The sequence below is a fragment of the Terribacillus halophilus genome (assembly GCF_900162685.1).
Classification (GTDB): Bacteria; Bacillota; Bacilli; order Bacillales; family Amphibacillaceae; genus Terribacillus; species Terribacillus halophilus_A.
The window spans coordinates 1-56,447 of record NZ_LT727827.1; the positions used below are offsets into that span (position 1 = coordinate 1).

The 56,447-nt window shown below is 42.6% G+C and carries 64 protein-coding genes, 1 tRNA gene and 1 rRNA gene (1 of these 66 running past the window's edge); 24 read left to right on the plus strand and 42 right to left on the minus strand.

Features of this window, described 5'->3' with window-relative positions; genetic code table 11:
* Positions 1-138: 138 nt before the first annotated feature.
* The 8 genes from B1K52_RS00890 to B1K52_RS00925 form a co-directional block, all read right to left on the minus strand.
* Positions 139-1,700, minus strand: a 16S ribosomal RNA gene (locus B1K52_RS00890).
* A 400-nt stretch (positions 1,701-2,100) separates the two neighbouring features.
* Complete coding sequence (locus B1K52_RS00895; protein ID WP_077304244.1) at positions 2,101-2,967, minus strand: nucleotidyltransferase-like protein; 867 nt, start codon at positions 2,965-2,967, stop codon at positions 2,101-2,103.
* A 148-nt stretch (positions 2,968-3,115) separates the two neighbouring features.
* Positions 3,116-3,559, minus strand: coding sequence for a peroxide-responsive transcriptional repressor PerR (gene perR / locus B1K52_RS00900; protein WP_038558837.1), 444 nt, complete (start codon positions 3,557-3,559; stop codon positions 3,116-3,118).
* Positions 3,560-3,679: 120 nt separating this feature from the next.
* Entirely contained in the window at positions 3,680-4,225 is a 546-nt protein-coding gene (locus B1K52_RS00905) for a cob(I)yrinic acid a,c-diamide adenosyltransferase (RefSeq protein ID WP_077304247.1), read from the minus strand.
* Positions 4,225-5,181 (minus strand): D-2-hydroxyacid dehydrogenase, encoded by a 957-nt coding sequence (locus B1K52_RS00910; protein ID WP_077304250.1) that lies wholly within the window; start codon positions 5,179-5,181, stop codon positions 4,225-4,227. The genes B1K52_RS00905 and B1K52_RS00910 overlap by 1 nt, the downstream gene beginning before the upstream one ends.
* A gap of 180 nt (positions 5,182-5,361) precedes the next feature.
* The gene (locus B1K52_RS00915) at positions 5,362-6,459 is read right to left on the minus strand and encodes an aminopeptidase (RefSeq protein WP_077304253.1); all 1,098 of its coding nucleotides are present in this window, start codon (positions 6,457-6,459) and stop codon (positions 5,362-5,364) included.
* A gap of 70 nt (positions 6,460-6,529) precedes the next feature.
* A complete protein-coding gene (gene bcp / locus B1K52_RS00920; protein ID WP_077304256.1) occupies positions 6,530-7,000 on the minus strand; it encodes a thioredoxin-dependent thiol peroxidase in 471 nt (156 codons plus the stop codon).
* A gap of 60 nt (positions 7,001-7,060) precedes the next feature.
* Positions 7,061-7,486, minus strand: a complete 426-nt coding sequence (locus B1K52_RS00925) for a potassium channel family protein (protein ID WP_077304259.1) — start codon at positions 7,484-7,486, stop codon at positions 7,061-7,063.
* Between the two features lie 126 nt (positions 7,487-7,612).
* On the opposite strand from B1K52_RS00925, the gene B1K52_RS00930 reads away from it, so the two are divergent.
* Together B1K52_RS00930 and B1K52_RS00935 are read left to right on the plus strand one after the other, a co-directional pair.
* Complete coding sequence (locus B1K52_RS00930; protein WP_077304262.1) at positions 7,613-8,902, plus strand: glutamate-1-semialdehyde 2,1-aminomutase; 1,290 nt, start codon at positions 7,613-7,615, stop codon at positions 8,900-8,902.
* A 141-nt stretch (positions 8,903-9,043) separates the two neighbouring features.
* On the plus strand, positions 9,044-10,111 hold the full coding sequence (locus B1K52_RS00935; RefSeq protein WP_077304265.1) for an FUSC family protein: 1,068 nt from the start codon (positions 9,044-9,046) through the stop codon (positions 10,109-10,111).
* Positions 10,112-10,161: 50 nt separating this feature from the next.
* Here the strand turns inward: B1K52_RS00935 and B1K52_RS00940 are convergent, their stop codons facing one another.
* The 5 genes from B1K52_RS00940 to mutY all read right to left on the minus strand — a co-directional run bounded on the left by B1K52_RS00940 (position 10,162) and on the right by mutY (position 14,813).
* Positions 10,162-10,692: a GrpB family protein gene (locus B1K52_RS00940; RefSeq protein WP_077304268.1), complete on the minus strand. Its 531-nt coding sequence runs from the start codon at positions 10,690-10,692 to the stop codon at positions 10,162-10,164.
* 124 nt (positions 10,693-10,816) lie between these two features.
* Positions 10,817-12,589 (minus strand): ABC transporter ATP-binding protein, encoded by a 1,773-nt coding sequence (locus tag B1K52_RS00945; RefSeq protein WP_077304271.1) that lies wholly within the window; start codon positions 12,587-12,589, stop codon positions 10,817-10,819.
* A gap of 72 nt (positions 12,590-12,661) precedes the next feature.
* Entirely contained in the window at positions 12,662-13,189 is a 528-nt protein-coding gene (gene ntdP, locus B1K52_RS00950) for a nucleoside tri-diphosphate phosphatase (protein WP_077304274.1), read from the minus strand.
* Between the two features lie 185 nt (positions 13,190-13,374).
* Positions 13,375-13,653 carry a gamma-type small acid-soluble spore protein gene (locus B1K52_RS00955; RefSeq protein WP_373022189.1) on the minus strand — a complete coding sequence of 93 codons (279 nt, stop codon included), beginning with the start codon at positions 13,651-13,653 and terminating at the stop codon, positions 13,375-13,377.
* 65 nt (positions 13,654-13,718) lie between these two features.
* Positions 13,719-14,813 (minus strand): A/G-specific adenine glycosylase, encoded by a 1,095-nt coding sequence (mutY, locus tag B1K52_RS00960; protein ID WP_077304276.1) that lies wholly within the window; start codon positions 14,811-14,813, stop codon positions 13,719-13,721.
* 66 nt (positions 14,814-14,879) lie between these two features.
* Here mutY and B1K52_RS00965 point away from each other — a divergent pair, with 66 nt between their 5' ends.
* Complete coding sequence (locus tag B1K52_RS00965) at positions 14,880-15,875, plus strand: metal-dependent hydrolase (RefSeq protein ID WP_077304279.1); 996 nt, start codon at positions 14,880-14,882, stop codon at positions 15,873-15,875.
* 29 nt (positions 15,876-15,904) lie between these two features.
* On the opposite strand, the gene B1K52_RS00970 is transcribed toward B1K52_RS00965, so the two are convergent.
* Positions 15,905-16,165, minus strand: coding sequence for a YfhJ family protein (locus tag B1K52_RS00970; protein WP_077304282.1), 261 nt, complete (start codon positions 16,163-16,165; stop codon positions 15,905-15,907).
* Between the two features lie 102 nt (positions 16,166-16,267).
* Here B1K52_RS00970 and B1K52_RS00975 point away from each other — a divergent pair, with 102 nt between their 5' ends.
* Positions 16,268-16,432 (plus strand): YpzG family protein, encoded by a 165-nt coding sequence (locus B1K52_RS00975; protein WP_077304285.1) that lies wholly within the window; start codon positions 16,268-16,270, stop codon positions 16,430-16,432.
* Positions 16,433-16,463: 31 nt separating this feature from the next.
* Here the strand turns inward: B1K52_RS00975 and B1K52_RS00980 are convergent, their stop codons facing one another.
* Both B1K52_RS00980 and recX read right to left on the minus strand, forming a co-directional pair.
* The gene (locus tag B1K52_RS00980; protein ID WP_077304288.1) at positions 16,464-16,793 is read right to left on the minus strand and encodes a YfhH family protein; all 330 of its coding nucleotides are present in this window, start codon (positions 16,791-16,793) and stop codon (positions 16,464-16,466) included.
* 19 nt (positions 16,794-16,812) lie between these two features.
* On the minus strand, positions 16,813-17,640 hold the full coding sequence (recX, locus tag B1K52_RS00985; RefSeq protein WP_077304291.1) for a recombination regulator RecX: 828 nt from the start codon (positions 17,638-17,640) through the stop codon (positions 16,813-16,815).
* 82 nt (positions 17,641-17,722) lie between these two features.
* Between recX and B1K52_RS00990 the strand changes: the two genes are divergently transcribed.
* Together B1K52_RS00990 and B1K52_RS00995 are read left to right on the plus strand one after the other, a co-directional pair.
* Positions 17,723-18,619 (plus strand): TIGR01777 family oxidoreductase, encoded by an 897-nt coding sequence (locus B1K52_RS00990; RefSeq protein WP_077304294.1) that lies wholly within the window; start codon positions 17,723-17,725, stop codon positions 18,617-18,619.
* A 316-nt stretch (positions 18,620-18,935) separates the two neighbouring features.
* Positions 18,936-20,081 carry an AI-2E family transporter gene (locus B1K52_RS00995; protein WP_077304297.1) on the plus strand — a complete coding sequence of 382 codons (1,146 nt, stop codon included), beginning with the start codon at positions 18,936-18,938 and terminating at the stop codon, positions 20,079-20,081.
* 41 nt (positions 20,082-20,122) lie between these two features.
* On the opposite strand, the gene B1K52_RS01000 is transcribed toward B1K52_RS00995, so the two are convergent.
* Entirely contained in the window at positions 20,123-21,262 is a 1,140-nt protein-coding gene (locus B1K52_RS01000; RefSeq protein WP_077305822.1) for an alcohol dehydrogenase catalytic domain-containing protein, read from the minus strand.
* A gap of 413 nt (positions 21,263-21,675) precedes the next feature.
* Here B1K52_RS01000 and B1K52_RS17795 point away from each other — a divergent pair, with 413 nt between their 5' ends.
* From B1K52_RS17795 to B1K52_RS01015, 4 genes are all read left to right on the plus strand, one after another.
* Positions 21,676-21,849 carry a hypothetical protein gene (locus B1K52_RS17795; RefSeq protein ID WP_179106418.1) on the plus strand — a complete coding sequence of 58 codons (174 nt, stop codon included), beginning with the start codon at positions 21,676-21,678 and terminating at the stop codon, positions 21,847-21,849.
* Positions 21,850-21,918: 69 nt separating this feature from the next.
* Positions 21,919-22,341, plus strand: a complete 423-nt coding sequence (locus B1K52_RS01005; protein ID WP_179106419.1) for a YkvA family protein — start codon at positions 21,919-21,921, stop codon at positions 22,339-22,341.
* A gap of 202 nt (positions 22,342-22,543) precedes the next feature.
* Positions 22,544-24,475 carry a lipoteichoic acid synthase gene (locus tag B1K52_RS01010; protein ID WP_077304302.1) on the plus strand — a complete coding sequence of 644 codons (1,932 nt, stop codon included), beginning with the start codon at positions 22,544-22,546 and terminating at the stop codon, positions 24,473-24,475.
* A gap of 257 nt (positions 24,476-24,732) precedes the next feature.
* Entirely contained in the window at positions 24,733-25,590 is an 858-nt protein-coding gene (locus B1K52_RS01015) for an AEC family transporter (RefSeq protein ID WP_077304305.1), read from the plus strand.
* Positions 25,591-25,631: 41 nt separating this feature from the next.
* Here B1K52_RS01015 and B1K52_RS17800 read toward each other — a convergent pair whose 3' ends face one another.
* The 4 genes from B1K52_RS17800 to B1K52_RS01030 form a co-directional block, all read right to left on the minus strand.
* Positions 25,632-25,781, minus strand: coding sequence for a hypothetical protein (locus B1K52_RS17800; protein ID WP_179106420.1), 150 nt, complete (start codon positions 25,779-25,781; stop codon positions 25,632-25,634).
* A 45-nt stretch (positions 25,782-25,826) separates the two neighbouring features.
* Positions 25,827-27,584 (minus strand): ABC transporter ATP-binding protein, encoded by a 1,758-nt coding sequence (locus B1K52_RS01020; RefSeq protein WP_077304308.1) that lies wholly within the window; start codon positions 27,582-27,584, stop codon positions 25,827-25,829.
* Positions 27,585-27,715: 131 nt separating this feature from the next.
* The gene (locus B1K52_RS01025) at positions 27,716-28,018 is read right to left on the minus strand and encodes a hypothetical protein (RefSeq protein ID WP_077304311.1); all 303 of its coding nucleotides are present in this window, start codon (positions 28,016-28,018) and stop codon (positions 27,716-27,718) included.
* Between the two features lie 43 nt (positions 28,019-28,061).
* The gene (locus tag B1K52_RS01030) at positions 28,062-28,949 is read right to left on the minus strand and encodes an exonuclease domain-containing protein (RefSeq protein ID WP_077304315.1); all 888 of its coding nucleotides are present in this window, start codon (positions 28,947-28,949) and stop codon (positions 28,062-28,064) included.
* Positions 28,950-29,090: 141 nt separating this feature from the next.
* On the opposite strand from B1K52_RS01030, the gene B1K52_RS01035 reads away from it, so the two are divergent.
* A tRNA-Ala gene (locus B1K52_RS01035) sits at positions 29,091-29,163 on the plus strand.
* A gap of 86 nt (positions 29,164-29,249) precedes the next feature.
* Here the strand turns inward: B1K52_RS01035 and B1K52_RS01040 are convergent.
* From B1K52_RS01040 to B1K52_RS01065, 6 genes are all read right to left on the minus strand, one after another.
* Positions 29,250-29,429, minus strand: a complete 180-nt coding sequence (locus B1K52_RS01040) for a hypothetical protein (protein ID WP_077304317.1) — start codon at positions 29,427-29,429, stop codon at positions 29,250-29,252.
* Positions 29,430-29,477: 48 nt separating this feature from the next.
* Positions 29,478-30,089, minus strand: a complete 612-nt coding sequence (gene nadD, locus B1K52_RS01045; RefSeq protein WP_077304320.1) for a nicotinate (nicotinamide) nucleotide adenylyltransferase — start codon at positions 30,087-30,089, stop codon at positions 29,478-29,480.
* Position 30,090: 1 nt separating this feature from the next.
* Positions 30,091-31,551: a nicotinate phosphoribosyltransferase gene (locus B1K52_RS01050; RefSeq protein ID WP_077304323.1), complete on the minus strand. Its 1,461-nt coding sequence runs from the start codon at positions 31,549-31,551 to the stop codon at positions 30,091-30,093.
* Positions 31,548-32,111 (minus strand): cysteine hydrolase family protein, encoded by a 564-nt coding sequence (locus B1K52_RS01055; protein WP_077304326.1) that lies wholly within the window; start codon positions 32,109-32,111, stop codon positions 31,548-31,550. Before B1K52_RS01055 ends, B1K52_RS01050 begins: the two co-directional genes overlap by 4 nt.
* Before the next feature lie 18 nt (positions 32,112-32,129).
* Positions 32,130-32,906 (minus strand): NUDIX hydrolase, encoded by a 777-nt coding sequence (locus tag B1K52_RS01060; RefSeq protein WP_077304329.1) that lies wholly within the window; start codon positions 32,904-32,906, stop codon positions 32,130-32,132.
* Between the two features lie 113 nt (positions 32,907-33,019).
* Positions 33,020-33,256: a hypothetical protein gene (locus B1K52_RS01065; RefSeq protein ID WP_077304331.1), complete on the minus strand. Its 237-nt coding sequence runs from the start codon at positions 33,254-33,256 to the stop codon at positions 33,020-33,022.
* Positions 33,257-33,341: 85 nt separating this feature from the next.
* Here B1K52_RS01065 and B1K52_RS01070 point away from each other — a divergent pair, with 85 nt between their 5' ends.
* Complete coding sequence (locus B1K52_RS01070; protein ID WP_077304334.1) at positions 33,342-33,602, plus strand: hypothetical protein; 261 nt, start codon at positions 33,342-33,344, stop codon at positions 33,600-33,602.
* Here B1K52_RS01070 and B1K52_RS01075 read toward each other — a convergent pair.
* From B1K52_RS01075 to B1K52_RS01085, 3 genes are all read right to left on the minus strand, one after another.
* On the minus strand, positions 33,595-34,179 hold the full coding sequence (locus B1K52_RS01075) for an NAD(P)H-dependent oxidoreductase (protein ID WP_077304337.1): 585 nt from the start codon (positions 34,177-34,179) through the stop codon (positions 33,595-33,597). The two genes, B1K52_RS01070 and B1K52_RS01075, sit on opposite strands and share 8 nt — an antisense overlap.
* Before the next feature lie 100 nt (positions 34,180-34,279).
* The gene (locus B1K52_RS01080; RefSeq protein WP_083731682.1) at positions 34,280-34,510 is read right to left on the minus strand and encodes a DUF4190 domain-containing protein; all 231 of its coding nucleotides are present in this window, start codon (positions 34,508-34,510) and stop codon (positions 34,280-34,282) included.
* 173 nt (positions 34,511-34,683) lie between these two features.
* Complete coding sequence (locus B1K52_RS01085) at positions 34,684-36,129, minus strand: alanine/glycine:cation symporter family protein (RefSeq protein ID WP_373022081.1); 1,446 nt, start codon at positions 36,127-36,129, stop codon at positions 34,684-34,686.
* 135 nt (positions 36,130-36,264) lie between these two features.
* Here B1K52_RS01085 and B1K52_RS01090 point away from each other — a divergent pair, with 135 nt between their 5' ends.
* The 3 genes from B1K52_RS01090 to B1K52_RS01100 all read left to right on the plus strand — a co-directional run bounded on the left by B1K52_RS01090 (position 36,265) and on the right by B1K52_RS01100 (position 37,230).
* Positions 36,265-36,444: a hypothetical protein gene (locus B1K52_RS01090; RefSeq protein WP_077304343.1), complete on the plus strand. Its 180-nt coding sequence runs from the start codon at positions 36,265-36,267 to the stop codon at positions 36,442-36,444.
* A complete protein-coding gene (locus tag B1K52_RS01095; RefSeq protein ID WP_077304345.1) occupies positions 36,444-36,692 on the plus strand; it encodes a GNAT family N-acetyltransferase in 249 nt (82 codons plus the stop codon). The genes B1K52_RS01090 and B1K52_RS01095 overlap by 1 nt, the downstream gene beginning before the upstream one ends.
* A gap of 229 nt (positions 36,693-36,921) precedes the next feature.
* The gene (locus B1K52_RS01100) at positions 36,922-37,230 is read left to right on the plus strand and encodes a DUF3243 domain-containing protein (protein ID WP_077304348.1); all 309 of its coding nucleotides are present in this window, start codon (positions 36,922-36,924) and stop codon (positions 37,228-37,230) included.
* A 35-nt stretch (positions 37,231-37,265) separates the two neighbouring features.
* On the opposite strand, the gene B1K52_RS01105 is transcribed toward B1K52_RS01100, so the two are convergent.
* A complete protein-coding gene (locus B1K52_RS01105) occupies positions 37,266-38,168 on the minus strand; it encodes a ComEC/Rec2 family competence protein (protein WP_077304351.1) in 903 nt (300 codons plus the stop codon).
* A 126-nt stretch (positions 38,169-38,294) separates the two neighbouring features.
* Between B1K52_RS01105 and B1K52_RS01110 the strand changes: the two genes are divergently transcribed.
* The 6 genes from B1K52_RS01110 (at position 38,295) to B1K52_RS01135 (ending at position 42,505) form a co-directional block, all read left to right on the plus strand.
* A complete protein-coding gene (locus B1K52_RS01110) occupies positions 38,295-38,876 on the plus strand; it encodes a GNAT family N-acetyltransferase (RefSeq protein ID WP_077304354.1) in 582 nt (193 codons plus the stop codon).
* A gap of 90 nt (positions 38,877-38,966) precedes the next feature.
* The gene (locus B1K52_RS01115; RefSeq protein ID WP_077304357.1) at positions 38,967-39,812 is read left to right on the plus strand and encodes a glycosyltransferase family 8 protein; all 846 of its coding nucleotides are present in this window, start codon (positions 38,967-38,969) and stop codon (positions 39,810-39,812) included.
* Between the two features lie 116 nt (positions 39,813-39,928).
* Positions 39,929-40,444, plus strand: coding sequence for a signal peptidase I (gene lepB, locus B1K52_RS01120; protein WP_256855808.1), 516 nt, complete (start codon positions 39,929-39,931; stop codon positions 40,442-40,444).
* A 146-nt stretch (positions 40,445-40,590) separates the two neighbouring features.
* Positions 40,591-40,947 (plus strand): GntR family transcriptional regulator, encoded by a 357-nt coding sequence (locus B1K52_RS01125; RefSeq protein ID WP_077304363.1) that lies wholly within the window; start codon positions 40,591-40,593, stop codon positions 40,945-40,947.
* Complete coding sequence (locus tag B1K52_RS01130; RefSeq protein WP_077304366.1) at positions 40,944-41,804, plus strand: ABC transporter ATP-binding protein; 861 nt, start codon at positions 40,944-40,946, stop codon at positions 41,802-41,804. The genes B1K52_RS01125 and B1K52_RS01130 overlap by 4 nt, the downstream gene beginning before the upstream one ends.
* On the plus strand, positions 41,801-42,505 hold the full coding sequence (locus tag B1K52_RS01135; protein ID WP_077304369.1) for a hypothetical protein: 705 nt from the start codon (positions 41,801-41,803) through the stop codon (positions 42,503-42,505). The genes B1K52_RS01130 and B1K52_RS01135 overlap by 4 nt, the downstream gene beginning before the upstream one ends.
* A gap of 39 nt (positions 42,506-42,544) precedes the next feature.
* On the opposite strand, the gene B1K52_RS01140 is transcribed toward B1K52_RS01135, so the two are convergent.
* The 4 genes from B1K52_RS01140 to B1K52_RS01155 all read right to left on the minus strand — a co-directional run bounded on the left by B1K52_RS01140 (position 42,545) and on the right by B1K52_RS01155 (position 48,590).
* Complete coding sequence (locus tag B1K52_RS01140; protein WP_077304372.1) at positions 42,545-44,686, minus strand: ATP-dependent Clp protease ATP-binding subunit; 2,142 nt, start codon at positions 44,684-44,686, stop codon at positions 42,545-42,547.
* A 439-nt stretch (positions 44,687-45,125) separates the two neighbouring features.
* Positions 45,126-46,706, minus strand: coding sequence for an acyl-CoA synthetase MbcS (gene mbcS / locus B1K52_RS01145; RefSeq protein ID WP_077304375.1), 1,581 nt, complete (start codon positions 46,704-46,706; stop codon positions 45,126-45,128).
* A 111-nt stretch (positions 46,707-46,817) separates the two neighbouring features.
* The gene (locus B1K52_RS01150) at positions 46,818-47,690 is read right to left on the minus strand and encodes a DNA-3-methyladenine glycosylase family protein (RefSeq protein ID WP_077304378.1); all 873 of its coding nucleotides are present in this window, start codon (positions 47,688-47,690) and stop codon (positions 46,818-46,820) included.
* Between the two features lie 12 nt (positions 47,691-47,702).
* Positions 47,703-48,590 (minus strand): LysR family transcriptional regulator, encoded by an 888-nt coding sequence (locus tag B1K52_RS01155; RefSeq protein ID WP_077304381.1) that lies wholly within the window; start codon positions 48,588-48,590, stop codon positions 47,703-47,705.
* A 114-nt stretch (positions 48,591-48,704) separates the two neighbouring features.
* On the opposite strand from B1K52_RS01155, the gene B1K52_RS01160 reads away from it, so the two are divergent.
* Positions 48,705-49,241 (plus strand): NAD(P)H-dependent oxidoreductase, encoded by a 537-nt coding sequence (locus B1K52_RS01160; protein ID WP_077304383.1) that lies wholly within the window; start codon positions 48,705-48,707, stop codon positions 49,239-49,241.
* A gap of 102 nt (positions 49,242-49,343) precedes the next feature.
* On the opposite strand, the gene pdaA is transcribed toward B1K52_RS01160, so the two are convergent.
* The 4 genes from pdaA to B1K52_RS01180 all read right to left on the minus strand — a co-directional run bounded on the left by pdaA (position 49,344) and on the right by B1K52_RS01180 (position 51,706).
* Positions 49,344-50,135, minus strand: a complete 792-nt coding sequence (gene pdaA / locus B1K52_RS01165; RefSeq protein ID WP_077304386.1) for a delta-lactam-biosynthetic de-N-acetylase — start codon at positions 50,133-50,135, stop codon at positions 49,344-49,346.
* Positions 50,136-50,224: 89 nt separating this feature from the next.
* Positions 50,225-50,377: an SE1561 family protein gene (locus tag B1K52_RS01170; RefSeq protein ID WP_256855809.1), complete on the minus strand. Its 153-nt coding sequence runs from the start codon at positions 50,375-50,377 to the stop codon at positions 50,225-50,227.
* 71 nt (positions 50,378-50,448) lie between these two features.
* Entirely contained in the window at positions 50,449-51,246 is a 798-nt protein-coding gene (locus B1K52_RS01175; RefSeq protein WP_077304392.1) for a YfkD famly protein, read from the minus strand.
* Positions 51,247-51,310: 64 nt separating this feature from the next.
* Positions 51,311-51,706, minus strand: a complete 396-nt coding sequence (locus B1K52_RS01180) for an OsmC family protein (protein WP_143588834.1) — start codon at positions 51,704-51,706, stop codon at positions 51,311-51,313.
* A gap of 139 nt (positions 51,707-51,845) precedes the next feature.
* Between B1K52_RS01180 and B1K52_RS01185 the strand changes: the two genes are divergently transcribed.
* Positions 51,846-53,024 (plus strand): MFS transporter, encoded by a 1,179-nt coding sequence (locus tag B1K52_RS01185; protein ID WP_077304398.1) that lies wholly within the window; start codon positions 51,846-51,848, stop codon positions 53,022-53,024.
* Positions 53,025-53,059: 35 nt separating this feature from the next.
* Here B1K52_RS01185 and B1K52_RS01190 read toward each other — a convergent pair whose 3' ends face one another.
* From B1K52_RS01190 to B1K52_RS01200, 3 genes are read right to left on the minus strand one after another with little or no spacing between them, the layout of a single operon-like run.
* On the minus strand, positions 53,060-53,749 hold the full coding sequence (locus tag B1K52_RS01190; RefSeq protein ID WP_077304401.1) for an amino acid ABC transporter permease: 690 nt from the start codon (positions 53,747-53,749) through the stop codon (positions 53,060-53,062).
* A complete protein-coding gene (locus B1K52_RS01195) occupies positions 53,746-54,633 on the minus strand; it encodes a transporter substrate-binding domain-containing protein (protein ID WP_077304404.1) in 888 nt (295 codons plus the stop codon). Before B1K52_RS01195 ends, B1K52_RS01190 begins: the two co-directional genes overlap by 4 nt.
* Before the next feature lie 26 nt (positions 54,634-54,659).
* Positions 54,660-55,535, minus strand: coding sequence for a transporter substrate-binding domain-containing protein (locus tag B1K52_RS01200; protein ID WP_077304407.1), 876 nt, complete (start codon positions 55,533-55,535; stop codon positions 54,660-54,662).
* 236 nt (positions 55,536-55,771) lie between these two features.
* Here B1K52_RS01200 and B1K52_RS01205 point away from each other — a divergent pair, with 236 nt between their 5' ends.
* Positions 55,772-56,447 carry the start of a heavy metal translocating P-type ATPase gene (locus tag B1K52_RS01205; RefSeq protein WP_256855810.1) on the plus strand. The gene runs 1,160 nt beyond the window's last position, so only the first 676 of its 1,836 coding nucleotides appear in the window; it begins with the start codon at positions 55,772-55,774; its stop codon lies off the right edge, out of view.

Consider the following 56,447-nt stretch of genomic DNA (forward strand, 5'->3'; position numbering starts at 1 on the left):
CAATTGTCTAGGTTCCGCTCCTAAAAGCTAGCGTATAGTTCATCTCGTTTCCAGACTCCAAAACCAGGAATCTGTAACCGATCTGGTCTATCCGTACGCTTTTGAACAGTCACTTCACCTTTTCCAATTTATCCTTAGAAAGGAGGTGATCCAGCCGCACCTTCCGATACGGCTACCTTGTTACGACTTCACCCCAATCATTGATCCCACCTTCGGCGGCTGGCTCCAAAAGGTTACCTCACCGACTTCGGGTGTTACCAACTCTCGTGGTGTGACGGGCGGTGTGTACAAGGCCCGGGAACGTATTCACCGCGGCATGCTGATCCGCGATTACTAGCGATTCCGGCTTCATGCAGGCGAGTTGCAGCCTGCAATCCGAACTGAGAATGGTTTTATGGGATTTGCTTAACCTCGCGGTCTTGCTGCCCTTTGTACCATCCATTGTAGCACGTGTGTAGCCCAGGTCATAAGGGGCATGATGATTTGACGTCATCCCCACCTTCCTCCGGTTTGTCACCGGCAGTCACTCTAGAGTGCCCAACTGAATGCTGGCAACTAGAATCAAGGGTTGCGCTCGTTGCGGGACTTAACCCAACATCTCACGACACGAGCTGACGACAACCATGCACCACCTGTCACGCTGTCCCCGAAGGGAATGCCTTGTCTCCAAGGTTGTCAGCGGATGTCAAGACCTGGTAAGGTTCTTCGCGTTGCTTCGAATTAAACCACATGCTCCACCGCTTGTGCGGGCCCCCGTCAATTCTTTTGAGTTTCAGCCTTGCGGCCGTACTCCCCAGGCGGAGTGCTTAATGCGTTAACTTCAGCACTAAGGGGCGGAAACCCCCTAACACCTAGCACTCATCGTTTACGGCGTGGACTACCAGGGTATCTAATCCTGTTTGCTCCCCACGCTTTCGCGCCTCAGCGTCAGTTACAGACCAGAGAGTCGCCTTCGCCACTGGTGTTCCTCCACATATCTACGCATTTCACCGCTACACGTGGAATTCCACTCTCCTCTTCTGCACTCAAGTTCCCCAGTTTCCAATGACCCTCCACAGTTAAGCTGTGGGCTTTCACATCAGACTTAAGAAACCGCCTACACGCCCTTTACGCCCAATAATTCCGGACAACGCTTGCCCCCTACGTATTACCGCGGCTGCTGGCACGTAGTTAGCCGGGGCTTTCTGGTCAGGTACCGTCAAGGTACGAGCAGTTACTCTCGTACTTGTTCTTCCCTGACAACAGAGCTTTACGACCCGAAGGCCTTCATCGCTCACGCGGCGTTGCTCCGTCAGACTTTCGTCCATTGCGGAAGATTCCCTACTGCTGCCTCCCGTAGGAGTCTGGGCCGTGTCTCAGTCCCAGTGTGGCCGATCACCCTCTCAGGTCGGCTATGCATCGTCGCCTTGGTGGGCCATTACCCCACCAACTAGCTAATGCACCGCGGGCCCATCTGTAAGTGACAGCCGAAACCGTCTTTCCATTTTCAATCAGGAGAAAGAAAATACTATCCGGTATTAGCCCCGGTTTCCCGGAGTTATCCCAGTCTTACAGGCAGGTTGCCCACGTGTTACTCACCCGTCCGCCGCTCATTCCACTAGAATCACCCCGAAGGGGTCATCTAGCTTCCTGCGCTCGACTTGCATGTATTAGGCACGCCGCCAGCGTTCGTCCTGAGCCAAGATCAAACTCTCCATGAAAGTGTGATGCTTTGCTTCTTGCGCTGACGTTGATCTTATAAAAGACCATGTCGTTTAGTTCGTAATTGGTTGTTTTGTTCAGTTTTCAAAGATCAATTTCGTTCCGTCGCTTATTTGGCGACTAGAACATCATATCATGTTTCAATTTTCGTTGTCAACATGTTTTTTGATTTTTGTTTGTCAGCCGTTGTTGCTCATCGGCGACGCATATAAATATAACACGCTGTTTTATTCACCGTCAACAGTTTTTTTAAGAAATACATAAAATCAATTGATAGCACGATAATAGAGCTTTCCCAGCTTACCACATCAGCACACTCAAAACCACGTAATACAAGCTTTCTTTCTTATTAGGACAGCTTTCAGGAACAAAAGCTGCCCATCTATCTAGTTATCATATTTATTTAATTTGATACTCCCGATGGTAAATCGCTTTCCCCTTTGTCTCTGTCAGCACCGCTTCAATTATCTCTTTTTCCTCCAGATAGTTAAGAAGTGCGCTCAAGTCAGCTGCATATGCTTCTACTTCTGGCCTGTTCTTTAGTTCGCCGAAAGTCCAGGCTTCTTCCTTCATACGCATAACGTTCAGTAAATGATGCGCTGCGGAGTGTGATCTGGCATTGATAGCTACATTGACAGCAAGCAGCATCAGCTGCACCCGTTGATCCGTCTCTTCATTGCTTTGAATGAATTCTTCGCAAAGCTTATATACTTCCGAATCTATTCTACGCACTTGATTCCAAACTGTTACTTCCGGATGATGTCCTTTTTCAATAATCGAAAGCCGTGCTAGATAATGCAGACATCTGACCATCCTTGTGTAAGCATCTAAATATTGTCCGCTGTCATGAAGATCCTTTGTTTCTGCATAAGCACGAATCAGTTTCGCAAACTCGATTGTCATCTTCAGTTTACGCTTCTCATAAGGAAAGCTTGCCAGCTCATGTTTTAAGTTATCGATATATTCATTCCGATCGAAAACGACTTTTCCCTCGAAGATCCATTCAACCGCACGTCTATATGTACTTGTATCAATCCAGTATTGAAGCAGTGACTCTTCGACAATATGCATCGCAGCAATCCTTCCTTCATAACTGTAATGCTTCGTATACCATGGTTCCTTAGCATCTTTTACAATGATAAGCAGGATCATATCAAAGTTATCGGTTGTCGGGCTATTCGGGCGTGTCTTCTCTACTAAGATGATTCCAAGTGTATTCGGCATACTTGCACGTTCTTGATAAATTGGTCGAAGAATGTTCTCCAAGGCAAATCCCTCCGCTGCTCTTTTCTATATATTTTAGTAATAATTCAACATACTTCTTCAAATTCCTTTTCAAAATGACAAAAAGAAAAACCTTCATCACGAAAAAAGTGACAAAGGCTTTTCTATCTATAGAAGAAATCCGCTGAGGTTAATGCTTGGTTGTTTGCTGACAATCCGGGCACGTACCATACAGTTCCAAACGGTGATGGGTTACATCAAAGTTTGTCACCTGGGCAGCGAGTTTCTCTACTTCATAAAGGCTTGGGTAATGGAAGTCGACGATTTTGCCACATTGATCACAAATCAAGTGGTAATGTTCTTCCGTATCACAGTCGAATCGGCTGGAGGAATCTCCATATGTTAATTCTCGCACCAGACCGTTCTCACGGAATACGCGAAGGTTATTATAAACCGTCGCCACGCTCATATTCGGAAACTTATCCTCCAGCGCTCGATATATATCATCAGCGGTAGGATGGATCTTGGAATTCAGCAAGAACTCAAGCACCGCATGACGCTGTGGTGTTATTCTGACGCCAGATTCTTTTAGTCGCTCCACTGCTGCTTGTAATCTCTGTTCAGACACCGTCATGCACCTCGCTTTCACTTGTAGATAATACATTTGTCTAAACGATGACTATTATTACATTATACTTCTTCTAAATTGTAAAGCCGTCTCCCTTATCTTGTCAATAAAAAAACATAGTGCGAATCAAATATCCGGTACGAGCAGTATCTCATCTGTCTCATGCAGAAGATTAGCATACCTAGCCGCTGTAAAAAGATAATCCGACAATCGATTAACAAAACGAATGACTTCTTCCGTGCGCGCGTCTGTTTCCATAGATACAATTAACCGTTCTGCTCGCCTTACGATTGTTCTCGCCTGGTGCAGTGCAGCAGCACTTGGACAGCCGCCCGGCAGAATGAATTGCTTCAACGGCGGCAGTTCGGCCGTCCATTGATCCACCTCTTTTTCCAGCATCTCGGTGTGCTTCGGCGCTAGCTTCCAATGTACTTCTTTATCAGCTGGCGTTGCCAATTCACTTCCGGCATGAAACAGCAGTGTCTGCACGCGCTGCAATGATTTCATAAGTGATTCATTTTCTGCTGTCAGCAGACTGACTGCTGTGCCGATTGCCGCATTCGCTTCATCCAATGTGCCATACGCTTCCACCCGCGGATGATTTTTGGAAACACGAGCGCCATAGATAAGAGACGTATCGCCCTTATCACCTGTTTTTGTGTAGATTTTCATTAGTATCCTCTGTTCAAATCAATTTTATTTATATACTGTTTTTCCGCTGTGTCGTCGGTATAGAGGCCTAAGTTCTGCTCAAAGATATCCATTGCTCGTTCCATATAATGAGGAGATTGACCCGCCATATGCGGAGTTAAGATGACACGATTATGATCCCAGAATGGATGATCCTCCGGAAGCGGTTCTTCCTCAAACACATCTAGTACGGCTGCTTTTATCTTGCCTTGATTCAATGCTTCAAGCAAGACATCGGTCGCTACTGCGTCTCCACGACCCATATTCAGGAATACCGCGTGCTTAGGCATCTGATCAAAGTGTTCTTTCTTATAGAAGTACTTTGTTTCTTTTGTACTTGGAAGAATGGAAATTAAGTAATCTGCGTGCGGCAATACTGTTTCAATCTCAGTCTGTTTATACACTTCATCAAAGTGTTCTTTCGGCGAGCCGCTGCGGCTCACGCCAATTGTATGCATACGAAAGGCCTTCCCTAAGCGCGCCACTTCCTGCCCAATAGCGCCAGCTCCGACTACTACGAGTTTTTTTGCGGTGATTTCATCAATCTTCAGCTCTTTATCCCACACGTGCTCTTCCTGTTTTTTCAGATAGTCACGCTCTTTACGAGCTACTGCTAGAATAGAAGAAATCGCGTATTCAGCCATTTGTATACGATGTATGCCATTTGCGTTCGTCAGCATGATACCTTTTTCATGCATCAATTCAAGCGGCATGGTATCGACTCCAGCAGAAATGACATGAACCCACTTCAGCTTATCTGCTGTGCGAATGGAATCTTCGTCTGCCCCTCTTCCGCCGGTTACTAGTATCTCTGCTTTCTTGATTAGCTCAGCCACTTCGTCTTTTTCTGTACTGAAATGGAATGTTACACTTGGATAAGAAGTCTCAAAATGCCGCTTCATTTGCTGATCTACTTTCAACGCTACAAGAACTTGCATATGTATCCCCTCCAAAAGTGTTTGTTTTCTTTCTTCTACTATACCTCTTTTCCTTTCTGTACGAAAAGCAGCATCCCTTCATAAAAAAAGCTCAGACGATAAACGTCTGAGCAACTATCATGTAGGGGAGGTTTCGTACTGTACTTTATGCACAGTGCGAGCCCCTGGTATAAGCACTTGTCACGGATTGAGACCTTTCAATTCATTAATCACGAATATTCCGTCTTTTCTGATTAGCACATCATCAAAATAAATCTCCCCGCCTCCATATTCCGGACGCTGGATGAGTACCAAATCCCAGTGAACCGAAGAGCTGTTGCCGTTTTCCGTTTCATCATAGCTGTCACCTGGTGTAAAATGCAGACTTCCTCCGATTTTCTCATCAAATAAAATGTTCCCCATCGGCTCCTTAATTGCCGGATTCAACCCTAGAGCAAACTCGCCAATGTAACGCGCACCTTCATCTGTATCAAGCACTTCATTCAGTTTATCTGTTTGATCAGATGTTGCTTCTATTATTTTCCCATCTTTGAATGTGAAAGATACTTGCTGATGGAAAATTCCTTGATATGGACTTGGCGTATTATATGTAATCTTGCCATTGACACTGTTTTTGACAGGGGCTGTATATACTTCTCCATCCGGCACATTATGCGATCCCGCACAGATAACAGCAGGAATATCTTTTATAGAAAAAGTTAAATCAGTTCCTGGGCTGACTATGCGCACCTTGTCCGTTTTTTCCATCAATTCCTTTAAAGGCTGCTGCGCCCGATGCATTGCGTCATAATCCACCGTGCTTACATTAAGAACATAATCATAAAACGCGTCAAAATTCATTTTTGCCTTTTTAGCTGCACCTGGTGTCGGATACTCAAAAAGCACCCACTTCTGATTTTCATACAGATAATCATCTGATGCCTTCATTAATTTCCCCCGCTTGACGAACTGTTCGTTCCTGATGCTAGCATATTCAGCATCATTTGCTTCGCCGCGGATGACAAGCAGTGCATCTGTATCCTTGAACTGCTCTAAGTCCCATTTGCCTGTTAAGCGAAACTGTTCGTCAGGAGCATGCTCCATTATAATACGATTTGTTTCTTCGTCATCCCAATATAAAAACGGAATAGCTGCAAGTGCATAGGCTTCCTTCAAGATCTCCTTTACGAGCGGCTTACTTGATGGTACAGCGTGAATAATTACTTTCTCTTTTTCTTCAAGCTTTAAACTATGCGATAACAACAGCTTAGCCAGCTTATTTAGACGCGGATCTCTCACATTATCTCCCCCTTTATTTTCCATCATAACAAAAAAGCGATCCAACGTATGTACATTGGATCGCCCTTTCTTATTGTAAATTATCTCGGATAAACGCAAGCGCTTCTTCTGTATGGCCATCAACTTTTACTTTACGGAATTCCTTCTGCAGTTTTCCTTCTTTATCAATGATAAAAGTGGAGCGCTCAATGCCGTAATATTCTTTGCCGAAGTTCTTTTTCAGCTTCCAGCATTCATAGTCCTCTGCCACAGTGTGTTCCACGTCTGCAAGCAATAGGAATGGCAAATCAAATTTATTGATGAATTTCTCATGACTTTCAATCGGGTCTGGGCTGACTCCGATGATAATTGCATTCAAGTCCGTAAACTTCTCATGGTTGTCACGGAAACTGCACGCTTCCGTTGTACAGCCTGGTGTGTTGTCTTTCGGGTAGAAGTAAAGCACAATGTTTTTGCCTTTGAAGTCTTGCAGCGATACAGTATCGCCATTTGTTGCTGGCAGCGTAAAGCTTGGGGCTGCTTTGCCGATTTCTGTTGTCATGAATAGGCCTCCTTTAATACGGATATGTCTTAGCGTATCCGATTTAGAACAAGAGCACAACTATTCTCCTTCACCCTTCATCCGCTGGCGCACGACCGTATGCTGCCATACTTTCAGCACAAGACCTGAAGGAAGTAAGTAGCCAATTAGTGCTTCTATTAAGGCGAGTAAACGGCCGAACCCGACGGGCAGGATATCCCCGTAGCCGACAGTGAGCAGCGTGACACCGCTGAAATAAATGGAATGCAGCAAGGATCCTGCCAATGAAGAGTCAATCAAATCGCCACCTTCTGCTAAAACAATGCCCTCAATAGACAGCATAAAATAGATTAAACCAAAAGCAAGCATCACGCTGATATAGAGAAACAATAAGGACAAAAACAAATCTATTGAAAACATAGAAGAAGCTTTTACTTCATGTTTAAAAAAGGAATACATGCAGCCAATCAAGGCAATGAATATAAAAATCACCAGCACAAATACCATGTTCATCCCTCCGCACTATCAGTTTACGAGCAGCCTGTCCATACTATGTACAGCAAGCTGCTTTTTTCGAAGCTTTCTATCGCATATGCTATACTGGAATAGAGAAAGATACGGAGGTTTTCCTACATGAATAAAACAAAATCAGAACAATTACATAAAGAAGCGCTACAGCATATTGTTGGCGGCGTTAACTCCCCTTCCCGCTCATTTAAAGCGGTTGGCGGCGGCTCGCCCGTTTATATGGAAAAAGCAGAAGGTGCTTATTTCTGGGATGTTGATGGCAATAAATATATTGATTATCTGGCGGCATACGGTCCAATTATTACGGGACATGCGCACCCGCACATCACAGAAGCCATTACCAAAGCCGCCCAAAACGGTGTGCTATACGGAACGCCAACTCGCCTAGAGAACCAATTCGCTCAAATGCTGAAGGAAGCAATCCCTTCCTTGCACAAAGTCCGCTTCACTAACTCTGGTACCGAATCGGTTATGACAACAATCCGAGTAGCACGTGCTTACACAGGCCGCAACAAGCTGATCAAGTTTGCCGGTTGTTATCATGGCCATTCCGACCCTGTCCTTGTGGAAGCGGGCTCCGGTCCATCCACATTAGGCACCCCCGACTCTGCAGGTGTTCCGGCATCCATAGCAGCCGATATGATTACAGTTCCTTTCAATGATCCAGAAGCATTGCATGATGCCTTGGAAAAATGGGGCGATGAGATTGCCGGTGTTCTTGTAGAACCAATTGTCGGCAACTTCGGTATTGTAACACCGGAACCTGGATTCCTTGAAAAAGTAAATGAATATGCACATGCAAAAGGTGCTCTCGTTATTTACGATGAAGTTATTACAGCTTTCCGCTTTACATACGGCAGCGCACAGCAGCTGCTCGGCGTTGAACCGGACCTTACGGCTATGGGGAAAGTTATCGGCGGCGGTTTGCCAATTGGTGCCTACGGTGGTAAAAAAGAAATCATGGAGCAAGTTGCACCGCTAGGCCCTGCTTATCAGGCAGGTACGATGGCTGGAAACCCAGCGTCTATGGCAGCGGGAATTGCTTGCCTGGAAGTACTTCAGCAGCCAGGTGTATACGATCGCTTTGAAGAACTTGGCGCGAAATTGGAAGCAGGCATTAAGCAGCACGCTGCCGATGCAGGCGTCACGATAACTGTTAACCGCTTGAAGGGTGCGCTTACTGTCTACTTTACGGACGAGAAAATCATAAATTATGCACAAGCTTCCAATTCAGACGGTGATAAATTCGCACAGTTCTTCCAGCTCATGCTAGAACAGGGTATCAATCTCGCTCCTTCTAAGTATGAAGCATGGTTCCTTACGACAGCTCATACAGAAGAAGATATCGAACAAACATTAAAAGCTGTAAAAACAAGCTTTGAGCAAATGAAATAAGGGTATTCTAAAAGGCATCAGCACTTTCGCTGGTGCCTTTTTGGTATGAAATAATTCTGCAGTTAATACTTTATTATCTAGGAGCATTCGTGTAACATCATATAGAATAGTCTTTCAAGAGAAAGATCGGAGGATCCGAGCATGAAACTTGGTGCCAGAATGTTAAAAACTGGCGTGGCAATTACACTTGCCTTATATGCAGCAACTTTACTTAACTTGACACCCGTATTCGCCGCTATTGGAGCTGCCTTTTCGATGCGGCAGTCTGTTTATCAATCTTATATCGGGCTCATGGATCAAGTTAAAGGGAATGTTGTCGGACTCGTTGTCGCCATTACGATGTTCTACACATTCGGTACGGAGCCGATTATTATAGGTGTATCGGCCATCTTAACAATTGGACTTTGTGTAAGCTTGAAGATAAAGGAAAGTGTCATTGCAATCGTATCACTCGTTGCAGTGATGGAGAATAACAGCGGTATAGACTTTCTTCCTTTCGCTATGCTCCGTTTCTCTACATTGACACTAGGTATTCTTTCCGCTTTCTTCGTGAATTTAGTATTTTTGCCACCTAAATATGAAGTGGTATTACTACAGAAGATCGATCAATTCAGCACAGAGATTCTGCAATGGCTGCGCGTCGCGACACGCAGCTGGTCTGACCAGCCCGCTTTAAAGGATGAAATCGCAAGAATACAAGCTGAGATTGGCAAAATAGATGATATCTATACCCGCTTCCAAGAAGAACGCACATACACGAAGAAGCAAAAACTCGTGAAAGCACGTAAGTTAGTCGTCATCCGTCAGCTTATTACGACCTTGAAACAATCACACGGTATCTTGGAAGAAGTCTATAATCTAGGCGATAAGATGAACGATTTGCCAACACGCTCAAGCGATACATTTGTAGAAGAACTTGATAAAGCCATTATGTCGCATGAAAAACTTATCTTAAGTGCAATGGGGCGGATTAAGCTGCAGCAAGATGAGAGCACGTTAAGAGAAACACTTGATCCTGATATTCCAGCTCTTGTCGATCTGTTAATCCATGTATTCGAAAACAAGGAGAACGAGGAGAAAATGCTCTTCCTTCCGCTCTCTTCCCGATTGATGGAATACCATCGAGAGCTTGACCACTTGAAACGACTGCTGAACAGTTACTTGCAGTATCACAATGAAGATTCTACGGTAGTCATGCCTAAGGAATAGCAATGAAGTACATCACTCTCTTATCGGGTGGTGTATTTTATTGTTAACCATTAATACGTTTTGATTTGTTCTCTTCTATACCATTCCAATGCTTTTTCTTCTGTCTCTCTTACAAACTGCTCCTTCCCACTACTATATAAGTGTGTATTATATGGGAATTTTTTAGCTAATTCTTCCTTAAGCTCTCCATATTGTTTTGCAGCTTCTGGATGTGTTCGTAAATAGTCCCGAAAAACTAAATGCCGTTTTATCTCATCACTCCCATCTTGATAAATATGTACATGGTGCGTACGATTATCTCCGCCTTTTTCAAAGTATCTTCTGCCCATGATTCCGTTTTCTCCTTTAGGATTATATTCATGCTGAATCATCTTTTCATTAAAACTGTTAACAATTTTAATATCTTTAACAATTGGCATTATATCGATTATTGGTTTGGCCTTTAATGCTGGAACTGATGTACTTCCAATGTGGTGAATGGCGGCAAGCTGATTTCCGAAAATGGTTTTAAGTATTTTTGCTTCGTTAATAAATATCTGCTCCCAAATCTCATTATACGAAAACACTTCCACTTTCCTCATTGTATTTAGCCCCCTCTTAAATCTGCGTGCACTTATATTAATTATATAAAAAGAATTCCCCAGAGCAAAAATCAACTTCATTAGGACAAAAAAAGGATAGATAAAAACAGGTCTCCCTGCTCATCTATCCTTTTTCTGTAGTTAATGTAGAATGATCGTCCAGATGTTGAATTTGATACAAATTGAAATAGTTCCCTTGGAGTGCCATTAAGTCGACGTGCGAGCCTTGCTCGACAATTTCACCATTTTGCACGACAACAATACGGTCTGCATGTGTGATGGTAGCCAATCGGTGGGCAACGATAAATGTTGTCCGGTCAGATGCGAGTTTCTCTAATGCTTCTTGAATCAAGTGCTCACTTTCCAAGTCAAGCGCGGAAGTGGCTTCATCCAAAATGAGAATCGGCGGGTTCTTTAAGAAAATACGGGCGATAGCAATACGTTGCTTTTGGCCGCCGGATAGTTTCACGCCGCGTTCGCCGACAAGTGTGTTGTATCCTTCTGAAAGATTTTCGATAAACTCATGGGCGTTTGCTGCTTCAGCAGCCGCTACCACTTCTTCATGGCTCGCTTCCGGTCTGCCAAGCTTGATATTCATCTCGACTGATTCACTAAACAAAATATTATCTTGCAGCACCATGCCGATTTTATCGCGCAAAGAACGAGACTGCACATCGCGGATATCTGTCCCGTCAATCGTAATCCTACCGCTCGTCACTTCATAGAAACGCGGAATCAGACTGACAATCGTTGACTTACCGCCTCCGCTCATCCCCACAAAGGCCACTGTTTCCCCTTGTTTTACATCTAGTGAGATATCCTTTAATACAAGCTCTTCATTCTCGCTATATCGGAAAGATACATTTTCTATCGATACGTCCCCGGCCACATGCTTCAATTCTGCGGCATTTGGTTTATCCTCGATATCGTATTTCTCATCGATAAATTCAAATACGCGATCCATCGAAGCAACTGCTTGCGTAAGTGTGGTCGAAGAGTTAGCCAGCCGGCGGAGCGGACTGTAGACACGATCCATAAAACCAGCAAAAGCAACCATCGTTCCTAAAGTTAAATTACCTTGTATCACTTCGTAAGCTGCATAGGCAATGACGATAAGCGGCGCTAAATCAGTGATCGTGTTGATAACCGCAAATGTCTTCGCATTCCAAGACGTATGCTGAATGGCGCTATCTAGGAAGTTACGGTTTTGTATGTCAAACTGACGTTGTTCGTAATCCTCCAACGCAAAACTTCTTGTTACCGGTATCCCTTGAACCCGTTCATGTAAATGACCCTGCACTTCGGCTAATGCCTGCGACCGTTTTCGCGTCAAACTGCGAAGGCGCTCATAGAAGTACTTAATTGCTACACCATATACTGGAAATAGCACAATCGCGACAAGCGTAAGCGATACGTCCATTGTAAACATAATAGCAACTGCAATGATGATAGTAGCCAAATCAAGCCAAACGTTCATCAGTCCTGTCATAATGAAGTTCTTCGTCTGTTCGACATCATTAATGACCCGGGAAATAATTTCACCTGTTTTTGTTTGCGAGTAATAGCGCAAACTCAAACGTTGGATATGATCAAACAGCTTGTTCCGAATATCATAAAGCACTCGGTTCCCTGTCCACTGCGCTAAGTATTGACGATAATACTCGATTGGCGGACGCAGGACGAGGAAGACAATCAATGATCCGCCAATAATCCAGAAGAGCCGTTGTATTTTATCTTCCATCGCTAAATCTGCATTCACGATATGATCGACAACGTACCCTAAAATTAACGGAATCAGCAAAGGTATTGCAAATTTTACTATTCCAATTAAAATCGTAAAAATGATTTTCCATTTGTACGGCTTCACAAAATGTAAATAACGTTTTGTACTGCTCAAACGTATCACCTCTCTGTTGTATACAACGACAAATCCCTGCCGAGGCTGGCAAGGATCTGTAGCTTACGTTATTTATCTGTAGGTTAGGAACAGCTCATACCAGGTATCAATAAAATCTGGGGAAAAAGGACCTTTTCCTTGCCGAATCCAGCTAATCAGGATGTCCACCTGATTCCACAGAATCCGTTCTATCTCGGGCGGATAGTTCATTTGGCGCTTATGAATATTAAACTCGTCCTCATCAAGCAGCGTAAAGGTCATATCGGGATATACCTTGATATCCAAATCGTAATCAATATACTTCAGCGCCTCCCCATCGCATACATACGGGGAACTAATATTACAATAATAATAAATGCCATCTGTGCGCAGCATACCGATAATATTGAACCAGTACTTCGCATGGAAGTAGACAATGGCTGGTTCACGCGTTATCCATGTCCGTCCGTCACTTTCCGTTACCATCGTCCGATCATTGGCACCGATCAAGATCTCTGCCGTACTCTTCAATACTGTGCTGCTCTCCCATACCCGATGGAGCTGGCCATTATGTTTATAGCTCTGTATCTGAATTTTCGTACCTGTCTCTGGGCCAGCCATGCGAATCTTCCTTCCTTTGTTATTTTCCTATATGTATGATCATTTCTTCTTATTATAAAGATATTTCAGACACAATGGAAATGAAACACGCTGGCTGACAGCCTATTATGAATAAAATAGCCCCCCAGCGTGCGCTGAGGGGCTGCATTACCTATACGAAAATAACAATTCAAACAAAATTCGCCTTACTTACGGGACTGCTTGTTCTGCTGCTGTACTTGCTGTACATCAGTTTCAGAAGCGAATTCAGTTCCGAACTGCTGGCTGCTAGAAGCGCCAGTTGCTTTCTGACGAGACTGCTGGTTCTGCTGTTGAACCTGCTGTACGTCTGTTTCAGAAGCAAATTCAGTTCCGAATTGCTGGCTGCTGGAAGCGCCAGTTGCTTTCTGACGAGACTGCTGGTTTTGTTGAGTAACGTGGTTTACCTCAGTACCAGATTGTGTCTTCTTGTTCAATGTTATCACCTCCGCCACATTACTTTCTCCCGAATGTGACGTTGTTATCCAAAAAATAATAAAAAGTATCTGGTTTATTCGGAAACATGAATTTGCTGCAGAATTTTCTGGTGCGGCACCGGAAAAGGATAATTTACTGTGTCTTCACGAGAGACAAATTGCCCCTTATCTGGTACTTCTCCATCAACAACAGTTGCACGAAGCACAATTACCTCCCAAATGATATGCGAAAAAACGTGCCGAACCGGCATTAATGTTTCCTCCACCTTAATCTCCACGCCGTACTCCAGTTTAAACCAATAAGCCAGCTGCTCTATTGTTACTTCTGTCGCATCAGCCATTGGAAACTGCCACAAACTCGCAAGCAAGCCTTCCTCTGGTCTTTGTTCAATAAGCAGTTCACCTTTTTCATTTTCCGCCACTACAGAAAGGTATGGGATTGTTCGCTGTTTCTTGCCTTTAGATTTAATCGGTAATTCTTCCTGAATTCCTTGCTTGAAAGCAGCACAGTGTTCTTGGACCGGACATAGCATACAAGCTGGTTTCTTCGGTGTACAAATTAGGGCGCCCAGTTCCATGAGCCCTTGGTTGAAGGAAGAAGGATCTTCCTGCGAAATCATTTTCTCTACTGCCGCTTCGAAAATTTTTCTCGTCTTTGGTTTGGCAATGTCTTCTGTAATGAATAATATTCTGGAAAGAACGCGCATCACGTTACCATCGACTGCTGGCTGCGGAATGCCGTAAGCGATACTAAGAATAGCACCTTTTGTGTAAGGTCCCACTCCTTTCAGCTCCCCTAGCTCCTCCACGTTTGCAGGTACTTTTCCATCATATACCGTCGCCACTTCCCGTACAGCGTTTTGGAGATTGCGTGCTCGGGAATAGTAACCTAAACCTTCCCACGCTTTCAGAACATCTTGCTCGTCTGCTTCTGCTAAAGCTTGAATGGTCGGAAAGCGTTCCATAAAACGGTGGTAAAAAGGAATAACCGTATCTACCTTCGTCTGCTGGAGCATGATTTCGGAAACCCAAACCCGGTACGGATCTTGGTTTTCCCGCCATGGGAGTGACCGTTTTTCCTGCTGAAACCAATTAATTAAGTCATCTTGAAATAAATCAATCGAAAATTGCTGAAACTTATTATATAAATCGTCTATTTCCAAATTCATTCACGCTCCGTGTTACAATATAATTATCATGGGTGGTTTGGTTTGATCAGAAGGAGGACTCAACAGATGGACACTGGTACCCATATCGTCATGGGGGTAGCCCTCGGAGGGCTTGCCACACTCGATCCTGCTGTTCACCAAGATCCTGTCTTGTTCAATGCTGTACTTGCAGGCACAATCCTTGGTTCACAGGCACCAGACTTTGATACAGTACTAAAATTACGGAACAACGCTTCTTATTTACGAAACCACCGGGGAATTACCCACTCAATTCCTGCTGTCATTATGTGGGGATTGGCAATATCGCTTCTCTTGTATGTGTTAATACCAGACGTGAGCTTCCTACATCTATGGCTATGGACCGGCGGCGCAGTAGTTCTGCATGTGTTCGTTGATGTATTCAATGCTTACGGCACACAGGCTTACCGGCCATTTACTCGGCGCTGGGTTGCTTATGGCTTTATTAACACATTCGATCCATTCATCTTCACGATGCATGCAATCGGTATTGCCCTATGGCTGATAGGATTTGAACCTGGTATAACCTTCCTCGTCATTTATGCCATCCTGGCGCTTTATTATGTGAAACGATACATGGATAAACGCAGGATTATCAAGCAAGTAAAGGAAAAGATACCCGATGCTCAAATAATTGCCACTTCCCCAACAATGAAACAAGGATACTGGCGTGTCGCTATCACTGCCCCTGATCGTTTCTTTGTCGGGAAGGTAGAAAATTGGCAGCTGCGTCTCATTGATGAATTCGAACGAAAACCATTGCCGGATAACGAGCTAATGGAAGTAGCCAGAGAAGATAAAAATATCTCCGCATTCCTCAGCTTCTCACCCGTGTTCACTTGGGAAGTAAATTTGTACGATGATTTTACCGAATTGCGGTTGATTGACTTGCGCTACCACAACAGCGCCCAGCATTACCCTTTTAAAGCCGTCGTTCAGATTAATGACAACCATCAGGTTATGAGCTCGTATACAGGATGGATTTTCTCTGAGCAAAAGCTGCAGCGTAAGCTATTTACAGACGATAATCCATCCGCATTATAAAACCTGGAGAATCTTTTCTCCAGGTTTTTTTATTGTTTTCGCTGTACAAACAAATGGTGATATTTTGGATTTCGTTCCAGGAACTCATCTAATCTTTGACCATAATGCTGAATCCATTGCCGAACGATGGACTCTGTCATCTCTTGTCCTTCATATTTACGTCCGGCTTTCGCACGTGTTGCCTCGAAATCCTCCCATAAAATTTCTACCCAAGTACGGGCTTCATCCACTGACAGCCGCTCATTTTGCTGTTGCAGCAGCTCGGCAAGCTCTTGAAATTTTGTTTCCATCATTTTTTCTTCCTTTCCAGCATAAAACCAACATAAAGATAAAAAAAGCGCACAAGCTAGTAGTATTGCGGGGCACCCAAATTGTTTGAGGAGGCAGATAACATGTCCAAGTTTGATCGTTTTTCCAAGTACGGCACCATTAATTCCATTATTCAATCCCCTCGCTCATCTGCGAAGCATGCGAATAATCAGGTGAACGGGGAAACACGTCGAACACAAACCGATATGATCGTCGCTACTCAATCAACGAAGAATAACCGCAAATAAAAGCTGCCTCGGCTCTTGTGAGCCGAGGTGCTTACATAGTTATCTTGCCTAACACACTTATCGGCAAGGCTTCAAGCTCTTGCCCCTTCTCGTTGCCTTGTCTGCGATAACCCCAAGCAAAGACTCCATTCATATAATCAATTGTAAAAACATGTGAACGATCACCTTTGATTTCATACGTAGTACCGGCATTAAAATCATGCGGATTCATCGTATACGCTTTGGCCATTTGCCGCTTGCGCTCCAAAATCTGATATTCACTGAAATTACCCATTTGTTCAGCCTTTTGCTGCTGTATCTTCAGCTGTTTCATTTCATCTTTTAATTGCTCTATTGTCAAATCGCTATAACGTAATTGCATCCTTTGCACCTGCTTTCCGTTAGTAAAGGTCTTGTTCCTTCGCTTCTTCTAGATATTTCTGAATCAAATCCATTGAGAAGCCTTTCCGATATAGTGCCATCTTTATTTTCTGCACCAGTTCATAGCCCTCTGCTTTTTGTACGTACTTACGCACCAGCTTATCTCCTTGATAACGGACAGCTTCCAGCTCTGCATCTACGTCTGGTTCTGCTTCTGACAACGCCAGTGAAACAGCTTCTTTTGCAGCAGAAGATGTGAATCCTTTTGAAAGAAGCTGCTGCTGCGCAAGCTGACGCTTCTCTTGTTGAGATTTCTTCGATTTAGACTGCAACTTTGTGTTTGCCAGCTTCACAGCTTTTTCGAGTTCTTTTTCGAAACTATAAAAAGTCATTGCTTCATCCGCAATCTTACCGGCAATTCCCTTTTCCTGCAATTCCTTGCGAATGACAAGCGGTCCTTTGCTCGTTGTATTTACTTTTGTCCGCACAAAGGCACCAGCGAAAGCAGCATCATCTGTATACCCTTGTTCTTCAAGTCTTCTTAAAGCTTCCTCAACATGGTCAGGATGCTGCTCTTTTTTTAGCAGATATGTCTTTATTTCTTTTTTTGAGCGCATACGGTAGCTTAAATATTGTAAGGCCAGGGTAAAGCATTTATGGGCAGCATCTTTTTCAATGAGAGATTGAAGTGCTTCTTCGGACATTTCTTTCCCTTTCGCAATTCCGCTGCGTATGAGAAGGTCCTCATCAAGACCAAAGCCGAATTTCTCGCCCTTCCCATCATCAAGGAAAATGTTATAGCGGCCAACATTATTTTTCTGGGTCGTGATTTTTGCGATTTTCACCATTTTCGACACCTCTTATGTGTCTATTCTACCATGAAATAACGTCATGCAAAATTGTAAGCTTATGCGATAAGGAGGATTTAAAATGAACATTGTAATTAGCGGCGGCACTGGATTCGTAGGCAAACAACTATCCGAGACTTTAATTGAACAAGGACATCATGTATACATCCTGACAAGATCGCCAGAAGAAAAGCTTGATACAAAACAAGTTACCTACATCGGCTGGCTGAAAAAAGGTTTTGACCCTCTCGCCCAGCTGCCGGAAATCGACGCAGTAGTTAATTTAGCGGGAACAAGTTTGTTCGGAAAATGGACAAAAGAAAAAAAAGAAAGCATTCGCAGCAGTCGCCTGGAAGCAACAGAAACCCTTGTTGATATGATTGGGAAAATGCCGAAAAAACCAAAAGTCTTGGTCAGCGGTTCTGCTGTCGGATTTTATGGTACAAGTGAACAGGATTCTTACACCGAGGAAACGAATAAACGTGGAGAGGACTTTTTAGCAGACGTAACGTACGAGTGGGAACAAGCAGCTCTGCAAGCAAAATCTCTCGGTGTTCGGACTGTTCTGGCACGCTTTGGCATCGTTCTGGGTGATAAGGGAGCACTTCCGCTAATGCAGCTGCCTTTCCGTTATTTCGCAGGCGGTAAAATTGGCAGCGGCGATCAGTGGCTGTCTTGGATTCATGTGCAGGATGCTGCAGGTATGATTGCTTATGCCATTGAACAAGAATCAATCAAAGGAGCTCTAAACGTGACTGCTCCGCATCCGCGCCGGAATAAAGATTTCAGCAAAGCACTTGCAAATACACTGCACCGACCTTATTGGACGACTGCTCCTGCGCCAATTATCCAAAAAGCATTAGGGGAAATGAGCACATTAATCCTTGAAGGTCAATGCGTCTACCCGAAAAAAGCCATGCAAAGCGGATATACTTTCCATTATCCTAATTTATCTGAAGCATTAGAACATGCATTGTAAAACTGTATCGTGTTTAGAAATACAATAAATACAATTCCTTAGGAGCAGACTTGTGCACAAACATCCCTTTTCATCCTGTGGATAATGTGCATAAGTCTTCTTTTCACTTTCACAGCAACATCATGGATGTGGATAATCTTGTTTATAACATTTTCCATTCTATCTATTATTATTTTTATATGACGGACCCGTTTGCTCTAGTAGCTAAATTCATCTCGAACGATTACAATAAATATACGATTATTTGCCATAATTTTAGGCTATAATGGTAGAAAACTAGAATTATGGAAAGCGGGCCACAAGGGAGAGGATTGCCATGTCAGATTTTCAAAGAACCAAGCAAGGGAAATTTCGCAAATTTTTCTTGAATAATAAATTTGTTATTGCAATGCTAGTTCTGTTTATCGTCGGCTTAAATATATTGGTCTATTCGCATGTATCCTTTATATTTACACCGATTGTTGTCATTGTAAAAACAGTAATACTGCCTATCATACTTACCGGAATTGTCTATTACCTAACAGTTCCTATCGTCAACTATTTAGAAAAGAAACGTGTAAAACGCGTTTACTCAATTATCGCCCTCTATCTTGTGATCATTGGACTGCTTACGATTCTGATCGTTTCCGTTATTCCAGTGTTGAAAGAGCAAACATTAAGTTTAATTAACAATAGTACAGAGTATTTTGATCAAGGTGTTGACATGGTTCAATCGATAACCGGCAGCAACATCGTTAATCAATTACAAAAATCTGGAAATTTTGATTTAAACCAAGTTTTGAATGAGCTGCAGACACGCGGAACAAGCTTATTGAATAATCTCTTTGCCAATTTGACGAGCTTCGTCGGTGCTGTAACAGAAGTAGTTATTGCAATTGTGACAGTGCCTTTCATCCTCTTCTATTTATTAAAGGATGGTAAGAAATTGCCGGCATTTATTCTGAAACTGCTTCCTGTTCGCTTTCGCAGTCAAACCTTCGAAGTAATGTCTGAGATGAACCATCAGATCAGTTCTTACATACGTGGTCAGATTATTGTCAGCTTCGTCATCGGTATTCTTTTATATATCGGCTATCTAATCATTGGTCTTGAATACGCGCCTGTTCTTGCAGTTGTCGCGGCGTTTACTAGTGTCGTGCCGTACCTCGGCCCAGCTATCGCCATCACACCTGCTATTATCATTGCCATCGTCACGTCGCCGTTTATGCTGCTAAAGCTTGTTATCGTCTGGACGATTGTACAGTTGGTAGAAGGGAAGCTGATTACACCGCAGATTATGGGACGCAACATTCGCGTGCATCCGATTACTATCATCTTTGTTATCTTGACAGCCGGAAACCTATTTGGTGTCGTCGGCGTTATTCTCGCTGTACCTGGATATGCAATTTTGAAGGTAATTGTTACGCATACATTTCATTGGTTTAAGAAAAGATCTCATCTGTATGAAGAAAAAACGAAATAAAAGAAAAAAGGAGCTGCTTTTGCTTTTGCAGCTCCTTTTTCTTATGGCTTTAATAATACTTTTATATTATTATCTGCTTTTTCATCGAAAATCTTATAAGCTTCTTTTGCTTCGCTAATTTTCATCGTGTGGGTAATAATATCAGTCGGATCAAAGACATCTTCTTCTATCATTTGGTACAATTTAGGCATCAAGTGAATGACTGGTGCTTGTCCCATGGTCAGTGTCACATTTCGAGAAAAGAAATCGCCAATCGGAAAACCATTCGCTTCTGTTCCATATACACCCGTGAGCTGCACCGTACCAAATTTGCGCACCGCTTCACTTGCCGTAATAATTGGCTGGATTGTCCCAAACTGGTTTTCATGATCAGAACCGAGTTGCACACCTTCTGGTACGGTTCCATCCATCCCAACACAATCGATTACTACATCTGCTCCTCCATTTGTTTCACTATGAAGCAAAGAGCCGATTTCTGCATTATCAGCAAAATTGTAAGTTTCCACGTTATTCATTTTCTTAGCATGATCCAGACGATGCGCTACGTTATCGACAGCTATTACGCGTGCAGCACCTTTCAGCCAGGCGAATTTCTGCGCCATTTGGCCGATAGGTCCCGCTCCGAGAATAATAACTGTATCCCCTTTTTTAAGACCGCTGTTTTCTACACTCCAGTAAGCTGTTGGGATAACATCAGATAAAAACACAACGCTTTCATCTTTTAGCTCACTCGATTCTGGTACTTTAAAAGATGTGAAATCGGCATAAGGAACACGCAAATACTCTGCTTGTCCACCCGGGTAATCGCCAAACTGATCAGCAAAACCGAAAAGAGCACCAGCATCGGTATGCGGGTTGGAATTCGAATTATCACATTGGCTCTCCATTTGGTGGTTACAATAGTAACATTCTCCGCAGCCTATATTGAATGGAATGACAACTCGATCACCTTTTTGCAAGTTTTTCACTTCAGAGCCTACTTCTTCTACGATTCCCATAGGCTCATGCCCAATAATATAATCCTTTTCCGGTTTAATACCACCATGATACAAATGAAGATCCGATCCACAAATACCCGTTGCTGTAATTTTCACAATCATATCGGTTGATTTCTGTATAGAAGGTGCTTCTACTGACTTGACTTCGATATTTTCCTTGCCTTGAAATGTGACAGCTTGCATCATGAATGTCTATCTCCTTTATTCAAGTAGTTGCTCAACTATACCTGTTACCCGATGTCTCTAAACCTTGTAAAACTTTTTTAAAAAAAGTTGAAACCTTTTCCTAAAGACGTACGTCTATATAATTGAGAACGAAAAATATGTATTTCTAACAACATTACCTTCCACATATTTTGTCTTCTCACCACACTTATTTCTAACAACAACAGAAAAGCAGGCAGCCCCCGCTGCCTGCTTTTCCTCGTTTGTGAGTTTTGTCACTTTCTCTCTGTACACACTTTCTATATAATAGATAAGTGATTCCTTTTTTATCTTTGCATTTATATATTTTAAAGTTTAATCGAAAATACAAACACACCAATGCTTTTTTGATAGAGATTTCTTTAGTGTCTATCGATTGAGAGGAGAGCATCATGTTCAAAGTCATAGCAGTTGATTCCAATCAAGTGAAGCTCGAATTCATTAGTAAGGATGGCGAGAACTTCACCTTTGAAACATATGAGGAAGCAGAATCCTTTATGCAGAAAGTAAAAGCAAAAAATACACTTCCAGAACGATATCGCGTGCTCATCAAGAAAATTGACTAAGCCCTTTCTTGCATGATAGGAGACAATTCCATCATAATAGAAATCAGAAGAAAACAAGGAGGCAACCAAATGAAATGGAACATGACACAGCTCCTGGAGAAACGACATGCTTATACACCAAAAGCAAAAGCCTTGCTGCAGGATAAAGAAAAATCAAAAGAGCTCCTTGCGAATGTTTCAACAAAAGCAAGCGACAATAAAGGAAAGTTAGCAGAAATTTGGTCGGATTTGCAGCTTATGGTAAATATGCTTCGTGACTGGCGCAAAGGAACTTACAAAAGGCTGCCGAAAAAGTCACTGCTCATGATTGCAGCAACCTTCGTTTATTTTCTTAGTCCGATTGATTTCGTTCCGGATTTCCTACCAGGAGGATTGCTTGACGATGCGGCACTGATTGCTTTTACTTTCACACAAATTCAATCGGATGTTGCAACCTACAAAGAATGGAAAAACCAACAGTCATTTGAAACCATAACAACAGATTTTTCGTAAAAAGAGTGCATCGGGCACTCTTTTTTTAAATAGACGTTTTCAATTTACTTTCTAGTTATAACCTGTTATACTAGTAGATTAAGAGCCTAAATATATAGTTTGGTTTCTACTTGTTTTTTAGAAATATAATCTGATAGAATACTTGTCGAAGTTCAATTAAAAAGACATTTCCTGATAAGAAAACGAAGAGGTGAAAGATAATATGAAGAGGCTTTTTGCTTCAAAGAAGGGATTCTTTGCGCTGGCCGTTATTTTCTTATGGGCCAAGACGTATTTTTCCTACCAAACAGTATTTAATTTAGATATAACAAATGCTATGCAGCAATTCTTGCTCGTACTCAACCCACTTAGTGCGAGTATTGTATTTCTAGGTCTTGCTTTCTTAGCGAAAGGCCGACGGATGGGGATTTGGCTCCTAGTCATTGATTTCCTAATGAGTTTCCTGCTTTATGCCAACGTCCTATACTACCGATTCTTTAATGACTTCGTTACGCTTCCAACTTTGAAGCAGACGGACAACCTAGGTTCTGGTATGGGCGGAAGTATCTTTGGCCTGATGGAAGGCTATGATTTTGTCTACTTCCTAGACATCGTCTTGCTTATTGTGTTGTATGTTTTCACAAGAAAGAACTGGAGTACCGAGCGTCTTGCATTCCGTAAGACAGCTATGGTGGTAATCTCTGGGGTTGCTTTATTCGCAGTCAATCTTGGACTAGCAGAGGCCGATCGTCCGCAGCTGCTGCAGCGAACATTCGACCGTACGTATTTGGTGAAATACCTTGGACCGTACAACTACACAATTTATGATGCCGTGCAGAACGCAAAGACTTCTACACAGCGTGTCATGGCTAGCCCGAATGATATTAACGAAGTAAAAGAATATACGGATGCAAACTATGCTGAACCAAACCCAGAATACTTCGGGAAAGCGGAAGGCATGAACGTGATTAAAATCCATCTGGAAAGCTTCCAAAGCTTTTTGATTGATTACAAACTTCACGGTGAAGAAGTAACCCCGTTCTTGAATTCTTTGGTGCATGATAAGGAATTAACCTATTTTGATAATTTCTTCCACCAAACAGAACAAGGGAAAACTGCTGATGCAGAGCTGCTGATGGATAACTCGCTTTACGGACTGCCGCAAGGTTCTGCCTTCTCGGTAAAAGGTACAAACACTTACCAAGCAGCACCTGCTATCCTGAATCAGGAGCAAGGCTATACAAGTGCAGTATTCCACGGTGACGAGAAAACATTCTGGAACCGTGATGAAGTTTACAAACAATTTGGAGTCGATCACTTCTTTGATTCCACATATTACAACATGGAAAACTCAGTGAACTATGGATTAAAAGATAAACCTTTCTTTGAAGAATCCATGCCATTGCTTAAATCGCTTGATGAGCCGTATTATGCCCACCTCATCACGCTGACGAACCACTATCCGTTCCCGCTCGATCCGGAGGACGCAACGATTGAAAAAGCTGATACAGGTGATACAACGGTTGATAACTACTTCCAAACAGCACGTTACTTGGATGAAGCACTGGAACAGTTCTTTAAAGATTTGAAGGAATCTGGTATGTATGAGAATTCTGTTATCCTGCTTTATGGAGATCACTACGGTATCTCAACGAACCATAACAGAGCTATGGAACAAATTATGGGTAAAGAAATTACCGAATATCAAAATGCGCAAATGCAGCGTGTACCGCTTATGATCAAGGCACCAGGTCTTGAAGGCGGCGTAAATCATACGTATGCAGGGGAACTCGATGTGCTGCCAACATTAGAACATTTGCTTGGCATTGACAGTTCAAAATATATCCAGTTCGGAACAGATATATTATCTAAAGATCACGACAGTACTGTAGGTTTCCGTAACGGTAACTTTATCAACGCAGACTACACAGTGCTTGGCGATGATTACTACGACACCGAAACCGGTGAAGTGATTGAAGATGAAGCCAAGATTAAAGAGATTAAAGCTGAGAAAGACCAACTTGCGAAAGAATTAAGCCTTAACGATAAAATTCTTTATGGCGACTTGCTTCGCTTCTATGATCCAGAAGGCTGGACACCAGTTGATCCAAGCGACTACGATTACAACAATCGTTCAGAATCAGAGAAAGAATAAGAATTGCACCTGCCTTCATGGCAGGTGTTTTTTTATGACTTATTAATTTCTTTAGACAATACCTTCTAACATCGATACAATGAATAATGCTGTATATAATAGAAAACAGGGAATACATTAGCTGAAAGGAGGAACGCCTTATCGCAAGCTTTATTTATGCAATATCCATCATTCTTATTGGACTTATTATCGGCAGAGTTATACGGCTTATTGCCGAAAAATACCGGCTTCCGGAGGGCTTTTCACTCAATTATTTTATGAACGCACTTATTCGGATTGTGCTGCTTGTCCTCAATCCAATTATTTTAATCAGCGCCTTCTGGTCAGCCGATTTAACGAATTTCAGGCTGATTTATTTACCGGTATTCGGTATTGCAACAATCTTCCTTGGTGCCGGCTTCGCATTTGTATTTGCCAAGTGGAAGCGTCTGCCGAACGATCAGATTGGTTCTATGTTTGTATCCGGTGCTTTTTTGAACCTCGGAAGCTTTGGGATGCTGTTTTGTGTGCTGTTCATCGGTGAAGAAGCAGTTGCTTATGCAGCCATGTTCCGTCTTCTAGAGGAATTCACGTACTATACAATTATTTATCCAATTGCGAAGTCGTATGGCTCTAGTGAAGAAAATGCTTCAGGATCACGTTTTATACGTATTCTTAAAGATCCATTCATTATGATTACCTTCTTTTCTATCGTCATTGGAGCCATACTAAACCTGTCCCCGATTGACCGATTCGGCTGGCTAGGTGCGAGTAATTCAGCATTAGTTGCATTGGCATCAATCTTGCTTCTCGTACCAATCGGCTTTAGCATGCGCATTGTATCGGTGAAAAGATACTGGAAGCTCAGCATCTGGCTTATTCCGCTTAAATTTTTGGCTGTGCCGCTTATTATTACTGGCACTGCATATATTATCGGCCTTGGTAATCTATATGACGGAATTCTTTTACAAGTTCTGCTTATCATGTCCGCCATGCCGCCAGCAGTCGCATCCCTCGTGCCTCCGCGGCTGTACAACCTCGATATGGAGTTGGCCAACTCAAATTGGATTGTAGCGACTTCCTCGCTTATTTTTGTACTGCCAATTCTCTTTGTTATCGTTCATTGGATGGCATAGAAAAAGCAGGAGCCCTCTCTTTTGAGAGGCTCCTGCTTTCTTTAATCTTTCTTAACAGAAATATATTCGTTTTCCGCACCGCCAGATCCATTAACGTTATTTTTGAACTGGCTCAATCGGCCATTCCGCTTCTCACCATGATCCTTGTTCTCCTTGAATTGATGATCATTGTTTGCTTTTTTCTTTGGCATTATTTGAACCCCCTTTTCCGCTTAGTATGCGGAAAAGAGCTTGTATTAATCCATCTTGCCTGCTAATAATTGCTGCTGGGAGGCAAACTGACGGTACAGTTCATGACGTTCAAATAGCTCCTCATGCGTTCCAATACCAGTAATGCGTCCTTTTTCAATGAAGACAATTTGATCTGCATCCACAATCGTAGATAAACGGTGCGCTATTACAAACGTTGTCCTGTTTTGCATTAAGTTTTGCAAGGCTCGTTGTACATAGATCTCTGAGCTGCTATCCAAACTGGATGTCGCTTCATCCAGCATCAGTATTTGCGGGTCACGCAGAAGTGCCCTGGCTATTGCAATACGCTGGCGCTGTCCTCCCGAAAGTTTTACACCTCGCTCGCCAACTTTTGTTTCAAAGCCGTCTGGCAACTCCTCAACAAATTGCTTCGCGTAAGCCATTTCTGAAACACGTTCCAGTTCTTCTTGAGGTATTTCTCTTTCCAGCCCATAACAGATATTCTCTCGAATTGTACCAGATAACAGAGCCGTTTCCTGTGCTACATAACCAATTTGACGGCGCCAGTCTTGCAGCTTGAAATTGCTAATCGGCTCTGTACCCAATCGAATCACGCCGCTTGTAGGCTCATAATAGCGTTCCAACAAACCAAACAAAGTCGATTTTCCGCCCCCACTTGGCCCCGCAATAGCGGTTACTTTTCCTCCTGGCGCTGTAAAGCTAAGGTTGTGCAAAACTTGCTCTGCTTGATAGGCAAAGCTCACCTCATCAATGTGCAGATCACCGTCAACGCTCGTAATCGGGTTACCTTTCTCAGCGTCTTCTGTCTCTTCTCCCAGCACATCATAAATACGCTCCGTTGCCCCCATCGCTTTTTGCAAATGTGTGAAGAACATGGACAGCTGTGTCATTGGCATGATAATCTGGAACAAGTACAATATGAACGCGACCATATCTCCCGCTGATAAAGCGCCTGAAGCGACACGAACGCCGCCATAACCGATGATGGTCACAAGCAGCAGCATCATAATAAACAGCATAAGAGGTGACAATAGTGCCTGGATTTTTGCTTCCTTCAAACCATAGGTGAATAAAGTACGGATACCTTTATTGCCGCGTTCCTGCTCTACATGCTCTGCATTTGAAGCTTTAACAAGCTTCATTTCCGGCAGCACTTGGTTGAGCACTGCCGTGAATTTAGCTGTCTCTTCCTGCATCATCTTTGATACACGGTACATTTGGCGTCCCAGCACCATAATAATAAGGATTGCCACAGGAACAGCCAGCAGCATGACAATTGTCATTTTCCAATCCAAAATAAGCAAGATAATAATCGATCCAACAATCGAAATAATACCAGTAACGAAACTAGTAAGATGTTCGGTAATTAACTCTTTTACGATAGCTGTATCATTTGTAACACGGCTGAGCGTTTCACCTGTATCGTTATTATGATGAAAACGAACCGGCAAACGAAGCAGTTTATCCCATAATTTCTCTCGCAGTTTGGCCACTACATGATGCCCGACTTTAGCGAGCAGATAAATAGATAACCCACTTGCGAGTGCTTGCAGCACAAACGCAGCAACCAAGATAGCTATCTGACCGCCGGTAAACGACTGTCCGGAAAATCCATCAACAAGTCTTTTCGTAAACAACGGAACGGCAAACCCAACACCTGTCGTCAATAAACTCATTACAAGCGCAGTAATCATAATCCTGCGCGGCGGATTCGTCCCTTTTACTAATGCAAGAAATAAACGCCAATCAAATTTTTTATTTTCTACTCGGTTTTGTTCCATTATGTCCCCCTAAGTTCTGCTATATATATCTATCTTCTGCAAACAATATGGCGTAACCTTCATGTGCATTTGTCACGAAATACTCCTTCCCTTTCCTCAAAAAGGACAAGTCCTCCGGGAGCGCTGGCTGCTCAGTGAAAGATGCTTTCGGCTGCCCGCAGCAGCACGCTTTGGGATTCTTTACATAGATGGTATTCGTAATTCGGCACCGACACATGGGAATCGAATAGATTTGCTCTTGTACCATTTGTATGTACAATCTCTTTTAAATATGGTTCTAGGTCCGCTAATATATCACGCAGCGTTACACTCGGTTTTCCCATCATACGTTTTGGCAGCACAGCAAAGGTAAATGTATCGCAAATGTCACATAATCTGTTAAGTAAAGGCTTATACGCTTCAGCAGCTAAGTCTGTTTCCATTAATTCATACATATTATCCCCCCATTAAAATAGGAGTCCTCACACCGAGAACTCCTTATACTAAGGATAGAAATTTTTCTTCTGAAATAATGCGCAGCGGCCGCCCGCTCTCGATCATCCGCTCTGCTTGTACAAGTTTACTCGTTTTCTTGCCGCTAGCGAATTTCTCATAATCTCTCGCGCCCACGATTACATAACGCGTTGATGCGTCCATCTTATCTGTATGCACACCGCCAACGTTAACCAATCTTTGTATGGCATCTTTTCGCTTCATGCTTTTCATCGTACCCGTGAACATAACTTGCTTTCGATAAAATGGATGTGATGGGTCAAATTGATCTGTCTGTGGTTTAATATCACCATAACGCGATCTGCTGCCCGAGGAACTTGTATCATGAATACTTTTCCGCTTTACTTTTAAGGCTTGCGTCAAATCTTCAATTGTCTGGACACCGCAATCTGCCATCGCATGGAGGAAGATATTTGCTGCCACGCGAGCATCTTCCATTGCATTATGATGCTGGAACGTAATCTCCTTACTAGCAGCTAGCGTATTCAGACGATGATTCTCCATATCCGGCCATACTTTTTTCCCGATAATCCGTGTGCATAGATAGTCAAAGTCCGGCATCTCCAATCCGAAGCGCGCAACTGCTTTCCGGATGACACCCATATCAAAACTCGCATTATGTGCAATCACCACATTGCCAGCCAAATAGCCGCTCAATTTAGGCCAGATTTCTTTGAACGTTGGTGCATCCTCTACATCACGGGGTAAAATGCCGTGCACTTGGATATTCTGACTTTCAAACTCCATCAGCGGATTGATCAACGTATACCACTCATCAATGACACCCGTCTCATCCGCAACTGCCACTCCGACTGAACAAGCACTCGACCAATACCGATTCGCCGTCTCAAAATCTATACTTACAAACCGCACTAACTCGTCCTCCACATACTCTATTAGTAAGACAATTATAGCATAGCAGCCGATAGATTCTTGTGTTGAGTGCTTGAGAAAAAATATTGCCAACTGAGGTAGGAAGCGCTATAATATCTTTGTGATGAATCAATTACATACGGGGCATTAGCTCAGCTGGGAGAGCGCTTCGCTGGCAGCGAAGAGGTCAGCGGTTCGAGCCCGCTATGCTCCATCTATGAAAATCCTTTTTCCTAAAGGGTTTTTTCTTTTTACAAAAGAAAGACCTCCTTGCATTATTCAAGGGGTCTTCAACATCTACTATACAAAAGCATTCCACACAAACGGCACCATCAATACGATCATAATCGATCCGAATTTCCATCGGTAGCTCCATTCTTTATGTGTCTGTCTCTCTTTTTTATACCAATACACACACATATAGACAAACGAGATAACCATAAGCAGCACAGACCAGATTGCCACAAACAAAGTACTCATGCTTATACCTCCCTGTATTCTGCCTTTTAGGTTACCACATTGCCTCATTTATTTATAAATCCCATGCTCCTTAATATACCGATAACAACTCTCCGGCAGCAAATACCTTGGCTCTCCTTCCATCGCAAACTCATCGCGAATATAAGAAGAGCTGATTTCCATTGCCAAGCCCTTATCAATGAGATGGAAAGTGTTCCCGTCGTCATGATTGCGGAGGAGCGGGGAGTGGCTGATAACTTTCAGCATGTCGATATCGTTACGAGCCATGACGATAAAGCGATTGTCGCGGACGAGTTCTTCGCTGTTGTGCCATTTACCTGCTCCGATATCTTCCAGCAGGTCAGCTCCCATAATAAAGTAAATTTCATCGTCAGGATAAAGCGCACTAAAATGAGCTAGTGTTTTTTCGGTATATACATCCCATGCTTCCTGCTCCATTTCATAGTCGTTCGCTTCATACAAATCATTGTCCTTGATTGCCATATTGACCATGTTCCAGCGATGTTCGTCCGTCGTATGCAGCTGTTTGTCTTTTCGCTTGCTGGAGCATGGCAGGAAAATAACTTTATCCAGTTTGCAGCGATGCGCAACCGTACTGGCAGTCCATAAGTGTACGTTTGTAACTGGATCGAAGGAGGAGCCATAGATACCTATTTTCATGTTATTTCTCCTCCAGTTTCGCTTTGATTTGATCGATCAGTTCCATTTTGTTGTTCCAGCAAGCTGTACTCAAATCAACCGGATACGCTTCTGGATTATGTGTCCGTTTATATTCATCCCATAGGAAAGTTAAGCTGTGCGTGACATGTTCACGCGTTTCCTGCAGAGAAGGCAATTTGTATACCAGCTCTCCGTTTTGGAATATTGGTATCTGTAATTCTATTGTATCAAAATCGGTGACAAACTTGCTGATATAGGAATATGTTGGATGGAACATTTTGAGCCGTTCTTCTTCTTGAGGCTTTTCATCTTTCAGCGCAATATAGTCACCTTCTGACTTTTGATTCACGCGGTTAATAATTCGGTAAACGCGTTTCATCCCTGGTGTTGATACTTTCTCTGGGTTAGCACTAATTTTGATTGTATCGACCATCTCGCCATTGTCGTCCTCCACGGAAACAATCTTATACACTGCTCCTAATGCAGGTTGATCGTATGCCGTAATCAGTTTTGTTCCAATGCCCCAGTTATCAATCTTCGCCCCTTGCGCTTTTAATGCACCAATAGTTTCCTCATCCAGATCATTAGATGCGGTAATTTTCGTTTCTGTAAAGCCCGCTTCATCCAGCATTGCCCGTGCCCGTTTGGACAGATAAGCCAAGTCGCCGCTATCTAAGCGAATAGCGTTAAAGCGTATCTTGTCGCCCATTTCTTTTGCTACTTTAATGGCATTCGGAACGCCTGACTTTAATGTGTCGTACGTATCCACCAGAAAAGTGCAGTCTACATGACTTTCAGCATACTTCGTAAATGCTTCATATTCGTCACGATATGCTTGCACAAGCGAATGTGCATGCGTGCCGGCAACCGGAATGCCAAACTTCTTCCCAGCCCGAACATTAGAGGTTGCATGGAAGCCGCCGATATAAGCAGCTCTTGAACCCCAAATCGCTGCATCCATTTCCTGCGCGCGTCTAGAGCCAAATTCCATTGCTGTATCCTTTTCGTCCAGCACATGCATAATACGGGCAGCTTTCGTTGCAATCAGCGTTTGATAGTTCACAATATTGAGTAAAGCTGTTTCAATCAATTGTGCCTGAGCTAGCGGTGCTTCTACCCGAATGATTGGCTCCGTTCCAAACACGAGCTCCCCTTCCTGCATACTATATACATCGCCGGTGAAACGAAGATCGCGCAAATAAGCGATGAATTCTTTGTCGTATCCGATTTCTTGCTCTAAGTAATCTAAATCAGATGTAGAAAAACGGAATTCCTGGAGATAATTGATTACCCGCTCTAGACCGGCAAAAACAGCGTAGCCATTGCCAAAGGGCTGTTTACGGAAAAACAGCTCAAACACTGCTTTGCGATTATGCTTGCCGTCTTTCCAATACGTCTGTGCCATGTTGATCTGGTAAAGGTCCGTATGCAATGCAGTACTGTCATCTTGAAAGTTCGTCATTTGCTTACTCCTCCTTCTACAATTTCTGCTCCTAATACGTTCTTGAAATGATGCAGTGCATACGCATGCCCTTCTTGGTGAAAACTTGCCACAGCGTCGACATGTACAACCATTCGGAAGCCATAATTATAGGCATCGACTAATGTGTGCAAAACACAAATATCTGTTGCAACACCGACCACATGTATTTCTCTTATTCCCCGTTCATTCAGACGCTGCAGTAGGTCGGTACCTGCAAACGCGCTGTATCTTGTTTTATCCATATAATACACGTTTGCTTTCTGTTTTGCTGCTTCATACACAGCTGCCAGCTTTCCATACAATGCACGTCCTTCTGTTCCTGCAATATTATGCGGTGGATATAACTTTGTTTCTGGGTGGTATGCATCCGCTTCTTCGTGTTTATCGATTGCAAACACAACATAATCGCCTGCTTCTATGAATGAAGATGTAATCGCTGTTAGGCGCTCCTCAATTTCTTGTCCGGGCTTCCCACAAGTCAGCGCTCCATTGTAAGCGACAAAGTCATTTGTATAGTCAATGTTAATCAATGCTTTCATCTTGCATCCCCCTTTAAATTAATGACGAGCTGTATAAATCGATTGCTTCACTTGGGCATCAATAAAACGATATAGCTGTGTTGGCAGCTTTGATGTTCGCTGTGTTTTCTGCCCTTTAACCGCTTCAATAAAAGGAAGGCTCTTAATTTTACGAGCAAATGCTTGATCATTTTGTATCGCTTTATCGTCTGTAACCGTGAGCAGGACAGCTTGCAGCTCAGAGTAAGTAAACGTCTCCGGCAGAAATTGCTTTGCTACTGTAGTTTGCAGTAAATCCCGCGTTATATGAGTAATAGCGTCTTGAATGATGTTTTTATGATCGAAAGCCAATGCCTGCTCGTTTAACTCCGCTACAGGGAACAGTTCCACATCAGCAGCATCGTCACTCGCTTTTCTTTCAGATAATCGATATTCCGGAACAATTGCATAATGGGCATTGGAGATAATCCAGCCACGTGGATCACGTCCTGGCTGATCATATACGCCGAATTGCTTCAAGTGAATGCCAGTTATCCCGGCTTCCTCCTCCAATTCTCTGCTGGCTGCGGTACAGGCCGTTTCCTCTGGTGTTACAAACCCTCCCGGCAGCGCCCACTTGCCAGCTTCAATATTTGGATTTCCTTCTGTGTCTTGCTCGGCTCGCTGGATTAGCATCAGCTTTAGCACCATTTTGGGCGGCGCGTATGCTTTAATTTGTTCTGAGGTAATGGTGAACACAGCAATATCTGATGTGTACCCATCAGGTGTGCGATAACAACTGATATCATACTGCGCTTCTTTATTATTCGACTTCAAACCGTCAATCTCCTTTTAATTAACAATATGTTAAATGTTAATTGTATTGTATGCAAGAAGATCCCCTATTGTCAAGGATAAACAAAAAAGCCTCCTCCTATAAGGAGAAGACTTTATGCTTGAGTCAAAATTAAATAGGTCGCACTAACTGCAATGACGAAGACAACTAGATACAGCCCAGCTATCAGCTTTTTCTTATTCATAATCGCCTCAATTGAAAATAGTAAAAACATAATAGATAAAAGCGGCAGAATGAACTGCGGATTTACTTCATAGTCTTTATCAATTAATCGATAAACGCCGATTCCGATAATAATAAGCGCGAGCAGTCCATTTATTTTACGTAACATTTGCATTCTCCCTTTCCAGGACGCATGATATCATAGACAGTATAACAGGACAGTGCTCCTTAATGAATAGAAAGGGGTATGAAACATGCCGACTCATGACGAATGGCAAGTAACGTACAAAGAAACTGCAATTCGGGAAATCCAAAAATACTTTCGTCTCTACGAAATCGGAAGTATTTCAGAAGCTGTACTCGAAACAGGTTCTGCGCGTGTAGCACAGCAAGCTGACAGAATTGATGATACTACTTTTGCATCCCTGCTGGAGCAAATCAGCCGCAGCATCGCTGTTAATCAGATTCAAGATGTTCGAAATAAATACTACGAACTGGAACAGCTGCCTATTTAGCAAGCTTGCGAAAATACACTTCCGTCCGATTCAGATATTTTTGCTGCTGCCCGTGCTTTTTTTCCATGCCGCCGAATTCCAATAGCTTTACTTTGCGAATGCCTACAAACCGAAACAAAGCTTTTTTCATGAGAACTTTATGCGCATTATGTAAGAAAAAGCGGCTGTAAAAACGCGGTCCTTTCATCGTCGATACACATACTGCTCGCTTCCCTGCAAGCAGTCCCTCTGGCAGTAAACTGTCATGACGATAAGCAAAGTTTGCAGCAAAAACTTGATCGATAAAGCCAAGAAGCATAGCTGGCGGTCTTCCCCAAAATATCGGATAAACGAAGACGAGCAAATCTGCTTGCTTGATTTTCTTCCTGTAAATCTCAAGTTCTGGATCTTTGTGCATATCGCGGCGACGCTTGTTTTCGTCGAAGACCAAAACAGGATTAAACTTCTCCGCGTACAGATCGAGCGTGTCTATTTCATGGATGGCAGGATTTTGCTGTAGACCCTTTTGCGCCGCCTCGAAAAAAGCGTAGTTTAACAAACGATGATTCGGATGGGCATAGATAAGCAGTGCTCTCATTTGCTTCAACTCCAGTATTTATGATACCAATGCATACGAGTTCAACTGAAAAAAGTTACAAAAAAAAGAATGCATGCGTTTGTCACGCTGCATTCTTTTCTTATGCTGTCAGAAGAATAACTACTATTCCTACAACCTGATAGCCCGCTCCGATAATACTCGTAGCTAAGCCACCGATAGCCATTCTTCTCCCTTTTTGTTCTGTATTCTTGTCGTTTCTAATTGTATATAGCGCAAGAATGAGCCCTACAATGCCAAAGAAAATGCCATACACAGAAAGAAACAGACTAATGATACCAAATACAAGTGATAGCAAGGATCTATTTTTCACGATAACATCTCCTTGATCTATTAATCTTACTTCTATTGTAGACTTTTCACCCAATTCAATCCAATTTCTTAACTAATCTAAGTGTTTTAAAAGTTAGATGAAAGTAAAAAACCGAACGCTCGCGAAGTCTAAAAGAAGACTTCCCGCTCGTTCGGTTCGTTAACTAAGATAATTTATTCAGGTGATTCATCTTTCTTCGGCCATGCGTCAATATTTTTGAGGCCTTCAATGCTATCAGCATAGAATACTGGGTCTTTCCCTGCTTTGCGCTGACGCTTATAGTCGCGTAAAGCTTTAACCGCTGTATTACTCAAGAGAGCAATAACAATTAAGTTCAAGACAGCCATCAAGCCCATGAATAGATCGGCAAGCGTCCAAACAAAGTCAAGGCTGGCAAGTGAGCCGAATGCAACCATTCCAACTACCGCTAAGCGATAAATGAACAGCCAAACTTTACTGCGTTTAATAAACTCGATATTCGATTCGCCGTAATAGTAGTTGCTGATTACGGAACTGAAAGCGAATAATAATACGATTATAGCTAAGAAGATACCGGCCCATTGCCCTACACCCGACTGAAGCGCTTCCTGTGTCAGGACGATACCGTCACTCTCAGTGGAGGTATGCATCCCTGAAAGCAAAATAATAAATGCAGTAGAGCTGCAAATCATCAGTGTATCAACGAACACACCCATCGCTTGAATTAATCCTTGTTTCGCTGGGTGAGAAACGGTTGCAGATGCAGCCGCATTTGGCGCACTACCCATACCCGCTTCGTTGGAATAAAGTCCGCGTTTAATCCCTTGCATCATAGCAGCACCTAGTGCACCAGCACCAATTTGTTTTATACCATCCCATGCATCAGAAAAAATAAGTGCAATAACATTAGGTAACTCCGTAATATTCATAATCATAATAACTAGTGCGATTAGAATATAAGCTCCAGCCATTACCGGAACAATTACTTCAGACAATCTTGCAACTAATTTAACACCGCCAAAGATAATAACAGCGGTAATGACACATAAAATAACTGTCATGATATTCTTATCTAATCCAAATGAACTTTCAAAAGCATTTGTAATCGTATTCGCCTGAACCGAGTTGAAAGCCAAGCCAAATGTGATTGTAATAAGAACAGCAAAGATAATTCCTAACCAGCGTGCACGCAAGGCTTTTTGCATATAATATGCCGGTCCGCCCCGAAAAGTGGAGCCGTCTTTTGTTTTATAAATCTGCGCAAGTGTACTTTCTACAAATGCGGAGGCAGAACCAATCAAGGCAATAAGCCACATCCAGAACACCGCTCCAGGGCCACCAGCAGTAATTGCAAGCGCAACCCCAGCCAAGTTACCTGTCCCTACTCTAGCTGCCGTACTGATACAGAAAGCCTGAAAAGAACTGACACCTGTCTTTCTGCCTTGCCCGCTCTCGCCTAAAAGACGAATCATCTCTGGAATCATGCGGAACTGCACAAACCCTAATCGAATTGTAAAATAGATTCCTAGACCAATTAATAGAATAATAAGTAAACTTGACCATAGTAGATCACTAGAAGTTGTCACGATTTTTGTAATTCCGTCACCAATCGTGTGCATCATATCATTAAAACCCTGCATATTGAACCTCCATCTTTAGCATACATATACAATCTAATGTAACATTGTCTAACATGGTGCGCAATGTTTATTACTTCCAAAAAGAAGTGCCTGTCGTGCTATACTAGGAAGTACTTAGACAAGGTGGTAGTTAAAATGAAGCGTTCAAAAGAAAAGAAACCTTTCCGTTATCCTTTGGCATTCACTGTAGGCATTATCGCAGCCATACTTTTTAGCATTGCTTTTCAAAGTCCATCCTTCGGCATATTTATGGGCTTGTTACTTGGTATTGTGTTCGGATCCATGCCAAAAGGGAGAAATAAGGAGGATTCGTAATGATCACGATCAGACCTTATGAGGCAGCCGACTTGGACATCGTTATGGCTTTGCTTCACAAGGAAGGCTGGCATACGCTCGCAGCTGATTCTAATCAGTTTAATCAGGCTATGCTTCATTCGCATCCTTCTATGGTGGCCATCCATGACGGGCGCATCTGCGGCTATATTCGATGTGTCACAGACCACGTAATCACACTGTTTGTTGCTGATTGCTTGTTGATTCAAAGCTCCGCGGACAGGGGATAGGCGGCAGGCTGCTTCAAGCTTGTCATGATCTGTATCCTTCAACAAGGATGGAGATACTTGCGACGAGTACATCAAAGTCATATTATGAACAGAAAAAATTCCGGCCATTTTACGGCTTCCGCAAAACATATATGGAATAAATAGTACAAATGACACAATTTATAATAAAATGTTTGTCTAACTGTATGCTGGGAATACATTACTAACTCAACAAGAGGAGGTAATGAAAATGGCACAAGAAGATCGCGCACAACAAACTGCGGAAAATCTATCTCAAGAAGATAAAAACGAAATTCTGAACAATTTCAAGAACTTCCAAGATTATTTAGGGAACAAAGTAAAACAAGGTGAACGTCTTGGTTTAAGTGAAGAGGCTATGACGAAAGCTGCCCAACGAGTTGCTGATTACTTGGCAGACAAAGAAGAACCTCGCAACCGCGAGGAATATCTGCTCAAACAGCTATGGCTCGTAGCAGATGAAGAGAACAAAAAGCCGCTTGCAAATACACTCGTTAAGCTTGCTGACCAAACAAATTAATTAAAAGAGCGGATCTCTCAGCAGATCCGCTCTTTTTATTTGTACTCGTATATAGGATTTGTCTTCTCGCTGCTGATTTGACAGGACAGTCCGTTCGTCTCAATGCTGATTGTTCCGCCTTTAGCTGTGCTATAAAGAATAGCACCTGCTTGCCGAAGATTTTGCACCACTTCTTTTGTCGGATGACCTAACTGATTGTCTCTTCCATAAGATACGACCGCATAATCAGGTTTTACTTTCTTCAAAAAATCCAATGTATTGCTTGTCCGAGAACCATGATGCGCCACTTTATAAACTTCCGATTCTACTTCATAAGTACGCCCTATATTCTCTTCCTGTTCGGCTTCCGCATCACTCATGAGCAGAAAATCGATTGTCCGGTAAGTGAGACGAAGTACCATCGATGCTTGATTATTCGTTGCCTCCAGATGGTTGGCATTTAGTACTTGGATAGAAAGCAGCGGGTCCAATGTCAAATAAGTTCCTTCTTCTGCAATTGTCACCGGAATGCTCTTCTCTTCTATAAGCTCTGTATAACGCTGATACGTTTTCGTTGTATACAATTTCCCGCTATCAAGCACTTTCTTCACTTCTACCTTCTCTAACACTGGCAACAATCCACCGATGTGGTCAATATCCGGATGCGTCGCAACTAAAAGATCCAGCTTTTCCACACCTCTCTTTCGAAGTTCGGAAATGACTTTCTCGCCTGCCTCCCGATCTCCCCCATCAATTAAAATCGTATAATGAGATGGGGTTTCAATCAGCATGCTGTCCCCCTGCCCGACATCGAGAAAATGTACACGCAATCTCCCGGGTTCTTCTGTCTGCGAAAAGATATAGTCCCATACGCCTGATCCACTTTCCGCTGCCACATTCACTGGGGTAATGCTGCATAGCAGCAGAACCAGACAAATTATCCGTAAGCAATACTTCATTGCGTTCCGCCCCCTTTCCCCTAGGATGCAGTCCGCTTTGCATTCATATGCATGCTGATCAATCTCCTAATTTTAACAAAACGCCGAAAATGCTATACTAAAATCAGATGAAAGGAGCGACTTATTATGTTTACACATCGTATTGATTCAGCCACTTATTTAAAGCTATTGGAAGTTCAGGACAGCGAAAAGCTATTTCAGCTGATTGACAGCTCTCGTGAGCATTTGCGCAATTGGCTCCCTTGGGTGGATAAGAACACCGCGGTTGAGGACAGCAGGCAGTTTATCCAGCATACCTTAGACCAGTTCGCTGCCGGCAATGGTTTTAACGCTGGTATTTGGTATCAAGGTGCTTTAGCCGGGGTCATCGGTTTTCATAAAATTGATTGGCAAAATAGCACAACTAGTATTGGTTACTGGCTGGGCGAAGATTATACAGGAAATGGTTTGATGCAGAAAGCCGTCAGCAAATGTCTGGACTATGCCTTTCTCGAACTGCGGCTCAACCGTGTGGAAATCCGATCCGCTATCGGGAATGTGCGCAGCCGTAGAATTCCCGAAAAACTAGGCTTTACGCTCGAAGGAACAATTCGCCAAGCAGAGAAACTCGTTTATGGCTATGTTAACCATAATGTGTACGGTATGCTGCTGGAAGAGTGGGAAGCAAAAGAAAACAGCAGTATACATGATGATGAGGCACACGAATAGAAGGTTTATTTCAGATTAATTACAAATTCTTTTCACATGTTTATTTTCTTAGAGTGCCGGTAATATACACACTAAGGAGATGAGAGAACAATGAAGAAGAAAATGCATATTGTTTCGTCAACAGATGACAACTACGCGCAGCATTTGGGTGTAACGCTAAGTTCGTTACTTGAGAACACTGCGAACCCGGAGGATTTTGTCATTTCGGTTATTGATGGTGGAATAAGTGAGCAGAAAAAACAACTATTGAAAGATACAGCAGCCGCCTACGATACACCGCTTCATTATCTAGAGGTTGATTTGAACGCATACGATGGTGCAATCGCAAGCCGCCACATTTCCAAAGCAGCTTACTATCGTATCTCTATTCCTGAAATGATGGATCATTCTATTGAACGGACGCTGTATGTTGATTGCGATATGCTGATTCTTGATGATGTGAAAAAACTGTTTGATATCGACATGGAAGGCAACATTGTTGCAGCTGTGAGTGATTATGGTGAGCATGATCGATTGCCGAAGATGGGAATTACAAGCGAAGATCGCTACTTCAACTCTGGTCTGCTTCTGATTGACATGCAGGCGTGGCGGGATCATAACATGACAGATAAAGTACTTACATTTATTGATGAAAATCCAGACAAACTTGCTTGGCATGATCAGGATGCACTCAATGCCCTTCTTTGGGACAAGTGGCTTATCCTGCACCCGAAATGGAATGCCCAAGCACATGTTACGTTAAAAGAATACAAAGCAAAATCAATGGAAGAAGAACGTACACTACGCACGGTTAGGGAGAATCCAGCTATTGTTCACTTTACCGGTGCTGATAAACCTTGGCAGAAAGGCTGCTCCCATCCATATACGGATGCTTATTATGCATACCTTGCCAAGACACCGTTCTCGCATAAATCCAGTAATTCATTAAGTGTATAAACGCAGTGTAAAACCGGAGTTAAGATAACTCCGGTTTTTTCTATATACCTCCTTCCTGTGATACACTAGTACAAAAGGAGGTGCTTTCCCTGAAAACTAGACGCAGGCTATATGCTGTGCTGCTGCCGCTTGGCATTGTAATCGCAATTTTGTTTGTTTTTCGTTCTTATTTCTATTTTCCGAGTACTGTTTATGGCGAATCAATGGCACCAACACTGGAAGATCAGAACAAGATTATTATTAGCAGAATCGGAGATATCGAACGATTTGATGAAATTGTCTTCCGCGCCCCCAACGAAGAAGCAAGTTATGTAAAGCGCGTAATTGGTATTCCGGGAGACACAATAGAGTACAGAAATGACGTACTTTATGTAAACGGCAAGAAGTATGCAGAGCCCTATTTGAATGAGATGAAAAAATCAATGCAAGGTGATACTTTATTCACGAATAATTTTAAACTTCGTGACGTCATCGGGGAAAATACAATTCCTGATGGTTACCTGTTCGTCATGGGAGACAATCGCAGAAATAGTAAAGACAGCAGGATGTTTGGCCTTATCCCACAAAGCTCCGTCATTGGGGAAGTAAAGTTTCGTTATTACCCGATTCCGCATTTCGGATTGACCAATTAAATAAGTTGAGTTGACGAACAGTGCAGGCAAATGCACTGTTTTTTTATATTCTCCAAAATTTGGTTGACTTTACAAAGCGATGGTCATATAGTTAGTTACATAAGTGATGAACCAACTAGCCAAGACCTTAGGAAAGGAGCAGGAAGATGCTCGATGACGCAAAACCAATCTTTCTCCAGATCAAAGAACAGCTGGAAGATTCCATTCTCAACGGGTCCATTGCTATCGGCGAACGAGTACCATCGACCAATGAATTCGCCCAGCACTACAAAATCAATCCAGCGACAGCAGGTAAAGGCATTAATCAGCTAGTAGAAGAAGGTATATTATTTAAGAAACGAGGCGTAGGCATGTTTGTCACAGAAACAGCACAGGAGATTCTCTTAGGAAAGCGAAAACAACAGTTCTTCGATGCTTATATTATCCCGCTGAAACAAGAAGCAACTAAACTGCATATTGCCGAGGAAGAAATCATCCGCATGCTGAAGGAGGAACAAAGATGACAATTGTAGCTGATAACCTAACGAAAGTGTATAAGACAGCGACAGCTTTAAAAGGAATTGATTTGCGAATTACTGAACCAAAGATTTATGGTCTGCTCGGGAGAAATGGCGCGGGTAAGTCTACTTTTATGCAGCTGCTGGCTGGTTTCGACAAACCCACCCAGGGTAACTTACTCGTTAATGGTATGAAGCCTTTTGATAATCAAGCTGTTACAGAGAACATCTGTTTAATCAAAGAAGCAGATAACTTTAAAAAAGATCTATCAATTGAGCAAACATTAAAGATTGCTTCTATGTTTTATGCAAATTGGGATAAACAATTAGCCGCAAATCTGCTGAAAGGATTCGACTTAGACAAAAAGCGTAGGATAAAGAATCTTTCAAAAGGAATGGAATCTGCACTCGGCATTATCGTTGGTCTGGCCAGCAATGCCTCTGTTACGATGCTGGATGAACCTTACATCGGACTAGACGCAGCATCTCGTGCTTATTTTTACGAAGTACTGCTCGAAGAATTCCAACGCAATCCTCGAATCATCATTCTTTCCACACACCTCATAGACGAAGTTAGTAACTTGTTTGAGGAAGTTATCATTTTCAATAAAGGCAGTATCTTGCTTCGAAAAAGTGCTGAAGAGCTCCGGTCTGAAAGCTATTGTATATCAGGTCCATCTGTACAGGTCAAATCCTTTGCAACAGGCAAAAACATTATTAAGGAAAAAAGCTTCGCCGGAACAACACAAGTTTATCTGCTTTCCCCTGAAAAACCAAATCTAACTGATGGTTTAACACTCTCTGGAGTGCCGCTGCAAGATATGATGGTTCATTTAACTGAAAAGAGAGGTGTCCACGTATGAGCAAACAAATTCAAGCTTTATTGTATTTCTTCACTGTTGACAGCAGACGTACCGTTACGATCTTCTGCGCTATTCTACTGTTTTGTGTTACCATCTTAACGCTCCTAGGAGCTGCAGTCGCAGACGTGATGTATATTAGTATTACAGCTCCAGCATATATTTTTATGGCAATATTCGGCTTTCGAACTATCCAAGAAAGCCTTCCATTTGCAATTAAAAGAGGCGCTACTAGAAGAAGCTATCATGCAGCTTTAGGAATTTTTATAGCGCTAATCAGCCTAGTAATGGTGGCTTTCCTTGCCGCTGTACAAGTGGTGTTAAACATTGTTCTGGTTGCTGCTGATGTGACTAAAATTAATATTCTGCGACCAATTGGTGCAAGTACAGAACTTAATAGTATCCTGTACAGTCTGCCGCTTGATTATGCTTTCTTGGTTACCTTCTTTGCGGCCGGCCTCTTACTCGGAACAATCATATATAAGTTTGGTTTTTTAGGTGGCGGCGTTATAGGCGGCGTTGTCTTAATTGGAATTACACTAATGTTAGCCAGCCGTAAATTTCTCATTAACTCTCTATCATGGTTACAAGACTTAGCTATCCTCCCAGCATTTGGATTGATAGTCGCAATTGCAATTGTCTGCTATATCATCAGCTGGTTTTTCATCCGCACCAGTACCTCTATTGGCGAGCGCGCTGCATAAAAAAGGGACTCACGCCCGGAAGCGTGAGTCCCTTTTCTATTATTTACTTGCTACTGTAATCTGATCTTCAACCATGTCTATTACCATACTGCTTACATTCTCTTCTTCAAGGATGAAATCAGTAATTTTATCTTCTACTTCACTTTGGATAACCCGACGTAATGGGCGAGCACCAAAGCGTGGGTCATAGCCTTTCTTAGCCAAGAAGTGTTTTGCTGCTTCTGTCACTTCAAGCTGATAGCCTTCTTCTTCCATATTGTTCTCCAAGTCTCCAATCATAAGCTCGACAATTTGTACAAGGTCTTCCTCTTTTAATTCATCGAAGCTAATAATGGAATCAAAACGGTTTAGGAATTCTGGTTTAAAGTAAGCGCCAAGCTTCTCGATAACAGATACCGCTTCGTTGCTTGAATTCGTAAAGCCGACAGAAATCTGTTTATCTCCTGTACCAGCATTACTTGTCATGATGATAACTGTATCTTTGAAACTTACTTTCCGGCCTTGGCTGTCCGTTAAGTGACCGTCTTCCATGATTTGCAAGAACATATGCTGTACATCTGGGTGTGCTTTTTCAATCTCATCCAAAAGCACAATTGTGTAAGGATTACGACGCACACGCTCAGTGAGCTGGCCAGCTTCTTCATGTCCTACATATCCTGGAGGAGAACCAATTAGTTTCGCCACAGAGTGACGTTCCATGTACTCACTCATGTCTAAACGGATAAAGGATTCGCGTGTTCCGAACATCTCTTCTGCCAATGCACGGGTAAGCTCTGTTTTACCAACACCAGTCGGACCTACAAAGAGGAATGAACCAATCGGACGCTGCTTGGATTTCAAACCAGCACGGCTGCGTCGAATCGCTTTAGCTACTCGTTCAACTGCCTGCTGCTGTCCAATTACTTTGCCGGACAAATTAGCAGCCAAGTTTTTCATCTTGTTTTGTTCTTCAGATTGAATCTTCGTTACAGGAATACCTGTTTTTTCTTCCACAATCTGCTGAATGACTTCGACTGTCACTTGGCCTTTTTCTTCATCCTTCGGTTCTTCCAGCTTTTGTTCAAGCTGAATTTCCTCTTGACGAAGATACGCGGCACGTTCGTAATCCTCACGCCCTGCAGCTTCTTCCTTCTCTTTTGAAATTTGTGCAAGTCGCGTTTGGATAGCATCTTCATCTGTTGTCACAGTTAATAAGTTAATGCGAGAACCCGCTTCATCTAGCAAGTCAATTGCTTTATCAGGCAAGAAGCGATCTTGGATATAGCGTTGAGACAAGTTTACGCTGGCATTAATTGCATCTTTACTATAAGAAACCTGATGGTACGCTTCGTATTTTTCCTGCAAGCCTTTTAGTATCTCAATCGCCTGTTCGGTTGTTGGTTCTTTCACCATAACAGGCTGGAAGCGTCGTTCAAGCGCTGCGTCTTTCTCAATTTGACGATATTCTTTTAAAGTTGTAGCACCAATCAACTGCAGCTCACCACGAGCAAGTGCAGGTTTCAAAATATTCCCTGCATCCATTTGAGAGCTTTCGGCAGTTCCTGCTCCGACTAATAAATGAATTTCATCAACGAATAAAATAACATTTTTACGTTGCTGCAGTTCAGAAATAAGTTGTTTCATTTTTTCTTCAAACTGCCCACGCATCCCTGTATTAGCGACAAGCGATGCCACATCAAGCAAGTAAATCTCTTTGTTTTGCAGCTTCACAGGAACATTGCCCTCCACAATTTGCAGAGCTAGTCCTTCAGCAATTGCTGTTTTACCTACACCAGGTTCTCCGATTAGAACTGGGTTATTTTTATTGCGTCGATTTAATGTTTCAATCACACGTTTAACTTCCTGTTCACGCCCGATAACCGGATCAATCAGACCCGCTCGTGCACCGTCTGTTACGTTTTTACCAAGTGAATCAAGCAATCCGCCGCGTCCGCGTCCTCTACCGCCTGCTTGTGCCTGCTGATTTCCGCCAGCTTGAAAACCGGACTGAGATCCGCCAAACATATTTTTAAAGAAATCATCCATGGTTCCGCCATTAGAAGCGGAGCCAGCTGGGTTTTTAGATGTATTTTTTATTTCATTATAGCAAGTATGGCAGAGCTGTAATTGCTGTTTTTGGTTGTTGAATTGCATTAACAAGTTCACGTTTGCTTCTCGTTCACCACAATGTTGACATTTCATATTACAATTACCTCCCCAAAGGTTAGATGTTTTAATTGGCCAAGTGTCAATTTGACTTTGACTATCTTTGACCTTGTAAACCTATTATAGTCTGACCTTCTTTGACTTTCAAGCCTTTTGCATTACTTTTTTATAGTTATTTCAATTAAGCTTATAAGGAGAAGTAACTCTTTTATAGAAGAAAGCTGCGTTTATAGGGAAAGATTTAGTTCGTGAACTCCTACCTAGCGGCATTCTTTAACCGCTGCATGTAGTCCATATCTTGTCTACCTATGAAACATTATGAACGAAATCCAAGGCTGTACAGTTTGCCTTCTCTAAACTGACAGCACCTCACTTCTTTTCACCGTATTCACTATTTTAGTGAGAAATAAACCTAACAAAAAAGACTGTCGAGATCTACTCGACAGCCTACACTGCTATATAGCGCAATTTCTATTTATTTTGCATTTCTTTTTTCATTGTTGCGAAGTTCAACTCGTCTGATTTTACCAGAAGATGTTTTCGGCAGGTCTTTGACGAATTCAATTTTACGCGGGTACTTGTATGGTGCAGTTGTATTTTTAACATGTGTTTGCAAGTCTTTCACAAGACCAGGCTCGTTCACGTCTACACCTTCGCGCAAAATGATAAATGCTTTGACGACGTTGCCGCGGATTTCATCCGGACTTGCTACAACAGCACATTCTGCAACAGCTGGGTGTTTCACCAAAGCGTCTTCCACTTCGAACGGTCCAATTGTATATCCAGAGCTGATGATAATATCATCGCTGCGTCCTTCAAACCAAAAGTAGCCGTCTTCATCAATAGATGCTTGGTCACCCGTAACGAAATAGCCGTTGCGTTCTGCTTGCGTGCGGCGTTCTGGCTCACGGAAATATGTTTTGAACAAAGCAGGACTGTCGAGTTTCAAAGCGATATCGCCGACTTCGCCTGTTTTGACTTTATTCCCGTCTTCATCAATAACAACTACTTCATTTCCTGGAGTCGGTTTACCCATAGAACCTGGTCTCGGCTCCATACCTTTCATAATACCTAACAGCAATGTGCTTTCTGTCTGACCATAACCATCACGCACAATGATATTAAAGTGCTTCTGGAATACGTCAATTACTTCTCTGTTCAATGGTTCACCAGCTGAAACCGCACTGTGCAGCTCATTTAAATTATAGCTGCCAAGATCCGTTACTTTTGCCATAAGACGATACTCGGTCGGCGTGCAGCAAAGTACATTGATCTTATAGTCCTCTAATAAGGAAAGATACGTTTTCGCATCAAAGCGTCCCATATAAACGAAGCCAGTTGCTCCTGTTCCTAATACAGAAAGGAATGGACTCCATACCCATTTCTGCCAGCCTGGTGCAGCTGTTGCCCAAACGATATCTCCTTCCGAAGCAGATAACCAGTTTTCAGCCGCTGTACGTAAATGCGCGTATCCCCAGCCATGTGTATGCACTACCGCTTTGGGATTACCTGTTGTTCCGCTCGTATAAGATAGCAATGCTAAATCGTCTCTCGTTGTTTGTACCGTTTCCAGTTCAGCTGACGCTGTTTCTTTTATCGCTTCAAGATTGTGCCAACCCGCAGCGGAACCGCCAATAGCAAGCTTTACTAAGCTATCTTGATTCTCGATATCTTCAAACTGCTCTGTGAATGCGTGGTAGCTAATAATGCTTTTCACTTTTCCATGATCAATGCGGTATTGCAAATCCTTTGTTTTCAGCATTTCGGAGCTAGGAATGATTACAAGTCCGAGCTTCAATGCCGCAGCGTAAATATGATACGCTTCTACGACACGCGGTACCATAACAAGAATCGCATCGCCTTTCTCCAAGCCCAGCTGTTTCAGAACATTACCGGTGCGGTTCACATCCTGAAATAACGTTTTATACGTTACTTCCTTTTTATTTCCCGCTTCATCCATCCAAATAAGCGCTTTTCGTTCTTCATCTGTAACGAATCGCTCCATTTCATTCACGATGTTGTACTGTTCTGGTGCAATCAAATCTTTTCTTTCCATACTTACGCCTCCTAAATGGCTGCCTGTTTTAACTAATGCACTCATTATAGCAGACGTGGGCGTGAGTTCCCACTAATAATTGTTACCAAATTATAAAACTTGATATTAGTATCAGGTCTCAATACTTCTCCAAAGGGTTACAGCCGCGTAACTGCGGTACGGAGCCCACCTTTCTCCTCGCTCATGAATGCTTGCTGGAGTTGGTTTCTCAGGCAAATCTTCATAAGATTTCAAAGCTTTTTGAATTCCGATATCAGCAGCTGGTAATAAGTCTCCACGCCCTAATCCAGAGAGCATCCAGTTCTGAGCAGACCAACTCCCCAAACCACGAATCTTTATCAATTCTTTTGCAATTGTCTCATCTGGTTGAGTTGATAATTGCTCCAAATTCAGCTTCCCTTCTACAATAAGGCGACTTGTATCAATTACATACTCAGCTTTTCGCTGGGAGAACTGCATGCTGCGTAAATCTTCATATGACAGGGAGGCAATTCGTTCCGGCGACGGATAAAACCAGACATCATCCGTAAATATTCCATACGCTTCCACTAAACGATTGGTAAGTGTATAGGCGAATTTCAGATTCAATTGCTGATGAATGATTGTTTTCATTAAACAATAATAGAGGTTCGTATCTTTTACGATTGGGGTACCTGCGTGCGCGTAAAAAAGCTGTTCCAGATCTGATCCAACAAAATGAGCTGCAACCTCCGCCAAATCTCTATCCCATTGCAGCCAGTTTTGCACCCAATCGATAATCTCTTCACTTTTTGCAGTATCTGCAGAAGACACCCGCACAGCAGGCGCAGTAATCGGTCCGCTGAATTGCAGCTCTACAATGTGCCTCGATTCATCTTGTAAAACAATTGGAAGCTTTATAAGATGTTCATCCACGTCAACAACATTTAATGCATCCATTTTCCATCTTTTCATTAAATAATGATAATCGTATGTATGCTTTCCTATAAGGTCTTTTTCCCACATGAATAGCCTCTCCTATCCCGCTTGATTTATAACATAGTCGATTGTATCCCGCATAACTTGTGACAGCCGTTTATCCTTATGCCATAGCAGCTTGGTGGTAGGCTGATGAATCGTTTCTTCGAGTGCTAATGAGGCAAGTGAACCTGCCTGTAATTCTTTTTCAACTGTCATTAATGGTAAATAAGATAGCCCTAAACCAGCAAGTACACACTGTTTGATAGCTTCAATACTGCCAAATTCAATTATGTTCTCTGCATTTAGGTTCTTCTCCTGTAACACCCGCTCTAATTCTGTCCTGTACGAACAACCTTGCTCTGTCAAAATTAATGGGTGCTGCATTACCTCTGTCAGATGTATTAGCGATTTGGCCGCCAAAGGGTGACTCCGTGCGGATACAAATACTATTTCCTCACGATAAAGCGAAATGGACTCCAGCATACGAAAGGACCTTTCTCGATCCATAATAAGTGCTAAATCTAATGTACCTTCTTGCAGCATTAATTCGGCGTCGCTAGTAGATGGAACGGGTTTTAAGATAATCTGAACTTTTGGATATTGCTCACGAATATAGCGCAGCAATTGTGGAAGACGGTATATGCACTGACTTTCACAAGCACCTATCATGAGTGTACCCTTCTCCTCCAGACCTTCTCCTAATTCTTCTTTCATCTCATTATGGAGTGTTAAGATTCTTTTTGCGTAATGCTGCATTTTAAATCCAGCTTCTGTAAGGTATATCCTCTTGCCAAGCCTTTGAAACAGCTCTACTTGATACTCCTTTTCAAGTGATTTAATCTGCGCAGTGACACTCGATTGTGCGTAATCAAGCAGCCGTGCTGTCTTCGTAAAATTGAGGGTTTCAGCCGCTAGAGCAAAAGTCTTCAAATGGTTGATATGCAAACAAACTCACTCCTAAATCGCTATTTCCGATGATACCAATCAAATTATTCAGCTTTTTCTATATATGGATGCAGTATACACTTTTTATATAAAAAACGGAAAGGACAAGATGTCATGTCTATAGGATTGATAGTTGGAAGTACCCGCGAAGACAGCAACAGTAGGCTGCTTGGTGAAAAACTCGTGGCCGGGACTGTATATCATACACTGGAAACCAAGAATTTAGAGTTGATGGATTTTGAGGATTCCCGTCATGAAAATGCGCCGGCACCACTTGACTCGTACACCACGCTATTGCTGGACTTTCTGCTGGAGAATGATGTAATTGTTTTCGCTGTACCGATTTACTGGTACGGTATACCCGGCAAGTTAAAACTGCTTCTCGATAGGCTGAGCTACATTTTCAGACAGCCTGCATTTAAACACAAGAAGCCTAAGGAAGCAATTGTATTAGCAGTTGGCGGCGATCGGCCTCGATTCAAAGGGTTGCCTCTAATTCTGCAGTTTCAGCATATATTTGACCTTCTCGATATACGCTTTACACACTATATATTGGCAGAGGGGAACAAACCTGGAGAGGTAATGAAAGATGAAAAGGCGCTTGCCGAAGTTAAATGGCTGCACAGCTATTTAAGAGAAGAGGTACAGTGATGGAGAAACAGCCGCAGAAAACCTGGCGTGACTATTTCATGGAAATAGTCAGAAGTATTATCGAGCGAAAATAAATAAAGCTGATCCTCGGAACGGATCAGCTTAAAATTGTGTAACGGCTTTTGGCAAGATATCCTGCTTGACTAGGTCGTCCAATGTACGGAAAGAATAGCCTTGTTTTTTTAGTTCGATAATTAATTCCTCTAATGCTACTGCGTTGTCCTCGGAAACGCTATGCAGCAGCACGACTGCTCCTGGGTGCATTTGCGCCATCACTTGATCATACGCATGCTGCCAGCCTTTTTGTTCGCCCGTCTTCCAATCGGCATAAGCCAGTGACCAGAATACATTTGTATAGCCCATATCTTCCGACCACTTGAGGGAACGCGCACTGAAAGTACCGCGAGGCGCCCGGAGATAATGCATATCATCCTGCTCGGTTAAATCAGCTACAGCAGTTTCCAGCATGTCGAGCTCTTTCTGCATTTTCTCTTTGGAAACCTTGGTTAAGTCAGGATGATGATAGGAGTGATTGCCAATAATATGTCCTTCATCTACCATCCGTTTGACCAATTCTGGTGCAGAATCCACATAGTGACCAGTAATGAAAAAGGCAGCTGGAACTTCCTGCTTCTTTAGAACGTCCAAGATTTCATCTGTATAGCCTTGTTCATAGCCATTATCAAACGTAATATAAACTGTTTTTTCTCCAGAATCATCCAAATAATAACTATGGTATTTGTCCAATAGCTGTTGATACTTCCCTATTTCCGGGATGCTTCCATTTTTGCTTTTCACAAATCCCCATCCGTAGCTGACAGAGCTTTCAGCCGCCGTGAGTGTTGGCGCAATCAGCAGCAATACGAGGATTAACATCATTGATTTATATCGCATTTCTCACACGCTCCTTACCCATAGCGTGCGCTAATCAGAAGGCAAGTATGCGACGTAAAAAATAGCAAAAGCCGTGCATCTGCACGGCCTTACTTGAATTTATTCTCCATGTCGTCAAGCATCCGGAGCATCTCATCAATCTCATCAAGAGAAGTTTGTTCCGGTTCAATATTGTCAAGATAGTCCATGAATGCAGCAAGCCGCTGCTTCAAGTCATCTACTTTATTCGTTGGAATGGTCAAGGCTAAAACTCCTTTAACGTATCGTCTGTCTATCATGTAGCGTATACGTAATTATAGCATACCCATACATTTTATTGAACGTTGAAGGTAAAGGATAGGTGGTCTTGAATTGGAATCCACGCACCAATTCCCTGTTTTGTAATATTTTTAATCACAATCTGCTTTTTCGAACCTTTTAGTTCCACATACACTTCTCCAAACGTTATCGTACCCTTTTCATTAACAGCTGGAGCATATGCAGTAAGAATGCCCGCTTTATTCAATGGGACACCATATTCATTCTCTTTGTTTGTTCCTTTCCCAATTACTGTCTGGAACGATAACGGAAGCTTGGTATTCTTTTGTGCTTGCTGAAGCATCATCAGCTTGATATCTTTTGGATTTTCGATTTCAGCTGTCAGACCGCCTTTCACATACCGCTCTTCCTGCTGTTCATAATTCATTTGCTTAGCAGATTCGCCACCAGCGTTGCTCACTTGATTTGAATTTACTTTTTGATATTGCCAGTTAATATTCGTTTCTTCAGACGTATATTCCAGCGGCCAGTGCCCCATAAAAATCATACCTCGATAGCCGATAGCCAATGGTGATGGTTTCAAAGAGGATTCGTTTAAAATACGAATAAGCTCTGGATTTTGAATGACGATATCACTTTCTTCCGTCAGTTCTTTTACTAGCTCACTTGGCTCCAAAACAATTTGATCTTTATTGGAATTTGGATATGTGTTCTCTTTTGAGATATTTAGAACGTGGTTTGGAATTTCAGTCGGATCTTTTTTCTGTACGTTCTCTGCCTTCCCCGACACAGAAAAAGGAAGCGTCAGCATAAGCAGTGCCATTATTGCAATTAAGATTCTCGTGAATTTCATAAAGAAAAGCCCCTGCCTTTCAGATTTTTTCCTAGTATCTGAAGACACGAGCTTTCCTATACATTTAATAATGGTTCAAGTGAATGACTTCCAAATGTTCTTCTATCTCAATACAATCCTTGACGGTTTGGACCATCGAACAGTTTTTGTGCGCGAGCTGAAGGTTTTTTTCGAGCTGACCTTTGTCTAAGTGAAAACCACGCACAACGTAAGTCAGTGTAATCTTGGTGATACGGTTTGCATCCTGTTCATCTCGCTCCACTTCCGTCAGAACTTCCATGTCATCTATTTCCAAGCCCTGTTTCTCCATAACTTTACGAAAAACGGACGCGCTGCAGCCTGCTATAGAGGAAACCATTAGCTGGTAAGGTCTGATACCAAACAATTCATTCCCATCAATATCTAACGTTTGATGGGGCAGATCAATACGAAAACCATGCTGTTTCATCGTTAACTTCAATTGACTCATCCTCTTCTACTTTTCCAGCCTATATTCCCCCTTTGGCCAGCGTTCTAACCCACCTGCTTGATTGACCAATCTTAGCAAAAACTATACAGTAGAATTTGGAATTTATCTTACATACAGGGGTAATGACAATATGAGAAATGCTTACAGTTTTTGGATCCTCGTCAGTATTGTTGCGGTCTCCGGCTTCAGTCAAGGGCTTCTGCTGCCATTGATTGCCATCATTTTCGAACAAGACGGTTTGTCCTCTTCCATGAATGGGCTGAACGCAATCGCCATTTACATTGGAATTTTGGCGGTCTCGCCGTTTATGGAGGCACCTTTGCGCAAGTTTGGTTATCGACCAGTTATTATAGCAGGAGGACTAATTGTTGTCGTCGCTCTGTTTGCTTTTCCTTTATGGAAGTCTTTTTGGTTTTGGTTTGTCTTGCGCTTATTAATTGGCATCGGAGACAATGCGCTTCATTTCGGTACGCAGACATGGATTACTTCCTCTTCACCAGACAAAGTCCGAGGAAGAAATATCTCTATTTATGGTTTATTTTTCGGCATTGGTTTCGCAGTGGGTCCACTGATGACATCATTGGTTAAGATTTCAGAATCTTTGCCATTCATCTTGTCCGGCGGTCTGTGCTTGATTGCATGGTTCACCCTCTTCCAGCTGCGCAACGAGTTTCCTGAGTCCGAAAATACGCAAGCTGCAAATCAGCAAGGACTTGTGCAACGATTTGGATCAACTTTGAAATATGCATGGGTCGCCTTTCTGCCGCCGCTTGGTTATGGCTTCTTGGAATCTTCTCTTAACGGAAGTTTTCCTATCTATGGACTGCGTCAGGATATTGGCGTTTCCGAGGTATCTGTTTTGCTCACGAGTTTTGCAATTGGAGGCATCGTGTTCCAAATTCCGCTTGGTATGCTAAGTGATAAATTCGGCCGTAAATATACGCTGCTCACCGTCATACTCCTAGGAACAATCTGTTTCGGCGCTGCTGGATTCTTGGAAGCACATTATGTTGCCCTCTTCATTTGCTTGTTCGTTGCAGGGATGATGCTGGGATCCACATTTTCACTAGGAATCAGCTATATGACAGACTTAACACCACGTCATTTACTGCCTACAGGCAATTTGCTCTGCAGCATTACATTTAGTCTTGGCAGTCTCGGCGGACCGTATCTTAGCGGGGTATTTATTGAAGAACTTCCGCATGTCAGCTTCTTTCTTATTATGACTGTCATTTTTGCCGGCATCTTTATTACCTTACTCGTACATGCCATTTTCTCCAGACATGCAGTAGCAGCTCAACAACATTAAGAGGGATGCACCCACCCGGGCGCATCCCTTTTTCTTTAATTTATATAACGTGAAAAGCGCTTTTCCAGCCGCTCCTGGAAATAAGAAATGATTATACAAAGCGGCCAATAGACTAGCGCTACCGTAATGTACATCGTCATGGAGTCAAACGTCCGTCCAGCAACGATTTGTGCCTTTTGAAACATCTCCGGCACTGTTATAACCGCCGCCAAACTTGTCGCTTTCACCAAATCAAGGAATACATTCGTCAGTGGCGGCATTGCGACCCGAATAGCTTGCGGCGTGATGACACGCGTCAGCGTCTGCCAGTAATTCAATCCAAGGGCATACGAAGATTCCCATTGTCCATAAGAAATGCTGCTCAGCGCCCCGCGATTAACCTCCGCAATGTATGCAGCACTATTTAATCCAAATGCGAGTACTGCGCACGTAAAAGCATCCAATTGAATTTGGACGACAGGCAGCCCTTGATACAGGATGAACAAGAAAACGAGAATCGGCGTTCCTCGCATAAAGGAAATATAGAAACGTGTTGGCCACCGTAAGAAAAAGAATCTAGAACTGCGGCCTATCGCCAAAAAGAAGCCAAGGAGCAGCCCGATTGCCATAGCGGCAAAGGCGACAGCTATCGTCATCGGTAATCCCTCCAGAATAAATGGAAGGTTATCCCAAGCTAATGTAGGATCAAAAAACTTTCCTAAGTCCATCAGCTCAAATGGCATCATTTTGCTTCTTCTTCCTGTTGTTTCACTAATTCATCGATGGATGGAATGTCTTCTTCTGGCTCCTTTGAAACATCTGCACCATCAAAGAACTTTTCCGAAAGTTTCGTTAGGGTTCCGTCTTCTTTCATTTCACCAAGCACCTTGTCCACTTGCGCTTTCAGCTCTGTAGCATCATTCGACATAATCACTGCGTTCGCAGATCCATCAAATTTAAAATCTGGATGAATGGTAATATTGAAGTCTGGGAATGCCTGCAGCGCTAAAGATTGTAAATAATAGTCATTAATGATTAAATCAGTCCGTCCATTATCAACGTCACGCAAATATACATCATTGGTTGTATTACCATAAGCTACAACTTCGGCACCAAGACGTTCTGCTATTTTACTGTATCCAGTCGTTGCTTCTCCGCCTGCTTTTTTACCTTTCAAATCAGACAAGCTTTCAATTCCTGATAAATCATCTTTTCGTACAATCATCGTTGTATAAGAGTATTTATACGGCTCACTATACGCAAATTTCTCTTTCCGCTCTTCTGTTATGCCAATATCGTTGGCTGCCATATCCACTCGGCCATTTTGCACAGAAGCGAGCATATTGTTGAAGTCAGACGTTTTAAATTCGACTTCCAAATCCAGGCGCTTGGCAATTTCTTTGACTACTTCTACGTCATAACCTGAGATTTCATCAGAGCCATCTGGGTAATAACTTGCCGGATATAATGTTCCAGAAGTTCCGACAGTAATCTTGCCTGTTTCTTTAATGTTTTCCCAAATCTTATCATCAGCCGCCTGCTCCTTACCATCTTTATCTTCAGAAGTACCACATGCACTCAGTATGAGGACGAATAGCAAACTGCATAGAAATATAATGTGCTTTTTCATCGTGAAGTCTCTCCTTTTTTGGTTCTTTATTTTTGTTCTTCAAGCAAGTCCTTAACTGTTGGCAATTCTTCTTCTGGTTCCTTGGACACGTCTGCCCCGCCAAAGAATTCTTTAGACAGCTTCGTTAAGGTTCCGTCTTCGCGCATCTCATTCAGCGCCTTGTCCATTTGTTTTTTTAGTTCTGTCGCATCTTTTGGCAACAGTGCTCCTTGCGTGATTTGATCGAATTTGAAATCGGGATGAATCATAATATTGAAATCAGAAAACGCTTGAAGTGCTAATGACTGCAGATAATAATCATTGATAATCAAATCTGTACGACCATTGTCTACATCACGCAGATATACATCGTTTGCTGCATTATTGTAAGCAACAACTTCTGCACCTAGCTGCTCTGCTATCTTACTGTGGTTCGTAGTTGCTTCACCGCCGGCACGCTTTCCTTTTAGATCCTCAAGGCTATGGATACCTGACAAATCATCTTTCCGAACAATCATTGAAGTGAACGAATACTTATATGGTTCTGTAAAAGAAAACTGCTCTTTTCTATCTTCTGTAATTTCAATATCATTCGCAGCAATATCAACTCTTCCATTTTGAACGGATGCCATCGCATTATTGAAATCAGACGTTCTAAACTCCACTTCTAAATCCAATCGTTTGGCAATCTCTTTAATGACTTCCACATCATATCCCGTAAGCTCATCCGAACCTTCTGGATAATACGAAGCAGGATACAATGTTCCGGATGTACCGACTACTAACTTACCTGCATCTTGAATTCTTGCCCAATCCGTGTTGCTGTCAGCGCTTTCAGAGTTACCTTCTCCATTGGTCCCGCATGCAGCCAAAAGAAGCATAATCATAAATAAAGATCCGATAATAGCTAATCTTTTCCTCATAAGGCGATACACTCTCCTATTGTTCTATTTTTATATATTTTAAAAGATAACAGGTAATTACCACTATTTCAACATTATTATTAACTGTTTCACTTTTTATCTTCCTCTGTTTCATTTTAAATTAAAATAATTTCTTTTTTATATTGATTTTAATTAAACTCTCGAATATGATGTAATTAGTATTAGATTATAATTATTATAAATAAATATTACATAGATATGAAGGATGAATAAAATTGAGAAAACACATCGAATTAATTGCAGCTTTAGTTAGCGGCCTTCTAATTGTAATTACTTATTTCAGTCTGCACGAAACAAATGCCGCTCCTATTGCTTATTGTATCGCTTACCTTATCGGCGGCTTCTTCAAGGCAAAAGAAGGTATTACCGAGTCAATCATTGATCGGAAATTAAACGTAGAGATGCTGATGATTTTAGCAGCGATTGGAGCGGCTATTATTGGACATTGGCTGGAAGGTGCACTGCTTATCTTTATCTTTGCCCTATCTGGAGCATTAGAGACGTACACAGAGAACAAAAGCAGCGCAGAACTACATGCGCTTCTTTCCCTTCAGCCTAATGAAGCAACTAGATTAACCGATGCTGGCAAAGAAATTGTTCCTGTTGATCAGCTGCAAGTAGATGACCATGTGGTCGTGCTGTCTGGAGAACGCATTCCCACTGACGGTATCATTACAAAAGGAATTACTAGTATTGATGAAAGTGCCATCACCGGAGAAAGCATTCCGGTTACAAAGGCAGAAGGAAATGAAGTTTTTGCGGGTACTGTCAATTCAAGTGCTGTGTTAGAAATTCGCGTCACCAAGCCTGCCAAAGAAACCCTGTTTCAACGGATTATCTCAATGGTGCAAACTGCACAGTCCCAAAAATCACCCGCCCAGCATTTTATCG

Coding starts and splice junctions, on each gene's coding strand:
- B1K52_RS01150 (WP_077304378.1), bottom strand. CDS start 47,690: ATGTGGGAAAAAGACCTTATAGGAAAGCATACATACGATTATCATTAT.
- perR (WP_038558837.1), bottom strand. CDS start 3,559: ATGACGGTGTCTGAACAGAGATTACAAGCAGCAGTGGAGCGACTAAAA.
- B1K52_RS01135 (WP_077304369.1), top strand. CDS start 41,801: ATGAGCAAACAAATTCAAGCTTTATTGTATTTCTTCACTGTTGACAGC.
- B1K52_RS00995 (WP_077304297.1), top strand. CDS start 18,936: ATGTCAGATTTTCAAAGAACCAAGCAAGGGAAATTTCGCAAATTTTTC.
- B1K52_RS01065 (WP_077304331.1), bottom strand. CDS start 33,256: ATGTTACGTAAAATAAATGGACTGCTCGCGCTTATTATTATCGGAATC.
- B1K52_RS01175 (WP_077304392.1), bottom strand. CDS start 51,246: ATGAAATTCACGAGAATCTTAATTGCAATAATGGCACTGCTTATGCTG.
- B1K52_RS00930 (WP_077304262.1), top strand. CDS start 7,613: ATGAATAAAACAAAATCAGAACAATTACATAAAGAAGCGCTACAGCAT.
- B1K52_RS00905 (WP_077304247.1), bottom strand. CDS start 4,225: ATGAAAATCTACACAAAAACAGGTGATAAGGGCGATACGTCTCTTATC.
- ntdP (WP_077304274.1), bottom strand. CDS start 13,189: ATGGCTGGCCCAGAGACAGGTACGAAAATTCAGATACAGAGCTATAAA.
- B1K52_RS01015 (WP_077304305.1), top strand. CDS start 24,733: ATGAACGCACTTATTCGGATTGTGCTGCTTGTCCTCAATCCAATTATT.
- B1K52_RS01050 (WP_077304323.1), bottom strand. CDS start 31,551: ATGACGAACTTTCAAGATGACAGTACTGCATTGCATACGGACCTTTAC.
- B1K52_RS01195 (WP_077304404.1), bottom strand. CDS start 54,633: ATGAAAAAGCACATTATATTTCTATGCAGTTTGCTATTCGTCCTCATA.
- mbcS (WP_077304375.1), bottom strand. CDS start 46,706: ATGGAAAGAAAAGATTTGATTGCACCAGAACAGTACAACATCGTGAAT.
- B1K52_RS01040 (WP_077304317.1), bottom strand. CDS start 29,429: ATGAGTACTTTGTTTGTGGCAATCTGGTCTGTGCTGCTTATGGTTATC.
- B1K52_RS01185 (WP_077304398.1), top strand. CDS start 51,846: ATGAGAAATGCTTACAGTTTTTGGATCCTCGTCAGTATTGTTGCGGTC.
- nadD (WP_077304320.1), bottom strand. CDS start 30,089: ATGAAAATAGGTATCTATGGCTCCTCCTTCGATCCAGTTACAAACGTA.
- B1K52_RS01140 (WP_077304372.1), bottom strand. CDS start 44,686: ATGAAATGTCAACATTGTGGTGAACGAGAAGCAAACGTGAACTTGTTA.
- B1K52_RS01075 (WP_077304337.1), bottom strand. CDS start 34,179: ATGAGAGCACTGCTTATCTATGCCCATCCGAATCATCGTTTGTTAAAC.
- B1K52_RS01190 (WP_077304401.1), bottom strand. CDS start 53,749: ATGATGCCATTTGAGCTGATGGACTTAGGAAAGTTTTTTGATCCTACA.
- B1K52_RS01100 (WP_077304348.1), top strand. CDS start 36,922: ATGGCACAAGAAGATCGCGCACAACAAACTGCGGAAAATCTATCTCAA.
- B1K52_RS01025 (WP_077304311.1), bottom strand. CDS start 28,018: ATGTATGAATTAATGGAAACAGACTTAGCTGCTGAAGCGTATAAGCCT.
- B1K52_RS01020 (WP_077304308.1), bottom strand. CDS start 27,584: ATGGAACAAAACCGAGTAGAAAATAAAAAATTTGATTGGCGTTTATTT.
- B1K52_RS00965 (WP_077304279.1), top strand. CDS start 14,880: ATGGACACTGGTACCCATATCGTCATGGGGGTAGCCCTCGGAGGGCTT.
- B1K52_RS01200 (WP_077304407.1), bottom strand. CDS start 55,535: ATGAGGAAAAGATTAGCTATTATCGGATCTTTATTTATGATTATGCTT.
- B1K52_RS01000 (WP_077305822.1), bottom strand. CDS start 21,262: ATGCAAGCTGTCACATTTCAAGGCAAGGAAAATATCGAAGTCAAGTCA.
- B1K52_RS01070 (WP_077304334.1), top strand. CDS start 33,342: ATGCCGACTCATGACGAATGGCAAGTAACGTACAAAGAAACTGCAATT.
- B1K52_RS01115 (WP_077304357.1), top strand. CDS start 38,967: ATGAAGAAGAAAATGCATATTGTTTCGTCAACAGATGACAACTACGCG.
- B1K52_RS00980 (WP_077304288.1), bottom strand. CDS start 16,793: ATGCAATTACGTTATAGCGATTTGACAATAGAGCAATTAAAAGATGAA.
- B1K52_RS01125 (WP_077304363.1), top strand. CDS start 40,591: ATGCTCGATGACGCAAAACCAATCTTTCTCCAGATCAAAGAACAGCTG.
- B1K52_RS17795 (WP_179106418.1), top strand. CDS start 21,676: ATGTTCAAAGTCATAGCAGTTGATTCCAATCAAGTGAAGCTCGAATTC.
- B1K52_RS01160 (WP_077304383.1), top strand. CDS start 48,705: ATGTCTATAGGATTGATAGTTGGAAGTACCCGCGAAGACAGCAACAGT.
- B1K52_RS00935 (WP_077304265.1), top strand. CDS start 9,044: ATGAAACTTGGTGCCAGAATGTTAAAAACTGGCGTGGCAATTACACTT.
- B1K52_RS01110 (WP_077304354.1), top strand. CDS start 38,295: ATGTTTACACATCGTATTGATTCAGCCACTTATTTAAAGCTATTGGAA.
- pdaA (WP_077304386.1), bottom strand. CDS start 50,135: ATGCGATATAAATCAATGATGTTAATCCTCGTATTGCTGCTGATTGCG.
- B1K52_RS00975 (WP_077304285.1), top strand. CDS start 16,268: ATGTCCAAGTTTGATCGTTTTTCCAAGTACGGCACCATTAATTCCATT.
- mutY (WP_077304276.1), bottom strand. CDS start 14,813: ATGAATTTGGAAATAGACGATTTATATAATAAGTTTCAGCAATTTTCG.
- B1K52_RS00940 (WP_077304268.1), bottom strand. CDS start 10,692: ATGAGGAAAGTGGAAGTGTTTTCGTATAATGAGATTTGGGAGCAGATA.
- B1K52_RS01130 (WP_077304366.1), top strand. CDS start 40,944: ATGACAATTGTAGCTGATAACCTAACGAAAGTGTATAAGACAGCGACA.
- B1K52_RS00925 (WP_077304259.1), bottom strand. CDS start 7,486: ATGGTATTTGTGCTGGTGATTTTTATATTCATTGCCTTGATTGGCTGC.
- B1K52_RS01055 (WP_077304326.1), bottom strand. CDS start 32,111: ATGAAAGCATTGATTAACATTGACTATACAAATGACTTTGTCGCTTAC.
- B1K52_RS00990 (WP_077304294.1), top strand. CDS start 17,723: ATGAACATTGTAATTAGCGGCGGCACTGGATTCGTAGGCAAACAACTA.
- B1K52_RS01005 (WP_179106419.1), top strand. CDS start 21,919: ATGAAATGGAACATGACACAGCTCCTGGAGAAACGACATGCTTATACA.
- recX (WP_077304291.1), bottom strand. CDS start 17,640: ATGGTGAAAATCGCAAAAATCACGACCCAGAAAAATAATGTTGGCCGC.
- B1K52_RS01090 (WP_077304343.1), top strand. CDS start 36,265: ATGAAGCGTTCAAAAGAAAAGAAACCTTTCCGTTATCCTTTGGCATTC.
- bcp (WP_077304256.1), bottom strand. CDS start 7,000: ATGACAACAGAAATCGGCAAAGCAGCCCCAAGCTTTACGCTGCCAGCA.
- B1K52_RS01085 (WP_373022081.1), bottom strand. CDS start 36,129: ATGCAGGGTTTTAATGATATGATGCACACGATTGGTGACGGAATTACA.
- B1K52_RS00910 (WP_077304250.1), bottom strand. CDS start 5,181: ATGCAAGTTCTTGTAGCGTTGAAAGTAGATCAGCAAATGAAGCGGCAT.
- B1K52_RS01095 (WP_077304345.1), top strand. CDS start 36,444: ATGATCACGATCAGACCTTATGAGGCAGCCGACTTGGACATCGTTATG.
- B1K52_RS00970 (WP_077304282.1), bottom strand. CDS start 16,165: ATGGAAACAAAATTTCAAGAGCTTGCCGAGCTGCTGCAACAGCAAAAT.
- B1K52_RS17800 (WP_179106420.1), bottom strand. CDS start 25,781: ATGCCAAAGAAAAAAGCAAACAATGATCATCAATTCAAGGAGAACAAG.
- B1K52_RS01010 (WP_077304302.1), top strand. CDS start 22,544: ATGAAGAGGCTTTTTGCTTCAAAGAAGGGATTCTTTGCGCTGGCCGTT.
- B1K52_RS01105 (WP_077304351.1), bottom strand. CDS start 38,168: ATGAAGTATTGCTTACGGATAATTTGTCTGGTTCTGCTGCTATGCAGC.